54 protein-coding genes, 1 other RNA gene and 1 pseudogene (2 of these 56 cut by a window edge) are annotated in these 55023 nt (G+C 72.8%); 27 read left to right on the top strand and 29 right to left on the bottom strand.

Features of this window, described 5'->3' with window-relative positions; all coding sequences use genetic code 11:
* On the bottom strand, positions 1-406 hold the 5' end (the start) of the coding sequence (locus ACZ4UB_RS10245; RefSeq protein ID WP_468069566.1) for a prenyltransferase/squalene oxidase repeat-containing protein. 851 nt of this gene lie to the left of the window's left edge; the window shows 406 of its 1257 coding nt (coding positions 1-406); its start codon is at positions 404-406; its stop codon lies beyond the left edge, outside the window.
* Between the two features lie 302 nt (positions 407-708).
* Entirely contained in the window at positions 709-1827 is a 1119-nt protein-coding gene (locus ACZ4UB_RS10250; RefSeq protein WP_468069568.1) for an MBL fold metallo-hydrolase, read from the bottom strand.
* Between the two features lie 230 nt (positions 1828-2057).
* Here ACZ4UB_RS10250 and ACZ4UB_RS10255 point away from each other — a divergent pair, with 230 nt between their 5' ends.
* Together ACZ4UB_RS10255 and ACZ4UB_RS10260 are read left to right on the top strand one after the other, a co-directional pair.
* Complete coding sequence (locus ACZ4UB_RS10255) at positions 2058-3566, top strand: aldehyde dehydrogenase (protein ID WP_468069569.1); 1509 nt, start codon at positions 2058-2060, stop codon at positions 3564-3566.
* The gene (locus ACZ4UB_RS10260; RefSeq protein ID WP_354381829.1) at positions 3566-3799 is read left to right on the top strand and encodes a ferredoxin; all 234 of its coding nucleotides are present in this window, start codon (positions 3566-3568) and stop codon (positions 3797-3799) included. The genes ACZ4UB_RS10255 and ACZ4UB_RS10260 overlap by 1 nt, the downstream gene beginning before the upstream one ends.
* 1020 nt (positions 3800-4819) lie before the next feature.
* On the opposite strand, the gene ACZ4UB_RS10265 is transcribed toward ACZ4UB_RS10260, so the two are convergent.
* Entirely contained in the window at positions 4820-5440 is a 621-nt protein-coding gene (locus tag ACZ4UB_RS10265; RefSeq protein ID WP_354384267.1) for a TetR family transcriptional regulator, read from the bottom strand.
* A 229-nt stretch (positions 5441-5669) separates the two neighbouring features.
* Between ACZ4UB_RS10265 and ACZ4UB_RS10270 the strand changes: the two genes are divergently transcribed.
* The 3 genes from ACZ4UB_RS10270 (at position 5670) to ACZ4UB_RS10280 (ending at position 8907) form a co-directional block, all read left to right on the top strand.
* The gene (locus tag ACZ4UB_RS10270) at positions 5670-6977 is read left to right on the top strand and encodes a glycosyltransferase family 4 protein (RefSeq protein ID WP_468069571.1); all 1308 of its coding nucleotides are present in this window, start codon (positions 5670-5672) and stop codon (positions 6975-6977) included.
* Positions 6978-7096: 119 nt separating this feature from the next.
* Complete coding sequence (locus ACZ4UB_RS10275; protein ID WP_330330181.1) at positions 7097-7831, top strand: class I SAM-dependent methyltransferase; 735 nt, start codon at positions 7097-7099, stop codon at positions 7829-7831.
* A complete protein-coding gene (locus tag ACZ4UB_RS10280; RefSeq protein ID WP_468069572.1) occupies positions 7828-8907 on the top strand; it encodes a prenyltransferase/squalene oxidase repeat-containing protein in 1080 nt (359 codons plus the stop codon). Before ACZ4UB_RS10275 ends, ACZ4UB_RS10280 begins: the two co-directional genes overlap by 4 nt.
* 29 nt (positions 8908-8936) lie before the next feature.
* Here the strand turns inward: ACZ4UB_RS10280 and ACZ4UB_RS10285 are convergent, their stop codons facing one another.
* Complete coding sequence (locus ACZ4UB_RS10285; RefSeq protein WP_468069574.1) at positions 8937-9227, bottom strand: hypothetical protein; 291 nt, start codon at positions 9225-9227, stop codon at positions 8937-8939.
* Between the two features lie 142 nt (positions 9228-9369).
* Between ACZ4UB_RS10285 and ACZ4UB_RS10290 the strand changes: the two genes are divergently transcribed.
* The gene (locus tag ACZ4UB_RS10290; protein WP_468069667.1) at positions 9370-10002 is read left to right on the top strand and encodes a hypothetical protein; all 633 of its coding nucleotides are present in this window, start codon (positions 9370-9372) and stop codon (positions 10000-10002) included.
* 80 nt (positions 10003-10082) lie between these two features.
* Here ACZ4UB_RS10290 and ACZ4UB_RS10295 read toward each other — a convergent pair whose 3' ends face one another.
* From ACZ4UB_RS10295 to ACZ4UB_RS10315, 5 genes are all read right to left on the bottom strand, one after another.
* Entirely contained in the window at positions 10083-10859 is a 777-nt protein-coding gene (locus ACZ4UB_RS10295; RefSeq protein WP_468069576.1) for an ABC transporter permease, read from the bottom strand.
* Positions 10856-11833 (bottom strand): ATP-binding cassette domain-containing protein, encoded by a 978-nt coding sequence (locus ACZ4UB_RS10300; RefSeq protein ID WP_468069578.1) that lies wholly within the window; start codon positions 11831-11833, stop codon positions 10856-10858. The genes ACZ4UB_RS10295 and ACZ4UB_RS10300 overlap by 4 nt, the downstream gene beginning before the upstream one ends.
* Before the next feature lie 112 nt (positions 11834-11945).
* Positions 11946-12809 (bottom strand): DUF4097 family beta strand repeat-containing protein, encoded by an 864-nt coding sequence (locus tag ACZ4UB_RS10305; RefSeq protein WP_468069579.1) that lies wholly within the window; start codon positions 12807-12809, stop codon positions 11946-11948.
* Positions 12810-12906: 97 nt separating this feature from the next.
* Positions 12907-13458: a hypothetical protein gene (locus tag ACZ4UB_RS10310; RefSeq protein WP_468069581.1), complete on the bottom strand. Its 552-nt coding sequence runs from the start codon at positions 13456-13458 to the stop codon at positions 12907-12909.
* A 206-nt stretch (positions 13459-13664) separates the two neighbouring features.
* Positions 13665-14609, bottom strand: coding sequence for a LysR family transcriptional regulator (locus ACZ4UB_RS10315; protein ID WP_468069582.1), 945 nt, complete (start codon positions 14607-14609; stop codon positions 13665-13667).
* 125 nt (positions 14610-14734) lie between these two features.
* Between ACZ4UB_RS10315 and ACZ4UB_RS10320 the strand changes: the two genes are divergently transcribed.
* Positions 14735-15955, top strand: a complete 1221-nt coding sequence (locus tag ACZ4UB_RS10320) for an MFS transporter (protein WP_468069584.1) — start codon at positions 14735-14737, stop codon at positions 15953-15955.
* A gap of 429 nt (positions 15956-16384) precedes the next feature.
* Here ACZ4UB_RS10320 and ACZ4UB_RS10325 read toward each other — a convergent pair whose 3' ends face one another.
* From ACZ4UB_RS10325 to ACZ4UB_RS10345, 5 genes are all read right to left on the bottom strand, one after another.
* The gene (locus tag ACZ4UB_RS10325; protein WP_468069585.1) at positions 16385-17395 is read right to left on the bottom strand and encodes an LLM class F420-dependent oxidoreductase; all 1011 of its coding nucleotides are present in this window, start codon (positions 17393-17395) and stop codon (positions 16385-16387) included.
* A 113-nt stretch (positions 17396-17508) separates the two neighbouring features.
* Entirely contained in the window at positions 17509-18348 is an 840-nt protein-coding gene (locus ACZ4UB_RS10330) for a hypothetical protein (protein WP_354384278.1), read from the bottom strand.
* A gap of 148 nt (positions 18349-18496) precedes the next feature.
* Positions 18497-19510 (bottom strand): N-acetylmuramoyl-L-alanine amidase, encoded by a 1014-nt coding sequence (locus tag ACZ4UB_RS10335; RefSeq protein WP_468069586.1) that lies wholly within the window; start codon positions 19508-19510, stop codon positions 18497-18499.
* Between the two features lie 104 nt (positions 19511-19614).
* On the bottom strand, positions 19615-20256 hold the full coding sequence (locus ACZ4UB_RS10340) for a class I SAM-dependent methyltransferase (RefSeq protein ID WP_468069588.1): 642 nt from the start codon (positions 20254-20256) through the stop codon (positions 19615-19617).
* A 74-nt stretch (positions 20257-20330) separates the two neighbouring features.
* Positions 20331-20726, bottom strand: coding sequence for an ATP-binding protein (locus ACZ4UB_RS10345; protein WP_468069669.1), 396 nt, complete (start codon positions 20724-20726; stop codon positions 20331-20333).
* A 134-nt stretch (positions 20727-20860) separates the two neighbouring features.
* Between ACZ4UB_RS10345 and ACZ4UB_RS10350 the strand changes: the two genes are divergently transcribed.
* The 3 genes from ACZ4UB_RS10350 (at position 20861) to ACZ4UB_RS10360 (ending at position 22559) form a co-directional block, all read left to right on the top strand.
* The gene (locus tag ACZ4UB_RS10350; protein WP_468069589.1) at positions 20861-21709 is read left to right on the top strand and encodes a helix-turn-helix domain-containing protein; all 849 of its coding nucleotides are present in this window, start codon (positions 20861-20863) and stop codon (positions 21707-21709) included.
* On the top strand, positions 21669-21929 hold the full coding sequence (locus ACZ4UB_RS10355) for a DUF397 domain-containing protein (RefSeq protein ID WP_468069590.1): 261 nt from the start codon (positions 21669-21671) through the stop codon (positions 21927-21929). The genes ACZ4UB_RS10350 and ACZ4UB_RS10355 overlap by 41 nt, the downstream gene beginning before the upstream one ends.
* Positions 21930-22196: 267 nt before the next feature.
* Entirely contained in the window at positions 22197-22559 is a 363-nt protein-coding gene (locus ACZ4UB_RS10360; protein WP_468069591.1) for a hypothetical protein, read from the top strand.
* A gap of 81 nt (positions 22560-22640) precedes the next feature.
* Here the strand turns inward: ACZ4UB_RS10360 and ACZ4UB_RS10365 are convergent, their stop codons facing one another.
* Positions 22641-22769 carry a hypothetical protein gene (locus tag ACZ4UB_RS10365; RefSeq protein ID WP_468069592.1) on the bottom strand — a complete coding sequence of 43 codons (129 nt, stop codon included), beginning with the start codon at positions 22767-22769 and terminating at the stop codon, positions 22641-22643.
* Positions 22770-22916: 147 nt separating this feature from the next.
* Entirely contained in the window at positions 22917-23393 is a 477-nt protein-coding gene (locus tag ACZ4UB_RS10370; protein ID WP_468069593.1) for a hypothetical protein, read from the bottom strand.
* 531 nt (positions 23394-23924) lie between these two features.
* On the opposite strand from ACZ4UB_RS10370, the gene ACZ4UB_RS10375 reads away from it, so the two are divergent.
* The 4 genes from ACZ4UB_RS10375 (at position 23925) to ACZ4UB_RS10390 (ending at position 29861) form a co-directional block, all read left to right on the top strand.
* Positions 23925-24416, top strand: coding sequence for a hypothetical protein (locus ACZ4UB_RS10375; protein ID WP_468069594.1), 492 nt, complete (start codon positions 23925-23927; stop codon positions 24414-24416).
* Between the two features lie 150 nt (positions 24417-24566).
* Positions 24567-26438, top strand: a complete 1872-nt coding sequence (locus ACZ4UB_RS10380; RefSeq protein ID WP_468069597.1) for a serine/threonine-protein kinase — start codon at positions 24567-24569, stop codon at positions 26436-26438.
* A 91-nt stretch (positions 26439-26529) separates the two neighbouring features.
* On the top strand, positions 26530-28662 hold the full coding sequence (locus ACZ4UB_RS10385) for an acyl-CoA dehydrogenase (protein ID WP_468069598.1): 2133 nt from the start codon (positions 26530-26532) through the stop codon (positions 28660-28662).
* Positions 28663-28673: 11 nt separating this feature from the next.
* Positions 28674-29861: a lipid-transfer protein gene (locus tag ACZ4UB_RS10390; RefSeq protein ID WP_468069600.1), complete on the top strand. Its 1188-nt coding sequence runs from the start codon at positions 28674-28676 to the stop codon at positions 29859-29861.
* Between the two features lie 78 nt (positions 29862-29939).
* Here the strand turns inward: ACZ4UB_RS10390 and ACZ4UB_RS10395 are convergent, their stop codons facing one another.
* Complete coding sequence (locus tag ACZ4UB_RS10395) at positions 29940-30326, bottom strand: DoxX family protein (protein WP_468069602.1); 387 nt, start codon at positions 30324-30326, stop codon at positions 29940-29942.
* A 66-nt stretch (positions 30327-30392) separates the two neighbouring features.
* A complete protein-coding gene (locus ACZ4UB_RS10400) occupies positions 30393-30866 on the bottom strand; it encodes a carboxymuconolactone decarboxylase family protein (protein WP_468069604.1) in 474 nt (157 codons plus the stop codon).
* A 236-nt stretch (positions 30867-31102) separates the two neighbouring features.
* On the opposite strand from ACZ4UB_RS10400, the gene sigJ reads away from it, so the two are divergent.
* Positions 31103-32035 carry an RNA polymerase sigma factor SigJ gene (sigJ, locus tag ACZ4UB_RS10405; RefSeq protein ID WP_468069607.1) on the top strand — a complete coding sequence of 311 codons (933 nt, stop codon included), beginning with the start codon at positions 31103-31105 and terminating at the stop codon, positions 32033-32035.
* Positions 32036-32281: 246 nt separating this feature from the next.
* Here sigJ and ACZ4UB_RS10410 read toward each other — a convergent pair whose 3' ends face one another.
* Entirely contained in the window at positions 32282-32641 is a 360-nt protein-coding gene (locus ACZ4UB_RS10410; protein WP_468069670.1) for a response regulator, read from the bottom strand.
* A 288-nt stretch (positions 32642-32929) separates the two neighbouring features.
* Between ACZ4UB_RS10410 and ACZ4UB_RS10415 the strand changes: the two genes are divergently transcribed.
* Genes ACZ4UB_RS10415 through ACZ4UB_RS10425 form a run of 3 tightly spaced genes read left to right on the top strand, consistent with a single transcriptional unit; the run spans position 32930 to position 35891 of the window.
* Positions 32930-33784 (top strand): MaoC/PaaZ C-terminal domain-containing protein, encoded by an 855-nt coding sequence (locus ACZ4UB_RS10415; protein WP_354384294.1) that lies wholly within the window; start codon positions 32930-32932, stop codon positions 33782-33784.
* Between the two features lie 48 nt (positions 33785-33832).
* Complete coding sequence (locus ACZ4UB_RS10420; RefSeq protein ID WP_354384295.1) at positions 33833-34909, top strand: Zn-dependent alcohol dehydrogenase; 1077 nt, start codon at positions 33833-33835, stop codon at positions 34907-34909.
* A 40-nt stretch (positions 34910-34949) separates the two neighbouring features.
* A complete protein-coding gene (locus ACZ4UB_RS10425) occupies positions 34950-35891 on the top strand; it encodes a 3-oxoacyl-ACP reductase (RefSeq protein ID WP_468069608.1) in 942 nt (313 codons plus the stop codon).
* Between the two features lie 137 nt (positions 35892-36028).
* On the opposite strand, the gene ACZ4UB_RS10430 is transcribed toward ACZ4UB_RS10425, so the two are convergent.
* Positions 36029-36904, bottom strand: coding sequence for a chitosanase (locus ACZ4UB_RS10430; RefSeq protein WP_468069611.1), 876 nt, complete (start codon positions 36902-36904; stop codon positions 36029-36031).
* A 143-nt stretch (positions 36905-37047) separates the two neighbouring features.
* Complete coding sequence (locus ACZ4UB_RS10435; protein WP_468069612.1) at positions 37048-38310, bottom strand: hypothetical protein; 1263 nt, start codon at positions 38308-38310, stop codon at positions 37048-37050.
* Between the two features lie 208 nt (positions 38311-38518).
* On the opposite strand from ACZ4UB_RS10435, the gene ACZ4UB_RS10440 reads away from it, so the two are divergent.
* The 4 genes from ACZ4UB_RS10440 (at position 38519) to ACZ4UB_RS10455 (ending at position 42510) form a co-directional block, all read left to right on the top strand.
* The gene (locus tag ACZ4UB_RS10440; protein ID WP_468069614.1) at positions 38519-39559 is read left to right on the top strand and encodes an ABC transporter substrate-binding protein; all 1041 of its coding nucleotides are present in this window, start codon (positions 38519-38521) and stop codon (positions 39557-39559) included.
* Positions 39560-39626: 67 nt separating this feature from the next.
* A complete protein-coding gene (locus ACZ4UB_RS10445; RefSeq protein ID WP_468069616.1) occupies positions 39627-40484 on the top strand; it encodes a Nif3-like dinuclear metal center hexameric protein in 858 nt (285 codons plus the stop codon).
* Entirely contained in the window at positions 40481-41224 is a 744-nt protein-coding gene (locus ACZ4UB_RS10450; RefSeq protein ID WP_354384310.1) for a zinc ribbon domain-containing protein, read from the top strand. The genes ACZ4UB_RS10445 and ACZ4UB_RS10450 overlap by 4 nt, the downstream gene beginning before the upstream one ends.
* Positions 41224-42510 (top strand): bifunctional RNase H/acid phosphatase, encoded by a 1287-nt coding sequence (locus tag ACZ4UB_RS10455; protein ID WP_468069618.1) that lies wholly within the window; start codon positions 41224-41226, stop codon positions 42508-42510. The genes ACZ4UB_RS10450 and ACZ4UB_RS10455 overlap by 1 nt, the downstream gene beginning before the upstream one ends.
* Positions 42511-42597: 87 nt before the next feature.
* On the opposite strand, the gene rnpB is transcribed toward ACZ4UB_RS10455, so the two are convergent.
* Both rnpB and ACZ4UB_RS10465 read right to left on the bottom strand, forming a co-directional pair.
* An RNA gene (rnpB, locus tag ACZ4UB_RS10460) (RNase P RNA component class A) lies at positions 42598-42999 on the bottom strand.
* 18 nt (positions 43000-43017) lie between these two features.
* Positions 43018-44463 (bottom strand): RNB domain-containing ribonuclease, encoded by a 1446-nt coding sequence (locus ACZ4UB_RS10465; protein ID WP_468069620.1) that lies wholly within the window; start codon positions 44461-44463, stop codon positions 43018-43020.
* 120 nt (positions 44464-44583) lie between these two features.
* Here ACZ4UB_RS10465 and yaaA point away from each other — a divergent pair, with 120 nt between their 5' ends.
* Positions 44584-45384, top strand: coding sequence for a peroxide stress protein YaaA (yaaA, locus tag ACZ4UB_RS10470; protein ID WP_468069621.1), 801 nt, complete (start codon positions 44584-44586; stop codon positions 45382-45384).
* Positions 45385-45889: 505 nt separating this feature from the next.
* On the opposite strand, the gene ACZ4UB_RS10475 is transcribed toward yaaA, so the two are convergent.
* Positions 45890-46639, bottom strand: coding sequence for a bifunctional DNA primase/polymerase (locus ACZ4UB_RS10475; RefSeq protein WP_468069623.1), 750 nt, complete (start codon positions 46637-46639; stop codon positions 45890-45892).
* A 287-nt stretch (positions 46640-46926) separates the two neighbouring features.
* On the opposite strand from ACZ4UB_RS10475, the pseudogene ddaH reads away from it, so the two are divergent.
* Positions 46927-47772 (top strand): annotated as a pseudogene (gene ddaH / locus ACZ4UB_RS10480) (dimethylargininase); the annotation flags it as partial.
* Between the two features lie 7 nt (positions 47773-47779).
* Here the strand turns inward: ddaH and ACZ4UB_RS10485 are convergent.
* The gene (locus ACZ4UB_RS10485) at positions 47780-48793 is read right to left on the bottom strand and encodes a small ribosomal subunit Rsm22 family protein (RefSeq protein WP_468069625.1); all 1014 of its coding nucleotides are present in this window, start codon (positions 48791-48793) and stop codon (positions 47780-47782) included.
* 9 nt (positions 48794-48802) lie between these two features.
* Positions 48803-50101, bottom strand: coding sequence for a multidrug effflux MFS transporter (locus ACZ4UB_RS10490; RefSeq protein WP_468069627.1), 1299 nt, complete (start codon positions 50099-50101; stop codon positions 48803-48805).
* Positions 50102-50220: 119 nt separating this feature from the next.
* On the opposite strand from ACZ4UB_RS10490, the gene ACZ4UB_RS10495 reads away from it, so the two are divergent.
* The 3 genes from ACZ4UB_RS10495 (at position 50221) to ACZ4UB_RS10505 (ending at position 52747) form a co-directional block, all read left to right on the top strand.
* The gene (locus tag ACZ4UB_RS10495) at positions 50221-50994 is read left to right on the top strand and encodes an SDR family oxidoreductase (protein ID WP_468069628.1); all 774 of its coding nucleotides are present in this window, start codon (positions 50221-50223) and stop codon (positions 50992-50994) included.
* Between the two features lie 320 nt (positions 50995-51314).
* Positions 51315-52178 (top strand): PhzF family phenazine biosynthesis protein, encoded by an 864-nt coding sequence (locus ACZ4UB_RS10500; protein WP_468069631.1) that lies wholly within the window; start codon positions 51315-51317, stop codon positions 52176-52178.
* Positions 52175-52747 carry a GNAT family N-acetyltransferase gene (locus ACZ4UB_RS10505; protein WP_468069633.1) on the top strand — a complete coding sequence of 191 codons (573 nt, stop codon included), beginning with the start codon at positions 52175-52177 and terminating at the stop codon, positions 52745-52747. The genes ACZ4UB_RS10500 and ACZ4UB_RS10505 overlap by 4 nt, the downstream gene beginning before the upstream one ends.
* Positions 52748-52750: 3 nt before the next feature.
* On the opposite strand, the gene efeU is transcribed toward ACZ4UB_RS10505, so the two are convergent.
* The 3 genes in view from efeU to efeO are tightly spaced (at most 18 nt apart) and all read right to left on the bottom strand, a layout consistent with a single transcriptional unit that may run on beyond the window.
* Positions 52751-53590, bottom strand: a complete 840-nt coding sequence (efeU, locus tag ACZ4UB_RS10510) for an iron uptake transporter permease EfeU (protein ID WP_468069635.1) — start codon at positions 53588-53590, stop codon at positions 52751-52753.
* Between the two features lie 18 nt (positions 53591-53608).
* Positions 53609-54916, bottom strand: coding sequence for an iron uptake transporter deferrochelatase/peroxidase subunit (gene efeB / locus ACZ4UB_RS10515; protein WP_468069637.1), 1308 nt, complete (start codon positions 54914-54916; stop codon positions 53609-53611).
* 12 nt (positions 54917-54928) lie between these two features.
* A protein-coding gene (gene efeO / locus ACZ4UB_RS10520) for an iron uptake system protein EfeO (RefSeq protein WP_468069638.1) crosses the window boundary here: on the bottom strand, positions 54929-55023 show its end. 1042 nt of this gene lie beyond the right edge of the window; only the last 95 of its 1137 coding nucleotides appear in the window; its start codon lies off the right edge, out of view; its stop codon occupies positions 54929-54931.

Here is a 55023-nt window from a genome sequence, read left to right on the forward strand (position 1 = left end):
GTACGGACTTCAGCCAGTCGGCGCCCTTCTTGACGGCCGCGTCGTGGCCGCCCAGCGCCCGCAGCGCCTGGACCGCCACGGCGGTGGCGTTCGTGTCGAGGACCGTCTTCGCGTCGCAGGCCGCGCCGGAGTCCGCGCGGAACGCGGCGAAGGCGCCGTTCGCGCACTGCTGGCCGGTCAGCCACCCGACGGCCTGCGGCGCGGGCCGCACGCCGACCGTCTGCTGGGCGAGCAGGGCGTAGGACTGGCGCCAGACACCGTCGAAGGTCGGGTCGCCCTTGCCGAACAGCCCGGAGGGGATCACGGGGGCCGGTGAGGGCGAGGGGGCGGCGAGGGCGGCGGGAGCGGCGCCCACGCAGAGCACGGCGGAGGCGGCGAGCGCGGCGGCGCTGCGGCGGACGTTCATGTGGGGCGGGTGCCTCTCCTGCTGGGGAGCGCGGAGGCAGGCACATGGAGTACCGGGCTCCGGCTCCGTTTACCTCGACGGTGCCGGCCACCGGAGGATCCGGCGGCGCGAGCCGCGCACCTCCGCGACGGGGCAATCCGGCTCCCCGCCCGGCGGCGCCGGAGGCGGGACACGGTTGCGGGTCAGCGCCGGATTCGCACCGGCTTCCCCCCGTACGGAAGTGTTGACGACCCGGTCACTCTACCGGCCCGTAACCCGCGCACCCCTTGACGGCGGGCCGGCGCACCTCCGTACGGGCCCGGCTACAGGGCCCGGTACGTCACCGGGTCGCTGCCGGGGACGGCCTCGGCGCGGCCCTGCTTCACCAGCCGCCGCAGGTGCGCCTCCGCCTCCGATACGGCGATGTTGCGGGAGCCGTACGGGATCTGCGCCCAGGGGCGGTTCCACTCCATCCGCTCGGCCAGCTGCCAGGCGGTCAGCGGGCGCGCGAGCAGCTCCCACAGGCCGACGAGGCGTTCCTCGTGGTGGGCCAGCAGCTCGCGGACCCGGGCCGGGGCGTCGGTGAAGGCGTACTGGTGGGCCGGGAGCACCTCGGCGGGGTCCAGGCGGCCGATGCGTTCGAGGGAGTCGAGGTAGTCGCCGAGGGGGTCGGTGGCCATCAGGTCCTCGGGGGCCTCGTACAGCCCGATGTGGGGGGAGATGCCGGGCAGCAGGTGGTCACCGGAGAAGAGGCGGCCGTTGCCGGGCAGCTGCGCGGGGTGCTCCTCCTCCAGGTGCAGGCACACGTGGCCCGGGGTGTGGCCCGGGGTCCAGATCGCCCGGAGCCGGCGCCCGGCCAGCGGCAGCAGCTCGCCGGGGACGATCTCGCGGTCCGGGACGGCCGCGTGCATCCCGGGCAGGGTGCGCATGCGGCCGCTCTCGCGGGCGGCGCGCAGCGGGGCGACGTGTTCGTCGGGGGCGCCGGCGGCGAGGAGCTTCTCGCTCATGTAGTCCAGCCAGACGCCGGGGTCGGAGCCGCGGGTGCGCGTGACGACCTCGGTGTCGGCGGCGTGCATCGCGATCCAGGCCCCGGACGCCTCCCGTACCCGGCCGGACAGGCCGTGGTGGTCGGGGTGGTGGTGGGTGATGACCACGCCGTGGACGTCGGTGACGGGGATGCCGAGCGTGCCGAGGCCGGCGACGAGGGTGTCCCAGGAGGTGGGGTCGTCCCAGCCGGTGTCGACGAGGACCGGACCGCGGTCGGTCTCGACGACGTGGACGAGGGTGTGGCCGAGCGGGTTGTCGGGGATGGGGACCTTGATCCCCCAGACGCCGCCGCCGTGGTCGAGGGTGGCGGGGCCGATGGCGGCGTGGTCGCCGGCGCCCGGGTCGCTGAGACCTTGGTCGCTGACACCGGGCGGTTCGGGTGCGGCTGCTGACATGTGGTGGCCCCCAGACGAAGTGGTGCGGCGAGTACCGTGGACGGCGCTGACGAGAACTCGTTCCAGTGGTAGCCCAAGTCGACCATCCGCGCGGCTTTCTGACCAGTCGTCTGATGCGTCGCCGATCTCTCCCCGCTCTTGGGTCGGTCTTCTGTCTGCGCCGTGGACTCCTGGAACTAGAACTGGTATCAGTTCTGGCATCCGGTTCTGAACCGCAGGAGGCATCAGCCATGACCGAGCTCGTGGAACACGGAAAGCTGTTCATCGGCGGGGAGTGGACCGATCCGCTGGGCAGCGACACCATCGACATCGTCTCGCCCCACACCGAGCAGGTCATCGGCCGCGTACCGCACGCTTCCCGGGCGGACGTCGACCGCGCCGTCGCCGTCGCCCGCAAGGCCTTCGACGAAGGCCCCTGGCCCCGCGCGTCCCTGGACGAGCGGATCGAGGTCATCGCCCGGATCAAGGACGCGATCGCCGTCCGGCACGAGGAGATCGCCCGCTCGATCAGCTCGCAGAACGGATCGCCGTACTCCTGGAGCGTCCTCGCCCAGGCGCTCGGCCCGATGATGGTCTACGACGCCGCCATCACGGTCGCCCGCGCCTTCCCGTACGAGGAGCACCGGCAGGGAGCGCTCAGCCCGATCATGGTCCGGCGCGAGCCGGTGGGCGTGGTCGCGGCCGTCATCCCCTGGAACGTCCCGCAGTTCGTGGCCGCCGCGAAGCTCGCGCCCGCGCTGCTCAGCGGCTGCACCGTGATCCTCAAGCCCTCGCCCGAAGCGCCGCTCGACTCCTACATCCTCGCCGACATCGCGCGCGAGGCCGGGCTGCCGGAGGGCGTGCTGTCGATCCTGCCGGCCGACCGCGAGGTCAGCGAGTACCTGGTCGGGCACCCGGGGATCGACAAGGTCTCCTTCACCGGCTCCGTCGCGGCGGGCAAGCGCGTCATGGAGGTCGCCGCCCGCAACCTCACCCGGGTCACCCTGGAACTCGGCGGCAAGTCCGCGGCCGTGATCCTGCCGGACGCGGACCTGGAGAGCGCCATCGCCGGGATCGTCCCGGCCGCCTGGATGAACAACGGGCAGGCGTGCGTGGCCCAGACCCGCGTACTGGCCCCCCGCAGCCGCTACGACGAGATCGCCGAGGCGCTCGCGGCGGCGGCCGGGGCTCTGGTGGTCGGCGACCCCTTGGACCCGGCGACCCAGATCGGCCCGCTGGTGGCCAAGCGGCAGCAGCAGCGCTCCTTCGACTACATCAAGCTCGGCCAGGAGGAGGGCGCCAAGGTCCTCACCGGAGGCGGGCGCCCGGCGGGCCGGGACCAGGGCTGGTACGTCGAGCCGACGCTCTTCGGGGACGTCGACAACTCCATGCGCATCGCGCGCGAGGAGATCTTCGGGCCGGTCGTCTGCCTGATCCCGTACGGGGACGAGGCCGAGGCCGTGCGGATAGCCAACGACTCGGACTTCGGGCTCAGCGGCAGCGTGTGGACCGGCGACGTCGAGCACGGCATCGACTTCGGCCGCCGGATCCGCACCGGCGTCTTCAACGTGAACACCTTCAGCCTGGACATGCTCGGACCGTTCGGCGGCTACAAGAACAGCGGCCTCGGCCGCGAGTTCGGCCCGGAGGGCCTGAGCGAGTACCTGGAAGCGAAGATGATCTGCCTCCCGGGCGGCTACCAGCCGCCGGCTGCGGGTGCCGATGCGTCCGGTGACGGTGCTTCCGCGGGTGGTGAGTGATGGGTGACCGCTGGCACGTCGAGGTGGACAGAGGGGTCTGCATCGGCTCGGGCATGTGCGTGAACCACGCCCCCACGGGCTTCGCCCTAGATTCGGCCCGCCAGTCCCACCCGAGCTCACCGGACACGGACGCGAACGAGCCGACCCTGACGGCGGCCGAGGGCTGCCCGGTAGAGGCCATCACGATCACCCTGGCCGCGAGCGGCGAGGTGGTCTTCCCGCCGGAGGAGTGAGGGGGGCGGGGGCGGCTTCGGCGGGGGTGGGGGCGGGGGCTTCGAGCGGGGCGGGGTCGGTGGGGTTCCGGGGGCTGCCCGTCAGTTCAACTGTCTCTCCGTGCCGGGGCGACCTGTCAAGGGCGCTCCTTCGTCGCGTCGCTGCGCGATGGCCTGCGGCCACCCTTGACAGGCCACCCCGTCACGGAAAGCCAAGAACTGTCGGGAAGCCCCCGGAGGAAGGGCAGGGGGGACCTTTCCCATGCGGCTGGATCCCGGGCAGTGAGGCCGGGGCCCTGAGTGCGGCCCTACCGCGCCCTCCGGGCGACAAGACAACGACCACAAGCCACAAGCACGCCTGCAGATCGCTACGCGCTTCTCCGAGAGAAGCGTCTGCGAGTTGTTTGGGGCTGATTTGGGCTGGTGGAGGGGGCGGGAGGGGTGGAAGCTCGGCCCCACCGAGCAGGAGTCGGGTCAGGAGACGGTGGGGACTCAACACCCCTCCAAGATGCCCGATATGTGGACATTTGGAAGTCGTTTGCGAGGGGCGGACGGCCTCAGACCCTCCCCATGCTCGACCTCGCCGAGTTTCCACCCCCACCAACCCCAACCAACTCGCAGACGCTTCTCTCGGAGGAGCGCGTAGCGATCTGAAGGCGTGCTTGTGGCTTGTGGCTTGTCATCTGTTGCTGTTCGCCCGGAGGGCGCGGCATGGCTGCACTCAGAGCCCCCGCCCCACTGCCTGGAATCCAGCCGCATGGTCCCGGTCCCCCATGCCTTCCTCCGGGGGCGGCCCGACAGTTCTTGGCTTTCCGTGGGGACGGGGCCTGTCAAGGGTGGCCGCAGGCCATCGCGCAGCGACGCGACCGCAGGGAGCGCCCTTGACAGGTCACGGCCCCACGGAGAGACAGTTGAACTGACGGGCAGCCCCCGGAACCCCACCGACCCCGCCCCGCCGAAGCACCCGCCCACCCGCCACCGCCCTGTTTCGGCCGATCCTGAGGTGCGTGCGCCCGGGGGGCCCGGGGGGGTCGGGCTCGCCTACTTCGGGGGCGCCGTGAGGTCGATGAGGCGGCAGACCGTTTCGATGTCGATCTTCACCTGGGCGATCGAGGCGCGGCCCGAGAGCCAGGTGATGAGGGCCGAGTGCCAGGTGTGTTCGATGACGCGGACCGCCGAGAGTTGTTCCGCCGTGGGCGGGGCGTCCAGGCCCATCGCGTCCAGGATGATCGCCGTGGTCAGCCGGGAGACGGTGTCCACCTCGGGGCTCACGCTGCGGTCCGCGAAGGTCAGGGCGCGCACCATGGCGTCGGCCAGGTGCGGTTCGCGCTGGAGGGCGCGGAAGGCGCGCATGAGCGTTTCCGCGACGGCTTCGGCGGGGCTGTCGGCGACCGGGGGGCGCTTGCGCAGCGTCGTGTGCATGTGCTGGAGCTGGTCCTGCATGGTCGCCACCAGGAGGTGGACCTTGGAGGGGAAGTAGCGGTAGAGCGTGCCCAGCGCGACGCTGGACGACTCGGCGACCTCCCGCATCTGGACCGCGTCGAACCCGCCCCGGCTGGCCAACTGCGCGCTGGCGTGCAGGATCCTGCGGCGGCGGGCTTCCTGCCGCTCCGTCAGGGGCGGGGACGCCGGCGTGGCGAGGGCCTTGGCTTCCGCTGTCATCTGTCCCGTTCCGTGGCGTTCCGAGGTATCCATTCGCACCGCTCCGAGGCTGTTCCGTGGTCAGCATGGCAGGCGGCCCTGCCGTGGCGCGAATCACCTGCTCCGGCTCTTACGGTGTGGTTTCCGGCCGGTAGATTCAATGGTCTTCAACGGATCAAGTCTGAAACTTGTTCTACATTATCCGAGCGGGTTACGCTCCGGCGAAAGTGCAGCGAGAAGGGGGCCGGGAGTGACCGCTGAGGCCATGGTGACGAGCCCTTTCCAGGGTTCCGCCACTGACGGCGACCGCCCGTTGCGCATCGCACTCCTCACCTACAAGGGGAACCCGTTCTGCGGTGGCCAGGGCGTCTACGTCCGCCACCTCGCGAGGGAACTGGTACGTCTGGGGCACTCCGTCGAGGTCATCGGCGCGCAGCCCTATCCCGTGCTCGACACCGGCGCCACGCTCACCGAGCTGCCCAGCCTGGACCTCTACCGCCACCCCGATCCCTTCCGCACCCCCAAGCGCGGTGAGTACCGGGACTGGATCGACGCCCTAGAGGTCGCCACCATGTGGACCGGCGGCTTCCCCGAGCCGCTGACCTTCTCGCTGCGGGCCCGCCGCCACCTGGTGGCCCGGCGCGGCGAGTTCGACGTCATCCACGACAACCAGACCCTCGGGTACGGCCTGTTGGCCGACCTGGGCGCGCCCCTCGTCACCACCGTCCACCACCCGATCACGGTGGACCGGGGGCTCGACCTCGCGGCCGCCAAGGACCGCAAGAAGCGCGCCTCGGTGCGCCGTTGGTACGGCTTCACCCGCATGCAGGGGCGCGTCGCCCGCCGGCTGCCCACGGTCCTGACCGTCTCCGGTTCCTCGCAGCAGGAGATCGCCGACCACCTGGGCGTCCGCGACGACCGCATCCACGTCGTGCACATCGGCGCGGACACCGACCTGTGGTCGCCGGACCCGTCCGTCGCCGAGGTGCCGGGCCGGATCGTCACGACCTCCAGCGCGGACGTACCGCTCAAGGGCCTGGTGCACCTCGTGGAGGCGCTGGCCAAGCTGCGCACCGAGCAGCCCGGTGCCCACCTCGTGGTGGTCGGCAAGCGCGCCGAGCGCGGGCCGGTCGCCCGGGCGATCGAGCAGTACGGGCTCCAGGACGCGGTCCAGTTCGTCAAGGGCATCACCGACGCCGAGCTCGTCGACCTGGTGCGCAGCGCCCAGGTCGCCTGCGTGCCCTCCCTCTACGAAGGCTTCTCGCTCCCCGCGGCCGAGGCCATGGCCACCGGCACCCCGCTGGTGGCCACCACCGGCGGGGCGATCCCCGAGGTGACGGGCGCCGACGGCGAGACCTGCCTCGCCGTACCGCCCGGTGACGCGGGGGCGCTGGCCGCCGCGCTGGGCCGGCTGCTCGGTGATGCCGAGCTGCGGGCCCGTCTGGGCAGTGCCGGGCGCGCGCGGGTGCTGGACCGCTTCACCTGGGCCAGAGCCGCCCAGGGCACGGTGGCGCACTACCGGGCCGCGATCGAACGGGCCGCACGCGCCGGTCGGTGACGGTCGTACGGGCGCCGCACCCCGTGAAGCACCTCGCCAAGCAATTCGTCAAGCAATTCCTCAAGTACCTCGTCTCCACCCACCATCACCCCCCACCTCGACCGCGAAGGCAGGACCGCGTGCTGACCGTCGATTTCTCCAGGTTCCCGCTGGCCGCAGGCGATCGTGTGCTCGATCTGGGCTGCGGCGCGGGCCGGCACGCCTTCGAGTGCTACCGGCGCGGCGCCCACGTGGTCGCCGTGGACCGCAACGGCGAGGAGATCCGCGAGGTCGCCAAGTGGTTCGCCGCCATGAAGGAGGCTGGTGAGGCCCCCGCCGGTGCCACGGCCACCGCCATGGAGGGCGACGCACTCGCGCTGCCCTTCCCCGACGACTCCTTCGACGTCGTGATCATCTCCGAGGTGATGGAGCACATCCCCGACGACAAGGGCGTGCTCGCCGAGATGGTCCGGGTCCTCAAGCCGGGCGGCCGCATCGCCATCACCGTCCCGCGCTACGGCCCCGAGAAGATCTGTTGGGCTCTCAGCGACGCCTACCACGAGGTCGAGGGCGGCCACATCCGCATCTACAAGGCCGACGAGCTGCTCGGGAAGATGGAGCAGGCCGGTCTCAAGCCCTACGGCACGCACCACGCCCACGGCCTGCACTCGCCCTACTGGTGGCTCAAGTGCGCCTTCGGCGTGGACAACGACAAGGCGCTGCCCGTGAAGGCGTACCACAAGCTCCTGGTCTGGGACATCATGAAGAAGCCGCTCGCGACCCGGCTCGCCGAGCAGGCCCTCAACCCGGTGATCGGCAAGAGCTTCGTGGCCTACGCGACCAAGCCCCACCTGCCCGTCGGCGCTGCCAAGTGACCTCGCCGGGGCGCACCGAGCACCTCGTCCTGGACGGCGTACTGACGGCCGAAGAGGCCGCACGGACCGTCGCCGGGATCCTGGCCGCGCAGCGCGCGGACGGGGCCATCCCGTGGTTCCGCGGTCACCACCTCGATCCGTGGGACCACACCGAGGCCGCGATGGCCCTGGACGTGGCGGGCGAGCACGAGGCCGCGGCGCGGGCGTACGCCTGGCTGGCGGCCCACCAGAACGAGGACGGTTCCTGGTACGCCGCCTACGCGGACCGGCCCGAGGGGGTGGACACCGAGGACCCGCAGGACGCGGGGAAGGAGTCCAACTTCACCGCCTACATAGCGGTCGGGGTCTGGCACCACTACCTGGAGACCGGGGACGACCCCTTCCTCGACCGGATGTGGCCCGTCGTCTTCGCCGCCGTCGAGTTCGTCCTCGGGCTCCAGCAGCCGGGCGGACAGATCGGTTGGAAGCGGGAGGCGGACGGGACGGTCGTCGCCGACGGCCTGCTGACCGGCTCCTCCTCGATCCACCAGGCGCTGCGCTGCGCGCTGGCGATCGCCGAGTGCCGCGAGGAGCCGCAGCCCGATTGGGAGGTGGCGGCGGGCGCGCTCGCGCACGCCGTGCGTCGTCATCCCGAGCGCTTCCTCGACAAGAACCACTACTCGATGGACTGGTACTACCCGGTCCTGGGCGGGGCCCTGACCGGTTCCGAGGCGAAGGCGCGGATCGAGGAGCGCTGGGACGACTTCGTCGTGCCGGGCCTCGGCGTGCGCTGCGTGCTGCCCAATCCGTGGGTGACGGGCGGCGAGAGCTGTGAACTCGCGCTCGCGCTCTGGGCGATGGGGGAGTCCGACCGGGCGCTGGAGATCCTGCGCTCGATCACCCACCTGCGGGCCGAGAACGGCATGTACTGGACCGGGTACGTCTTCGAGGACGAGAAGGTCTGGCCGGTGGAGCAGACGACCTGGACGGCCGCGTCCCTGCTGCTGGCCGTGGCCGCGCTGGGCGGGGACGAGCCGACCACGGCCGTCTTCGGAGGTACGACCCTGCCGGACGGACTCGACCCCGACTGCTGCTAGGTCGTCTCTTTCGGCTCTCGCGGGGTGGCTCAGCGGCGGGCCAGCCAGCTCGCGAGGGCGTGGCCGATGAAGAGGTAGGCGGCGGCGGCGATGCCGTAGCCGACGACGACCTGGACCCAGTCGCGGTCGAAGGTGAAGAGGTCGTAGGACCAGGTCGCGAGCCAGGTGGCGGCGTCGTGGACCAGGTCGACCAGGCTGTTGTTCTGGTTGGCGTCCAGCAGGTACAGCAGGATCCACGCGACGATCACGAAGGCCAGTACGTCCGCCACGATCGCGACGATCCGTCCGGCGGAGCTGCTTCCCCGGGTCCTCGCTCGCATGTGTGCTCGACTGTGTGTGGGCATGACCCGCGTCTTGCCGCTGTGCCGCCGGCCAAACCCGAACGGCTTTCCCAAGTGGCGCGGCGGGTGGGCCGGGGTGAGGCTGCCTGGGACACCTCAGTCCCCGGAGGAAACCGTGTCCATACCCAGAACCGCCCGATTCCGTCGTGGCTGCACGGCGCTGATCCTGTCCACCGCGCTGCTCGCCGGAGGCGCCACCGCCTGCGGTAGGGGCGGCGACCGGAGCGACCGGAGTACGGACGTCTCGGTCCAAGGGGCGCCGGCGGCCGTCCAGGTCGACGCGGCCGAGGAGGCCCTGCGGGTCGCGGAGGCCGCACCCTCGCCCAGCCCGTCGACCGAGGCGCAGAAGCAGAAGTTCGCCAAGACGCGCTTCGTCGCCAACGCGGGTCTCGCGGCCGGCGCCACCTACCAGTGGATCATCAAGCCGTACCGCGCGGGCAAGTTCAAGAAGGGCGCCAGCGGGCGCAAGTTCGCCCTGGTGAAGGCGGGCCTGGCGGGCGCGTTCGCCTACAACCGCTTGAAGGCGGCGTCCGACAACGCCAAGGGCGACCCGCTGCTGTCCAAGGCGGTGGGCCCGCTCACGGCGGGGATCGACTCCCTCAAGGGACTCGGCAGCAAGCTCCGCAAGGGCGACGCGAACGACGCGGACATCGGCGCCTTCGAGAAGATGATCAACGGGGTCAAGGACGCGGGCAAGAGCGCGGGCGCCCCGGTCACGGACCAGGTTCCGAGCCTTTCGCAGCTGAGCCGCTGAACCCGGGACACCGGACGCGCGACATGGTGAGGACCCGCCGGGCGACCGGCGGGTCCTCACCACGTGGTGCGTACGGCGCATCAGCGGGTCGTGTCCCGGTTGAAGACGGACCGCGCCCACAGGTAGCCGACGAGGGCCAGGCCCGCGCACCAGGCGAAGGCCAGGAGCCCCTCGTTCCCGATCGGCGTGCCCATCAGCAGGCCGCGCAGGGTCTCGATGATCGGGGTGAAGGGCTGGTACTCGGCGAACCAGCGCAGCCCGGTCGGCATCGAGTCCGTCGGGACGACCGCGCTGCCGAGGAGCGGCAGGAACTGCAGCGGCATCGGCATGTTGCTCGCGGTCTCGGGGGTCTTGGCGACCAGCCCCATCGCGGCGGCCAGCCAGGTGAGGCCCAGCACGAGCCCGGTCAGCAGCCCGCCCACGGCCAGCCACTCGACGGGGGTGGCGGTGGGCCGGAAGCCCATGAGCAGCGCGATGCCCGTCACCAGGGCGACGCTGATCAAGGTCTGGATCACACCGCCCACGACGTGCCCCGTCAGGAACGAGGCCCGGGATATCGGCATCGTGCGGAAGCGGTTGACGATGCCTTCGGTCATGTCGACGCAGACCCCGACGGCCGTGGCCACGGCCCCGGCGGTCGCCGACATCAAGATGATGCCCGGGGCGATGTAGTCGATGTAGTGCTCCGAGCCGGTGCCGGTGCCGAGGGCGCCGCCGAAGACGTAGGTGAACAGGAGCAGCATCAGTACGGGCATCACGGCGACGGAGATGGTCATCGACGGGTAGCGCAGGGCGTGCCTGAGGTTGCGCCGCAGCATCGTCGCCGAGTCGGTGACGGAATGGGCCAGGGTGGTCATCGCGCGTTCTCCCGCTTCGGTCCGGTGAGGGTGAGGAATACGTCGTCGAGGTCGGGGGTGTGCACGGAGAGCTCCTCCGCGCGGACCCCGCCGTGCTCCAGGACGTCCAGAACGGCCCGCAGCGTGTCCGGGCTGCCGTCGCCGGGGAGGTCCAGGGTGAGTGCCTCGCGGTCGAGGTCGAGGGCGGCGAACAGGGCGTCGGCGGCGTCGAGCTCGGCCGCTCCGGCGAACCGCAGCCGGATGTGGCTGCCGGGGATGCGCCGCTTGAGCTCTTCGGCGGTGCCCTCGGCGACCAGCTTCCCGTGGTCGAGGACGGCGATCCGGTCGGCGAGCTGGTCGGCCTCGTCCAGGTACTGGGTGGTGAGGAAGATCGTGACGCCCTGCTCGGCGACCAGGTTCCGGATGATCTCCCACATGGTGCGGCGGCTGCGCGGGTCGAGCCCGGTGGTCGGCTCGTCGAGGAAGATGACGCGCGGGTCGCCGACCAGGGTCATCGCCAGGTCGAGCTTGCGCCGCATGCCGCCGGAGAAGGTGGAGACGGGCCCCCGGGCGGCCTCGGTCAGGTCGAAGCGGTCCAGCAGCTCGGCGGCGCGCCGCCTGCCTTCCCGGCGGCCGAGGTGGAGCAGGTCCGCCATGAGGATCAGGTTCTCCTCGGCGGTCAACAGGTTGTCCACCGCCGAGAACTGGCCGGTCACGCCGATGACGCCGCGGATGGAGGCGGCCTCGCGGGCCAGGTCGTGGCCGCCGACGCGGACCTGACCGGCGTCCGCGGCTATGAGGGTGGTGAGGATCTGCACGGTGGTGGTCTTGCCCGCACCGTTCGGCCCGAGGAGGGCGAAGACGGTGCCGGGGGCGACGTGGAGGTCGATGCCGTCCAGTACCTTCTTGTCGCCGTAGGACTTGGTCAGACCGGTGACGCTGATCGCGGGCGACGTGCGGGCGGCGGCGGTCGCTGTCGCGACGGCTGTGGGCATGGCGGGGTCACTCCTCCGGGGCTGGGGTCGGGGCTGAGGTTGGGGCCGGTTCCGGGCTGGGGTCGGGCTGTTGTGGGGTGCGCCGCCGGGGCGATGGCTCAGGCGCGGTGGTTCAGGCGCGGTGGACGTCGATGTTGCCGGCGCCGCTGCGGGCGCGGACCTCCACGGTCTCGTCGGTGGCGGCGGGTCCGTCGGTGGTGGTGAGGCCGTTGCGCACGCTGCCGATGCGGGTGTTCACGTCGAGCCAGGCGGCGGTGGAGCGGGCGATGCCGACCGAGATGTTCCCGGCGGCGGTCTGGAGCGCGACCTGGCCGCGGGCCACCTCGCCGATCCGGATGTGCCCGTTCGCCGACTTGGCCTCGACTCCGGCGTGGGCGGAGCCCACGGAGACGGAGCCGTTGGAGGTGGTGGCCTTCAGGGGGCCGTGGACCTCGCCGAGGGCGATGTCGCCGTTGGAGTTCTTGACGGTCACGGCGCCGCCGATGGTGTCGGCGCTGATGCGCCCGGACCCGGACAGTTCGGCGTTGCCGGTGACGGTGTCGACGTGGGTGTTGCCGTGGCCCGTGGTGAGGTGCGCGGCGGCCGCCTCCTCGACGCGCAGGTCTCCGAGCGAGGTCTTGAGCCGGACCTGCCCGAGCGGTCCCGAGCACAGGAAGTCCGCCATGGGGCAGTCGCCGCGCAGGTCGGAGCCAGCGGGCAGGGCGACGACGATGTCGAGCGAGCCGCTGCGGCCGAACAGGGAGCGCTTGCGCGGCCCCTTCACGAAGAGCTGCCCCGCCGAGTAGCTGATCTTGGTCTGCTGGGCCGCCCGCACGTCGACGTCCTCGCCCGGATTGCTCGGCCGGACCTCGACGACGGTGTCGGCGCGCTTGGTCGCGGTGACGCGGATGGTGCCGACCTCGAACTCGACGGAGGCGGAGATCGGCTCGGGGGTCTGGAAGGTCTCGGTGAGGTGGGAGATCTGGAATGCAGACATGGTGGTGCCGTCCTCTTGGCTCGGTGGAGCGGAAGTGGTGGGAAGCGCGCGGGTCTACGGGCGTACCGGCGTACGGGGTGCCCGGTGCGGCGGCGGCCTAGCGGACCCAGCCCGTGAAGCCCTGCTGGCCGCGCGAGCGGCCGGGGGAGAGCGGGGCGGCCGGTGCGACGGGTCCGGCCGGTTCCAGGGCCGCCGCGACGGCCCGGACCAGCCAGGCGTTGACCGAGAGGCCCTCCTGGCCGGCGGCGTCCTCGACGCGGTTCTTGAGGTGGGCGGGGAGGCGGAAGTTGATGCGGGCCGTGCCGCCTTCGTCGCCCTCGCCGGTCGGCGGCGCGAGGGGGACCGGAGCCGCCGCGGGAGCGGCGTGCTCCGCCGGGGTGCCTTCGTACGCGAAGGGCTCCTGGGCAGGGGGAGCGGTCACCACGAACTCGGGGTCGAGCCCGCGCAGCCGTACGTCGACCGAGCCCGGGGCGAGGTCCTGGGTGACCTCGCCCATGGCGGCGGACAGGGCGTTCAGCAGGGTCAGCCGGGCGGCCGACTCCAGCGGAGCGGTGAGCCGCTCGGCCAGGGCGCGGGATTCGGCGCCGCCCGCTTCCGCGGCTACCGCGAGTTCGTTCCGGAGGTGATCGACGTAGGGCGTGAGGTCCATGACGAAAGCATGGCACAGGAATGGCGCCACGGCCAGCTTTTGTGGCGCCATTTTGGCGCCGCGTGGTGCCATGGGTGCCGCTCGCGGGGCGTTGATGATCGGGTTGATGTGTGAATGTGCAGGTCAGCGGCCTGGTGGGGGTCCGGTGTCTGGATGGCGCCACGCGGGAAAAATGTGGCGCCATGGTGGCGCCACTTCGGTGCGCCTCAGCTCCGCCGCGCCCATGCGGGCGTCCACGTGCGGCCCTCGGGGCCGCCGCGGCCACCGGGACGCAGCGCCGCGAGGTGTGCGCGCAGCGCCGCGAGGGCGGGCTGGGGGTTGTCGCGGCGCCAGATGAGGGAGTGCGGGTAGACGGGCGTCGGGTCGATCACCGGGATGCGGCGCAGGCCGTGCCCGTCGGGCCAGACGAGCCGCGTGTGCTCGCCCATGAAGGTGGCCAGGGCCGGGGTGTCCGCGATGGTGTCGAGGAGGGCGTCGGAGCCGAAGTTGGGGCCCGTCGCCTCGATGGTGAGGCCGAATTCGGCGACGAGGTCGTCGTAGTAGGCGGCCCACTCGGTGCCGGGGACGAGGCCGGGCATCCAGATCCGGTGCCCGGCCAGCTGCGCGAGGGTCACCGACCGGGCGCCCGCCAGCGCGTGGGCGGGGCCCGTCAGGAGCTGGAGCGGTTCGTCGAGCACGCGCACGGACGCGACGTCCCCGGGCAGGGGCCGGCCGGGCGCGGACACGGCGCGGAACGACGCGTCGATCTCCCCGGACCGGACGGCGGCCACCGCCGCCTCGATGTCGAAGAGCATCAGCACGTCGAGCTCGAACTCGGGGTGCGCGCGGTGGAACTCGCGCATCAGGCCCGAGGCCGCCACGCGCGAGGCGATCACGTCGACGCGCAGCGCACGGCGGCCGGGCCGTACGGACGCGAGCGCGCGCTCGGCGGCGCGCAGCAGCTCGCGCGCGTGGGGCAGGAAGGCCCGCCCGTCGATGGTGAGTTCGGCGCCGCGCGCCGTACGGGCGAAGAGCTGGGCGCCGAGGTCCTTCTCCAGTGCGGCGATGCGTTTGGAGACGGCTTGCTGGGTGACTCCCAGGTCGGCGGCGGCCGCCTGGAAGCGGCCCGCGTCCACGACGGTGACGAAGGTGCGTACGGCTTCGAGGTCCACGTCGGGGGAGGTTACTCCACAACGCATTGTTGTGCGCGGATCGCGGATCGGTTGTTTGACCGGTCGGCGTCCCGCTCGGTTAGCTCTGCGGGGAATCGGGAGAGCGGGGGAAAGGGGTGGTGGGCGTGGGCCGGAAGTTCGGGTGGCTCTGGGCGGCGTACGGGATCAGCACCCTCGGCACCTGGCTCGCCTTCGACGCGTTCGCGCTGATCGCGATCCTCGCGCTGCACGCCGGGCCGACCCGGGTGTCGGTGCTGGCGGCCGTGGGTCTCGCGGTGGGGGCCGTCGTGGCGGTGCCGCTGGGGCCGTGGGTGGAGTTCCGCCGCAAGCGGCCGGTGATGGTGGCGATGGACCTGGTCCGCTTCGTGGCGCTGATGAGCGTGCCCGCTGCCTACGCGCTCGGTCTGCTCGGCTTCGCACAACTCCTGGTCGTGTCGGTCGTCGTCGGTGCGGCCGACATCGCCTTCAGCGCGGCCAGTGGCGCCTATCTGAAGGCGCTCGTGCGGCCGGGGGACCTGCTCGTCGCCAACGGTCGCTTCGAGACCACGAACTGGACGGCCTCCGTCCTTGGGCCGCCGCTGGGTACGGCCGCGATCGGGCTGTTCGGGCCGGTGCTGACCGTGCTGGCCAATGCGGTCAGCTATCTGCTCTCCGCCGTGGGGGTCGCCGCGATCGGTGGTGGCGAGGCGCGGCCTCCGCGCGGCGGGGAGCGGCCGCGGGTCCGTGACCTCTTCGAGGGGTGGCGGTTCGTCCTGGCCCACCCGGGGCTGCGGCCGCTGTTCTTCAATACGGTCCTGGTCGGTGGGCTGATCATGGCCACCTTGCCGTTGTTGGCGGTGCTCATGCTCGGTGAGCTCGGCTTCGCGCCGTGGCAGTACGGGGTCGCCTTCGGTCTGCCGTGTGTCGGCGGTGTCATCGGGGCGCGGTTGGCCCGGCCGCTCGTGGGCCGCTTCGGGAGGGGGCGGGTCTTGCTCGCCACCGGGGTGCTGCGGGCCTGTTGGTCCCTCGGGCTGGGCTTCGTGCGGCCGGGGGTGGCGGGGCTCGTGCTGGTCGTCGTGGTCGAGTTCGGGCTGATCACCTGCATGGGGGTCTTCAACCCGGTCTTCGCCACCTACCGGCTCGAACGGGTCCCGGGGGATCGGGTCGCCCGGACGTTGGCGGCGTGGTCGGTCAGCAGCAAGCTGACGATCGCGGCCATGACGGGGGTGTGGGGGGTGTTGGCGGGGCTTGTCGGGTCGCGTGTGGCGATTGCCGTTGCCGGGGTGTTGATGCTGGGTACGTCGCTTCTGTTGCCGTGGGGGGAGGGCCGGGGGGTGGTCCCTGCCGAGGTGGATGCCGCGGCTTAGTTCCCTCCGGGGGCGCCTCAAACGCCGGCGGGGCTGGATGGGTCGGCCTTGGCCGTGCCGGCGGGCGGGATCCGTCGGCCTCGCCCGGGGACGCCTCAAACGCCGGCGGGGCTGGAATCGTCAGCCCTGTCGGGGGGCGCCTCAAACGCCGGCGGGGCTGGATGGGTCGGCCTGGTCGGGGGGCGCCTCAAGCGCCGGCGGGGCTGGAGGTGGCGGCCTGGGTTGGATAGGGCGGCCTGGTCGGGGGGCGCCTCAAACGCCGGCGGGGCTGGGGATGGCGGGGCTGGAGGTGGCGGCCTGGGTTGGATAGGGCGGCCTGGTCGGGGGGCGCCTCAAGCGTTGGTGGGGCTGGGTGGGCCGGTCTTGCCCGGAGGTGCCGGGGCTGGGGCTTTTCAGCCTCGCCGGCGTTTGAGGCGCCCCCGGAGGGGGTTAGGCGTTCAGCTCTGCCAGGACCCGGAGGGTGTGGGGGTCCGGGGCCGTGAGGAGGAGGTCGGTCACTGGGCCCTTGCGCCATAGGGTCAGGCGTTCCGCTATGCGTTCGCGCGGGCCGATCAGGGAGATCTCGTCGGCGAAGGCGTCCGGGACGGCGAGCACCGCCTCCTGTTTGCGGCCCGCGAGGAAGAGTTCCTGGATCCGGTGGGCCTCCTCCTCGTACCCCATGCGCGCCATCAGATCGGCGTGGAAGTTGCGGGCCGCGTGGCCCATGCCGCCGATGTAGAAGCCGAGCATGGCCTTGACCGGGAGCAGCCCCTCGGCGACGTCGTCGCAGACGTGGGCCCGGGCCATCGGCGCGATCATGAAGCCCTCGGGCAGCTCGGCGAGGGAGGCCCGGTAGACGTCGGTGCGGGTCGGGGACCAGTACAGCGGGAGCCAGCCGTCCGCGATCCGGGTGGTCTGGGCGATGTTCTTGGGCCCCTCGGCCCCCAGCAGCAGCGGCAGGTCCGCGCGCAGCGGGTGGGTGATCGGCCGCAGCGGCTTGCCGAGGCCGGTGCCGTCGGCCCCGCGGTACGGGTGGGTGTGGAAGCGGCCGTCGAGGGCCACCGGCGCCTCGCGGCGCAGCACCTGGCGGATGACGTCGACGTACTCGCGGGTGGCGGTCAGCGGGCTCGCGGGGAAGGGGCGGCCGTACCAGCCTTCGACCACCTGCGGCCCGGACAGCCCGAGGCCGAGCATCATCCGCCCGCCCGAGAGGTGGTCCAGGGTGAGGGCGTGCATGGCGGTGGCGGTCGGGGTGCGGGCCGCCATCTGCGCGATGGCGGTGCCGAGCCGGATCCGGGTGGTGTGCGCGGCGATCCAGGTGAGCGGGGTGAAGGCGTCCGACCCCCAGGCCTCGGCGGTCCAGACGGAGTCGTAGCCGAGCCGCTCGGCCTCGGTGGCGAGGTCGAGGTGGGCCGGGTCGGGGCCGCGGCCCCAGTAGCCGAGTGCGAGTCCGAGGCGCATGTACGGTCCCTCCGCGAGCCATATCTGACGGGGCGTCAGGAGACTGTAGGCCAACGGCCCCCCGCCCGGAAGGGCGGAGGGCCGTCGGTCCAGCGGTACGGGCGGGCGCGCGCTCAGCCGCGCTGGATGCCCGAGGTGTCGTTCAGCACGCCGCGCCGGTTGTCCGGCGTCTGGGCCACCAGCGCGGCCGGACCGCGCTGGTCCACCGCGAGGTACCAGGTACCCGGCACCAGTTCGGCGATCGGCGTCGGCGAGCCGTCCTCGGCGAAGAGGGGGCGCGCCACCGGCACCGCGAACCAGAAGGGGGCGAAGGCGCCGCCCGCCGCCGGCTGCGCGTCCTGCGGGGCCGCCGGGCTCGGGGTGGGCGCCGGGGCGCCGTGGCCGGAGTACGGCGGCGCCGGCTGCGGGGTCGTCCCGTACGGCGCGGGCTGCTGACCGCCCGGGTAGCCGTACCCGGCACCCGGCTGCGGCTGCCCGCCGTACGGCTGGGCGACCTGCGGCTTCGGCGCGGGCACCAGGGAGCCCGCCAGCGCGGGGATCTTCGACCCGGCGAGGGTGACGACCGCGAGCGCGACGTTCGCCACGAAGGCGATGACGCAGCCCGCCCCCAGCCCGGCCCCGGGCGGGCTGACGATCAGCGACCACAGCGAGGACCAGGCGGCGGCGACGGCGAGACCGGCGCCCCAGACCTCCAGGCCCTGCCCCGCGACCTTGCGCCCCGCCGGCAGCAGCCGGGTGGAGATGATCAGGGCCGCGGCGGCGATGCCGGTCAGGAAGACCGAGGGGAGGACGATGTTCAGCCGGTCCGTGTCCCACGCGTTCGGGATCCGGGCCTCGCAGGCCGCGAGCCCGGCGCAGTCCACGGAGTAGAAGTTGAGGAACGAGGCGATGAACAGCAGCACCGCTGCTCCGATCACCACGCCGTCGCCTCTAGTGAGGGAGCGGATGTTCACTTGGATGTCCTTCTCGGTCGTCTCGTCGTCTCGTCGTCTCGTGGTGCCGACGGGCCGCGGTCCACTGCGGAGCGGGGCGGCGGGCGGGCACCATCGTACGGACGTTTCGCGCGCCCGAGGGGTCAGGGGCCGTAGCCGGCCCCCTCTCCTACCCGCCGAGGAAGCCGACGATGCCGTTCGCGATGCCCTGGGCCGCCTTCTCGCGCCACTCGGGACTGGTCAGAAGCGCCGCGTCCTTGGGGTCGCGCATGTTCCCGCACTCGATGAACACCTTCGGACGCGTGGAGAGGTTGAGCCCGCCGAGGTCGTCGCGGACCACCAGGCCGGTACCGCCGCCCACGTAGTTGGAGGGCGCCGAACCCGTCGTCCGCGTGAAGTTCCCCGCGATCCGCTCGCCCAGCTCGCGCGACGGGCCGACGATCTTCGCGGTGTCCGCCGACCCGCCCTTGACCTTCGCCGGCAGGATCACGTGGAAGCCGCGGTTGCCCGCGGCGACGCCGTCGGCGTGGACCGAGACCACCGCGTCGGCGTTGGCCTCGTTGCCGATCCGGGCCCGCTCGTCGATGCAGGGGCCGAAGGGGCGGTCGGCGCGGTGCGTGAACACCACCTTGATCCCCTGGGCTTGCAGGATCGAGGCCATCCGCCGGGAGACGTCGAGGGTGAACTCGGCCTCCATGTAACCGGCGTTGGTGGTGGTGCCGGTGGTGTCGCACTCCTTCATGTTCGTGCCGATGTCGACCTGCTTGTCGATCTCGCTCGTGTGCTTGAAGTTGCCCGCGTTGTGCCCCGGGTCGATGACCACGACGCGTCCGGCCAGCGCCCCCTTGCCGGGGACCCCCGCCGCGGACGCGCCGGGGGAGGCGGAGGTGGACGGGCTCGCCGGAGCGGAGGCGGACGCCGAGGCCGACGCGGACGCCGAGGCGCTGCCCTGCGGGCGCGGTTGCGAGGAGCCCGGGGCGGCCGGCGGCTTCGCGGCGGCCGGCGGCCGGCCGTCGTCGGCGCCGGCCCCGGAGGTCACCTCCACCAGCACCCACCCGGCGAGGCAGAGCGGCGCGAGGGCGGCCACGGCCACGGCCAGCGTGGAGCGGCGTGTGAACCAGGGCCGGTCCGGATTGACCGAAGAGGCGGACTCGGGCTGCGGGGCACTGTCGTCGTACGGCACGTCGGCGATGCTAGACCCCGCCCCCGCCCCCCGTCCGGACCCTGACCCGTCCGAGGGCCGTGCGCACGCCCGGATGGAGTCCCCCGCGAGCGGCCCGCCCCTGGTCAGATACCGGTTCCGGTGCGGCGCAGGACGCGCAGCGAATCCGTCACGGAGACCTCCTCGAAGGCGCCGGACTCCAGCGCCCGCAGGTAGATCCGGTACGGCGCCTGCCCGCCGTCCGCCGGGTCGGGGAAGACGTCGTGGATGACCAGGGTCCCGCCGGGCGCCACGTGCGGGGCCCAGCCCTCGTAGTCCCCGGTGGCGTGCTCGTCGGTGTGCCCGCCGTCGATGAAGACGAAGCCCAGCGGGCCGCCCCAGGCCGCGGCCACCTTCGGCGAGCGCCCGACGATCGCGATCACGTGCTCCTCCAGGCCCGCCGCGTGCAGGGTCCGGCGGAAGGTGGGGAGGGTGTCCATGAGCCCGACCTCCGGGTCCACGACCGTCGGGTCGTGGTACTCCCAGCCCGGCTGCTGCTCCTCGCTGCCGCGGTGGTGGTCCACGGTGATCGCGCTCACGCCGGCCTCGCGGGCCGCGTCGGCGAGCAGGATCGTGGAGCGCCCGCAGTACGTGCCCACCTCCAGCAGCGGCAGCCCGAGCGAGGCGGCCTCGGCGGCCGCCTCGTACAGCGCGAGGCCCTCCCGTACGGGCATGAACCCCTTGGCCGCCTCGAAGGCGGCGAGGGTCTCCGGCTTGGGGCTGGCCATGGTGTTCCTCCAGGTGGTGGGGGGTGCGCGCGGTGCGGGTGGCGGCCCATGCTGCCCTACTGCCCGGTAGGGCGCTACGGGCGGGTCCTGGGCGCGGTCCTCCGGCGGGCCGGCCGGTCGCACTCGAACCACACCGTCTTGCCGGTCGCGGTCCCCTCCGTGCCCCACCGGTCCGTGACGGCCTCGACGAGCAGCAGCCCGCGCCCGCCCTCGCCCATGGGGGCCGGGTCGCGCGAGAGCCGGGGAGGCGAGGGGGACCCGTCCGTCACCTCCACCCGCAGCCCGCGCGGCCGCAGCAGGATCACCACCGCGCAGCCCCGCCCCGGCACGTGCCGCACCACGTTCGCGACCAGCTCGGTCAGCGCCAGCTCGGCCCCGTCGGCGAGGGGAGCCAGCCCCCAGCGGCCGAGCAGCATCCGCAGGATCCGCCGCATGTGCCGGGCGGAGTGCGCACCCACGGTGAAGCCCATCCGGTAGGTGCCGTCAACTTCCGTCGCGGAGTAGTCAGTTACGTGATTCACGTCACCAGGGTGGAGCGGTCTCACTACGCTCGGCTACGGACCGAAACGAACGCCTCACGGCGTGTACTTGGGGGTGACCGCTCATGGTCAACATCCGCGACCTCGATCCCAGCGCCTCGCCGCTGGACTACTACGGCTTCGAACTGCGCCGCCTGCGCCAGGAAGCCGGACTCAAACAGCACGCGCTCGGCAGCGTCATCTTCTGTACGGGCTCCCTCATCGGGCAGATCGAGACGGCGCGGAAGGTCCCGACCCGGGACTTCTCCGAGCGCGTTGACGCGGCGCTGGGCACGGACGGCATGTTCTCGCGCCTGGTGGGACTGGTGCTGCGGAGCCAACTGCCGACGTGGTTCCAGGCGTACGCGGAGATGGAGGCGAAGGCGGCGTACATCTCGTCGTTCCAGGCGCAGCTGGTGGATGGATTGCTGCAGACGCCCGACTATGCGCGGGCCCTGATGGGCGGTCGCTCCGTCGACGGACTCGACGCGAAGGTGGAAGCGCGGATGGATCGCCAGCGGATCCTCCAGCGCGAGAACCCGCCACTGATGTGGGTGGTGCTGGGCGAGGCGGCGCTCCACCAGGAGGTCGGCGGCCGGGAGGTCATGCGGAGCCAACTCGCCCACCTGTTGGCGGTGGAGGAGCGGGAGTGGGTGAAGGTGCAGATCCTGCCCTTCGAGGCGGGCGCGCACCCCGGATTGATGGGCTCGTTCAACCTGCTGCGGTTCGACGACGACCCGGATCTCGTCTACACGGAGGACTTCATCCAGGGCCACATGACGGCCAATCCGCAAGCTTTCAGGGAGGGTTCGCTCCGTTACGATCACTTGCAGGCCGCCGCTCTCTCCGTACAAGACTCGGCGGCGCGGATCGCCCGTGTAATGGAGGAACGCTATGGACACCATCCAGGACCTGTCGGGCGCACTCTGGCGTAAGTCGTCCTACAGTGGCGACACCGGCGGTCAGTGCGTCGAGTGTGCCCCCCTCGGCGGCGCCACCTGGCGCAAGTCCTCGTACAGCGGTGACAACGGCGGCAACTGCGTCGAGGTCGCCGCGCAGCCCCACCGGATCGCCGTGCGGGACTCCAAGAACCCCCAGCTGCCCGCCTTCACCGTGAGCCCGGCCGCCTTCGCGGAGTTCGTGCGCGGGCTCTGACGGCAGACCTGTCGCCGCTCCGGCCCGTGGTGGTCCGGAGCGGCGACCCGGCCAATGAACCTTTGGCTGAAGGGCATTCGCCTCCGACTTAGGGGTCGCTGGCCGAACGGGCTAAGAGGGAACGGTTCTTCGTCCGCCCATAGGGTGATTCGCCCCCTATGGGCGCTGCTTCCGCGGCGTGACCGGGAACCCTTACGCGGGTCCCACGTGCCGGTTGCGTCAAAGCAAGGCACGTTCTGGGGCTCCCGAACCCAAAGGAATCGAACCGTGCGCCTTCGCAATGCCCTGGCCGCCGCCCTCGGAGCGGCCGTACTCATCGTCGCCCTGCCCAGCTCCGCATCGGCGGCCACCGGGTCTCTCGACTTCAAGTACGGCGACGTGGCCGATCCCACCAACGATTCAATGCAGTTCCCGAACCTCAACCAGTGCTACGCGGTCCCCAAGGTGAACGGAGCGTACGTAGACGCCTACGCGCCCGAGAACCGCAGCAACGCGGATGCGGCGATGTTCCTCGACGCCCAATGCTATGACCCCGGTGAGGAAGGCCAGGAAGTCCTGCTCCACCCGGGCGACACGCGGGGGAACGACTACCACTTCCGCTCGGTGAGGTTCCTTCTCAGCTCCGGCTGAGTTCGACTTGTCGTTAACGAGTGCGGCCCCGTTGTTCCGGTCGCCCCGAGGCGATCGGTACAACGGGGCCGCACGCGTGACCTAGCCGGTCAGCCCGTCGATCTTCTGGGTGGCCACGATCACCTCGTACTTGACGTCGGTCGTCGTGTCGTTGTCCCACGTTTCGGTCAGGGTGATCCTGGCGCGGCCGTCTGCTTCGCCGTTATCCACCAGGGATCAGCTCTTGGGGACGTCGTTCCTGCGGAAGGGCGGGTCCTCGTGGTTGCCGTTCGCGCAGGCGGCGGCGGTACGGCATGGGGAACTCCCTGGGGGAACGGTGGGCGCGTGCGGGCGCATCGGGTACGTGGGGCCGGACAGTTAGGGCGTGGGGTCGGTCAGGCCGTCGATGCGCAGTCCAGAGGGCTGGACTTGGTACCAGACGTCCTGGTGGGTGCCGTCCTCGAAGTTCTCGGTCACGATGATCTTGGTGTGGGTCGCAGTGCTCGCGCCTGCCGCCGTCGACCAGGACGTGGGCATCGCATCTTTGCGGAAAACCGGGTTCACGCCGTGCTCGCCCTCCCAGACGATGAGTGCCTGGTCGAGTTCGGGGGTGAGGTACTCCTCGCGGATCTCGGCAGGGGACTTGCCATCTTTCTGACTGCCGGTCACGGCATCCTGGTAGTCCTGGAAGAAGGCGGCGACCTGCTGTTCCGGTCGCCCCGTCCGTGCAGAGGCGGCGGCCGGCGTCTGCTGGCCCTGAGCCTGGACGGGGAGCGCGAGCAGGCCGGAACCGGCGAGCAGCGCCGCGGCGCATGCGCCGATCACGGCGGTGCGGAGCGTGGGGCGGAAGGACACGGAAACTCCCTGGGGGATGGTGGTGGCCCGGCGCGGAAGATCCGCGGTTGACGGGCTACGCACTGGTGCGGGGGAGATCACGGGGTCTGGGTGATCGGTGAAGTGCTCTGCACGCGCTCTGCGCGGCCACGGGGTCTGGGTGGCGGCGAGAGCGGGAGTGACCACGGGGTCTGGGTGATCACGATGGCCGGACCCGCGCCCCGGTGAAGGGGGTTGCGAGCGGCTGACCGGGACCCATGGTGGCAAGCCACGCGGCCTTGGAGCGGCTGTGACGCGGGGGATTCACCCGATCGCATCGGGAGTGACGTTTCTCCGTGTGCGGTCGCTCGTCCATGGCCGCCGCAGGGTTCGGAGGCGAGCCGCATCAATCGAACAGTCCCATATGGGCGTTCGGGTGAACCTCTCGAGTCGCGGACGAGTTGGAGTCTGACGGGCTGTCAGCATGAGCCCCGATCGACGGCAGCCTTTCGCGTCCATCCGTCGTTGGCCGCGAAGTGATCGGTCAATCCCCCTAACCCGCAGGAGAGTTCCATGTCCAAGCGCGCCCTTTTCGCCTCCGCCGCCGCGACCCTGACCCTCGCGAGCCTCTGCGCCGCCGCCCCGGCCGAGGCCCGTGTCACGCCGGACAGCTGCGGCGGTGTCGTCTCCGACTACACCGGCACCGCGGGGGTGCCGGTCCCGTTCACCGGGACCCTGACCGTCGCCGTCGACAAGCAGCCTTCGTACGTCTACCAGATCACCATCACCTCGCAGGCGCTGAACAGCAACATCCTTCAGGTCAACGCCAAGCTGCTGAACGGTGAAGAGGTGTCCAAGACCTCCAGCTTCAAGCTCGACGTCGACACCCTGGGCCGGGGGAACATCACCTTCGACTCGCCGACCGGCATGGGCCACACCACGGGCGTGGGCTGCACCGGCCTGCTCTCTCCCACGCGCGTCACCAAGATGGTCGGCAAGATGACCGACCCGAACCCGAAGAACAACACGGTCGGGGAATTCACCGTCACCCGCCCCGCCCTCTGATCCTCGGGGTGCCGCTCCGGTCGCCTCCATGGCGGCCGGAGCGGGCCTTGCCTTCATGCTGCAACCAACCCGCCCTATTCTGTTGCGTGTTCGACCGGCCGGCTCAGGTCGGTCCGGACGACCGCAGCAGACCATCGGGGGACGGGCAGTATGGGCATCGCGCTGAACAGCGACGACAACGTCGACGGGGGCATAAAGCCGCTCGCGGCCACGGACCCGAGCAGGATCGGGCCGTACCTGTTGCTCGGGCGGCTCGGGGCCGGCGGGATGGGGCGGGTGTACCTGGCCCGGTCCGAGGGCGGACGTACGGTCGCGGTGAAGGTGGTGCACGAGGAGCACGTCTCGAACGCGCAGTTCCGGGCCCGCTTCCGCCGCGAGATCGAGGCGGCCGGCAAGGTCGGCGAGCGCTACACCGCGCCCGTCATCGACTCGGACCCGGACGCGGACCGGCCGTGGGTGGCCACGGGGTACGTGCCCGGGCTCTCGCTGGAGCAGATCGTGCGCCGGTACGGCCCGCTGCCGGTGGATTCCGTGCACGCGCTGGCCGAGGGGCTGCTGCGGGCGCTGAAGGACATCCATTCGGCCGGGATCGTGCACCGCGACCTCAAGCCCTCGAACGTGATGCTGACCGTCGAGGGCACCCGGGTCATCGACTTCGGGATCTCGCGCGCCCTGGAGACCTCGGTCGAGTCGCTGCTCACCAGCACCGGCATGGCCATCGGCTCGCCCGGATTCATGTCGCCCGAGCAGGTCCGCGGGCAGCGGGCCGGGGCGAAGAGCGACGTCTTCACCCTGGGCTGCGTGCTGGTGTACGCGGCCACGGGCAAGCTGCCGTTCGGGGACGGGGCCAGCAACCAGCACGCGGTGATGTTCCAGATCGTGGAGGGCGAGCCCGCCCTGGAGGTGGTCGAGGACGAGGCGCTGCGCGCCTTCATCGCCCGCTGCCTGGTCAAGGACGTGGAGGAGCGGCCCGGCGTGGCGGAGCTGCTGGCGGACCCGGAGCGGGTCCGTCCGGTGACGTCCGGCGGGGCCTGGCTGCCGCCGAAGGTGGTGGCGCGCCTCGCCCAGCAGGCGGCGCAGCTGCTCGACGCGGAGGCGGCGCCGCCCGCGCGGGATGAGGCCGCGCCCACCGACCGGGCGACGGTCGACCTGCGGAAGAAGGAGGCGGCCGACGCGCCGCCGGCGGGCCCGGTGCTCGTCCCGGTGGGCGCCGGCACGGCCCCCGGGGGCGAGCGCAAGGCGCGCCGGCGCTGGACGGTCGCCGTGCCGGCCGTCCTGGTCTTCACGGTCGGCGGCGGCACGGTGGCGCTGATCCAGCCCTTCGGCAGCGATGCCGGGGGCGCGGACAAGGCGGCGCCGCCGGTCGCGAGCGCCCCCGTGACGCCGGGCGCCGGGAGCGGCTCGCCTTCGGGGGCGGCGGCCGGTACGCCGACCCCGGGAGCCTCCGCGTCCCCGGGCCCCTCGGTCCCGGGGCAGCCGCCGGGTCAGGTCGGCGGGGCCGCGCAGGGCGGGCCGGCCGCGGGCGGCGGCGGGGCGCCCGGTGGCGGTGCGGGGAGCCCGGGCGGGGCCGCGGCCGGTACGGGCACCGACCCGACCAAGGGCTCCGGTGCGGCGGCCGGCGGCGCCGCGGCGGGAGGCGCCTCGACCCCCGGCGGCTCCGGTTCGCCGAGCGGCGGCGGCTCCTCCGACGGCGGTGTGGTCCCCTCGTACTTCGTCGGCTCCTGGAACTACGCGGGCCAGTTCAACATCGGCCAGCCGGGCACCGTGGTCATCGCCAAGTCCGGGTCCGTGCGCCTGATCGCCGAGACCCAGATGGGCCACTGCGAGTACACGGCGCGGGTGACGTCGGCGTCCAACGGCGGAGCCCGGATCAACCTCAGCGCCGCGACGGAGGACCAGGGCCGATCCAACAACCAGTTCTGCGGCACCCTCGACGCGTCCTTCTTCACCAGGAGCGACCCGTCCGGCATCCAGCACAACGTGGGACCGGCGCACGGGGAGGGGTACCCCTACCAACGCTGATCCGGCGGCTACGCGATCGGGCGCCCCCGAGTGAGAACGCGTTTCATTTCTGACCTTCCGTCAGAATGGAACGTGTTCTACTCTGCCGCGCATGGGCATCGGAATCACACAGGAACAGCGGGAGTTGGCCGACGCGATGCGCGGCTGGGTGGCGCGCGCCGTGCCGCCCGAGGAAGTGCGCAAGCTCCTCGACACCGCCCCGCGGGCCGGGGAACGGCCCGCCTACTGGGACGCGCTCGTCGAATCCGGGCTGCTCGCGCCGCACCTGGAGGGCGGCACCCTGCTCGACCTCGCCGTCGTGGTCGAGGAGGCCGCGCGCGGGGCGCTGCCCGGGCCGTTCCTGCCGAGCGCGCTGGCCTCCGTACTCCTCCAGCGGGCCGGGGCCGAGCCGCTGGACGGGCGGGTCGGGGCCGTGGCGCTGGGGCCCGGGACGCTGACCGCCGTGGCCGTCGAGGGCGGCGGGCACCTGCTCGACGGGACCGCGCCCCCGGTGCTCGGCGCGGGCGAGGCCGACCTGGTGGTGCTGGCCGCCGAGGCCGCGCACGGCACCCTGTGGTTCGCCGTGGACGCCGCCGCGCTGGACATCCGCACCCACGAGAGCGCCGACCCGACCCGGCCCACCGCCGAGGTGCGGGCGCGCGGGGTCGCCGTACCGCCCGGGCGGCTGCTGCCGCTGGAGGCGACCCTCGTGCGGGACGCGGCCTGCGCGCTCTTCGCCGCCGATGCCTGCGGCACCGCCGCCTGGGCGCTGCACACCGCCGCCGCATACGCCAAGGTGCGCGAGCAGTTCGGTCGGCCCATCGGGCAGTTCCAGGGGATCAAGCACCTGTGCGCCGACATGCTGGTGCGCCTCGAACAGGCCCGCGCGCTGGCCTGGGACGCGGCGCAGGCGCTGGACGAGGAGCCCGACGTACGCTCGCTGGCCGCGGCGCTGGCCGCCGGGACGGCCCTGGACGCCGCCTACTCCTGCGCCAAGGACTGCATCCAGGTGCTCGGCGGGATCGGCTTCACCTGGGAGCACGACGCCCACATCTACCTGCGCCGCGCCCTGGTCGCGCGCCAGCTGCTCGGCTCGGGCGACGGCCACCGGGTGCGGGCCGTGCGGCTCGCGGCGGGCGGCGCGCGGCGCGAACTGCGCCTGGAACTCCCGGCGGAGGCCGAGACCCACCGCGAGCGGGCCCGTACCGCCATCGCGGACGCGCGCGGCCTCGACCCGGCCGCCGCCCGCCGGGTGCTGGCCCCCACCGGTTACGCCGCCCCCTACCTGCCCCCGCCCTACGGGCTCGGGGCCGGCCCGGTCGAGCAGCTCGTCGTCCAGCAGGAGCTGAAGGAGGCCGGGGTCAGGCTCGCCGACCTCGGCATCGCCACCTGGGTGGTGCCCTCGCTGCTCGCCTACGGGACGCCCGAACAGCGGGAGCGGTACCTGCTGCCCACCCTGCGCGGAGACGTCACCTGGTGCCAGCTCTTCTCCGAGCCGGGCGCGGGCTCCGACCTCGCCTCGCTGCGCACGAAGGCCGAGCGCACGGAGCGGGGCACCTGGCTGGTCAACGGGCAGAAGGTGTGGACGAGTTCCGCGCACAGCGCCGACTTCGGGATCCTGCTCGCCCGGACCGACCCGGACGCGCCCAAGCACAAGGGGCTCGGGTACTTCGTCGTCGACATGAAGGGGGCGCGCGGGATCGACGTACGCCCCCTCAAGGAGATCACCGGCGAGGCCCTCTTCAACGAGGTGTACTTCGACGACGTCGAGCTGCCCGCCGACGCGCTGGTCGGCGCGGCCGACGGCGGCTGGAAGGTCGCCCGCAACACCCTCGGCAACGAGCGCGTCCACATGGCCGACCAGATGACCTTCGACACCGGCCTCGAAGCGCTGATCGCCCGCTCGGCCGACCTCGACGGCGCGGGCCGGGCCCGGATCGGCGCGCTCGCCGCCGAAGCGCACGCCCTGGCCTGCATCGGGCTGCGCACCACCCTCCAGCAGGTGTCCGGGCTGGAACCGGGGGCGGGCGCGTCCGTGCGCAAACTCGTCCAGACCCCGCACCAGCAGCGGACCGCCGAGCTGGCGCTCGAACTGCTGGGCCCGGCGGGAGCGGTGCGCGAGGGGGCGGGGGAGCGGGCGGTGCACGGGATGCTCATGTCGCGCTGCCTGACCATCGCCGGCGGCACCACACAGGTCCAGCTCAATGTCGTGGCCGAGCGCATCCTCGGTCTTCCCCGGGACTAGGAGACAGCGGAATGAAGTCGTACATCGTGGGCGTCGGCATGACGAAGTTCGAGAAGCCGGAGTCGCGGGACTGGCAGTACTGGGACATGGCCAAGGAGGCCGGGACCGCGGCGCTCGCGGACGCGGGCGTGGACTACGGCCTGGTCGAGCAGGTGCCGGTGGGCTACTGCTTCCAGGCCTCCACCGCCGGCCAGCGGGCGGCGTACGAGCTGGGCCTGAGCGGGGTCCCCGTCTACAACGTCAACAACAACTGCGCGACGGGCTCGACGGCGCTGATGATGGCCCGGCAGTTCGTCGAGGGCGGCCTCAACGACTGCGTGCTCGCGCTCGGCTTCGAGAAGATGAAGCGGGGCGCGCTGGGCGGCGGCGCGGACGGGGGCGACTTCAAGACGTCCCCGGTGGCCCGGCACTACGGGATCATGGCCGCGGGGCACGGCTTCGAGATGACCCCGCCGACCGCGCAGATCTTCGGGAACGCGGCGCGCGAGCACATGGAGCGGTACGGGACCACCGAGGCGCAGCTGGCGGCGGTCGGCGCGAAGAACCACCGGCACTCGGCGAACAACCCGAACGCGCAGTTCCAGGACGTCTACACGGTCGAGGAGATCCTCGCCGCCAAGACCATCCACCGGCCGCTGACCAAGCTCCAGTGCTCACCGACCTCGGACGGCGCGGCGGCGGCGCTGGTGGTCTCGGAGCGGTTCGTGGAGGCGCACGGGCTGGGGGAGCGGGCCGTCGAGATCGTGGCGCAGTCGATGACCACGGACACGGGGGAGTCGTTCGCCTCGGGCTCGTGCATCGACGTGGTGGGCAAGCCGATGACGGCGGCCGCGGCGCGGCAGGTCTACGAGCGCTCCGGGCTCGGGATCGAGGACGTGGACGTCATCGAGCTGCACGACTGCTTCTCGGTCAACGAGCTGCTGACCTACGAGGCGCTGGGCATGTGCGAGGACGGGGCGTCGGGCAAGCTCGTGGAGAGCGGGGCGACGACCTACGGGGGGCGCTGGGTGGTCAACCCTTCCGGCGGTCTCATCTCCAAGGGCCACCCGCTGGGGGCCACCGGTCTGGCGCAGGCCGCGGAGCTGGTGTGGCAGCTGCGCGGCACGGCGGGGGCCCGGCAGGTGCCGGGGGCGAGCGTGGGGCTGGCGCACAACATCGGCCTGGGCGGCGCGGCGGTGGTGACGCTGCTGCGCAAGTAGGCGCCGGGGCCGCCGGGGGCGCCCCGCATTCCCCCGGCCAACACCGGGAGGGGGCGCCCCGGGCCAACGACCCGCCGGTCAGCCCGTGAAGGACTCGGGGCCGAAGCGGCCCCACACCACGAAGGCGGCCAGGGCGAGGTAGACCAGGTCCACCACCATGTACGCGGTCTCGTGACGTCGTATGCGGGTGAGCGCCGCGCCGGCCATCATCAGCACCAACCCGAGAGCCGCCAGGGGCACCAGAACCGGTGCGGTGCCGAGCACGGCGGGCAGGACCAGGCCCACCGCGGCCAGCACCTCGAGAGCTCCGATGGTCTTGACGACGCCGGCGCTGAAGTCCTCGACCCACCGGGCGCTGGGGCCGGCGGCGGCGATCTTCTCCTTCGGCACGATCACCTTGAAGGCACCGCCGAGCAGGTAGGCGGCGGCGAGCAGTCCTGCGGTGATCCACAGGGCGAGGTCCATGGGCTGTGTCCTTGCGTGGTGTCGGCACAGGGCGCTGAGGTCGGGCGTTCGCGTGGCGAGGGACGGTCAGCCGTGCTGGCCGGGCTGGTAGTCGCCCGCGGGCTGCTGGGTCATGACGTTTCCTCGGTTGAAGGCGTTGATGATGGCGATCTGGGCCACCAGGTCCGCGAGCTGGTCATCGTCGTAGTACTTGGCCGCGTTCGCCCAGACCGCGTCCGAGACCCCGCCGGCCGCGTCGGCGATGCGGGTGCCTTCTTCGGCCAGCTCCAGGGCCGCGCGTTCGGCGTCGGTGAACACCGTGGCCTCCCGCCAGGCCACGACGAGGTGGAGGCGTACGGCGCTCTCCCCGGCGTGCGCGGCATCCTTGGTGTGCATGTCGATGCATCCGGCGCAGCCGTTGATCTGGCTCGCGCGGAGCATCACCAACTCCCGGGTGGAGGCCGGCACGGTCGACTCCGCGAGCGCCCTGCTCGCGGCGACGACGTGCCTCATGGCCTTGGCGGCGACGGGGCTGTTCATGAAGTTGAGCCGAGCGTTCATCGTGCACTCCTCGTGCCTGGTTCCTGCTGTTCGCTGTGTCGCCCTCTAAGACAGGACGCTCCGACGGCCTGTGACAGGGGCCGGTGTGACCTGCGTCTCCCCGCCGGGCCGCGACGGCCCGCCGAGGGCCGACCGGGATCCCTCGGATACCCTCTGGTCGTTCTGCGGATCTCGGAATGGGCAGACGGGGCGTGCCCGAACTGAGCATCGCCGTACACGAGTTGGGGAGGGGCTGCGTGTCGGGGGGAACGGATGCGAGGGACGAGGCCGGCTACCGACCGCTGATGTTCTCCATCGCCTACGGGATGACCGGATCGGTGGGCGACGCCGAGGACCTCGTTCAGGACGCGTTCCTCGGCCTGACCCGGGCGCAGCGGGCGGGCACCGTGATCTCCGCACCGAAGGCGTACCTGACCACGGCCGTGACGCGGTTGGGGATCAACCACCTGGGCTCGGCGCGGGTGCGGAGGGAGACCTACGTGGGGAACTGGTTGCCCGAACCGGTCGTCGTGACCAACGACCGGCCGGGACCGGTCGAACACGCCGAGCTGGCCGACTCGCTGTCCATGGCGTTCCTCGTCCTGTTGGAGGCCCTTTCCCCGGTGGAACGTGCGGTGTTCATGCTGCGCGAGGTGTTCGGGTACGACTACCCGGACGTGGCGAGGGCCACCGGCAAGTCCGAGGTGAACTGCCGGCAGATCTTCGCCCGCTCCAAGAAGCGCATCGCCGCGGCCGGGCCGGACGCGGACGGCGCGCCGTCCCCCGCCCGGCGGGCCGAGGGCGACGAGCTCGCCCGCACGTTCTTCGAGGCGGCCGAGGGCGGCGACCTGGACGCGCTGCTCGGCATGCTCGCGCCCGATGTCGTGTACTACGGGGACGGTGGCGGCAAGGCGCGGGCGGCCAGGCATCCGGTGGCCGAACCGCGGCGCGTGGGGCAACTGCTCGTCGGCGGATTCCGTCGGATCCGGAGCCTCGGTGCGCAACTCCGTCCGGCCCGGGTCAACAGCCGCCCGGGACTCGTGACGTACGACCCCGAGGGCCGGGTGGTCAACGTGGTCGAGCTGGACATCGTCGACGGTGTGATCCGGGCGATCCACTCCGTGTCCAACCCCGACAAGCTCGGCCACCTCGGACCGGTGTCCGACCTGGCGCGACTGCCGGAGAAGTAGTCCACCCGTCCCGCGGCGCTGCCGCTGCGCAGGTAGTGGGCCAGGGGCACCGAGCCGCGCAGCCGGCATCCCCCTGCGCCCGGGCGGAGGGGGTCGGCGCCTTCTTGTCGGAGAACGCGCGGATCCACCGCACCCCGCCCCGGGCCGCGGTCCACAGGCTTCCGGAAGCGTCGAGCGGCGCGAGCGCGGCCGTACGCCGCAATCCACCGACAGGATCCGCGAACCGCCGCCGTGCGACCGTGCGCCTCAGGCCGGGCGCAGGGCCGGGTCGATGACCGTTTCGCCCGTCGAGGCGCGGCGGATCGAGTCGGCCAGGTCCTCGATCGGTACGTCGCGCAGGACCAGCCCGGCCGCGCCCGCGGCCAGGGTCGCGTCCAGCAGGCCGGGGTGGGCCGAGCCCGTCATGACCAGGACCGCACACTCCGGGTCGTCCTCGTGCACGGCGGCCACCGCCTCCGGTGCCTGGACCAGGGCCACCGCCGGGCGGGCCGTCGTGGAGGGCACCACCTCGATGTCCGGCTGGAGGCCGAGCCGCAGGGCCAGGGCCGGGTCCGGCGGGAGCAGGAGGACCCGCAGGGACTTGGTGGGCCGGTGCTCCCGGGGCATTTCGTTCACGGGGTCAGGGTAGGTCGCCCGGCGTGCGCGGAGGCGGGGAACACACCCGGCCAAAGGGGAAACTGACGAGAGGTCAGGAGTCTTCCCAAGTGCTGGGACGTGCGTTATACATTCCTTCATCGGTCCTAGAACGCGTTCTAGAACGCGCCAGAACGTGGCGAACGCGTCGGGGGCCGACCCGTATACGACCTCGGTGCGGCCGACGGTGCGGACGGTCGCACCGAGGTCTTCCACTGGCGTGGAACGACGCACGCCGATGAACAAGGAGCAGCATCCTCAATGCCGATCGATGCCGCCAAGGCCCTCGCCGCCGACCCCCGTGTGGGGGACATCGGCTGGGACCACAAGGACATCCAGCTCTACCACCTCGGCCTCGGCGCCGGCCTGCCCGCCACCGACCCCGACGAGCTGCGCTACACCCTGGAGTCCAAGCTCCACGTGCTGCCCAGCTTCGCGACCGTCGCGGGCGCGGGCATGGCCATGCTCGGCGGGCTCGCCGCCCCCGGGATCCAGGTCGACCTGACCGCCGTCCTGCACGGCGGCCACTCCATCGAGCTGCACCGGCCGATCCCGGTCAAGGGGCAGGCCACCTCCACCTCCAAGGTCGCCGCCGTCTACGACAAGGGGAAGGCGGCCGTCATCGTGCTGCGCTCCGAGGTCGCCGACGCCGACGGCCCGCTGTGGACCAGCGACGCGCAGCTCTTCGTCCGCGGCGAGGGGGGCTTCGGCGGGGAGCGCGGACCCTCGGTCCGCGGCGAGGCGCCCGAGCGCGCGCCCGACCGCGTCGAGGAGCGGCGCATCCGCGAGGAGCAGGCGCTGCTGTACCGCCTGTCGGGCGACTGGAACCCGCTGCACGCCGACCCCGAGTTCGCCAAGCTGGCCGGCTTCGACCGGCCGATCCTGCACGGGCTGTGCTCGTACGGCATGACCCTCAAGGCCGTCGTCGACACGGTCCTGGGCGGGGACGTGAGCCGGGTGCGCGCCTACCGCACCCGCTTCGCCGGGATCGTCTTCCCCGGCGAGACGCTCCGGATGCGGATGTGGCAGGAGCCCGGGCGGGTGCTGGTGTCGGTGACCGCCGCCGAGAGGGACGACGCGCCGGTCCTCGCCGACACCGTGGTCGAGCACGCGTAACGACAGTACGAGCGCCAGAACCAGTACCTCCAGCAGAGGAGCCGCATCGTGCGCGCAGCACTCCAGAGCCAGATAGGCCAGGACAAGCTCGAAGTCGTCGAGGACATGGAAGCCGTGGGCTTCGGCCCCGGCAAGGTGAAGATCCGGATCAAGGCCACCGGCCTGTGCCACTCCGACCTGTCCGCGATGAGCGGGGTGCTGCCGCAGCCCGCGCCCTTCATCCCCGGCCACGAGGGCTCGGGCGAGGTGGTGGACGTCGGTGACGGGGTCACCAGCCACAAGATCGGCGACCGGGTGCTGGTCTGCTGGCTGCCGCCCTGCGGGCACTGTCCGTCATGCAAGCGCGGCCAGGGTCACCTGTGCCTGGAGGCCTTCGGCAACGTCGCCACCCCCAACTTCCGCCGCGGGGACAGCGACATCTTCGGCTTCGCCGGCACGGGCACCTTCGCCGAGGAGATGGTGGTCCCGGCGGGCTGCGCCGTACCGATCCCCGACGACGTCCCCTTCGACATCGCCGCCCTGATCGGCTGCGGGGTGACCACGGGGCTCGGCGCGGCCATCAACACGGCCAAGGTGGAGGCCGGTTCCTCGGTCGCGGTGATCGGCTGCGGCGGCGTCGGCATCTCCGTCATCCAGGGCGCCAAGGTGCAGGGCGCGGCGCAGATCGTCGCCGTGGACCCGGTCGAGTCGCGGCGCGAGGCGGCCCTGCGGTTCGGGGCGACCGAGGCGGTGGCACCGGAGGCGTTCGGCGACGCCAAGAACCGGATCACCGGCGGGGAGGGCTTCGACTACGTCTTCGAGGTGGTCGGCAAGTCCCAGACCACGCAGACGGCCTACGAGATGACCCGGCGCGGCGGTTCGGTCGTGGTGGTCGGCGCGGGCGCCCTCGACGACAACTACTCGATCAACATGTTCTCGCTGTTCTTCGACGAGAAGAAGATCCTCCCGTCGATGTACGGCGGCGGGGACGTCCTGCGGTCCTACGAGCGGACCATCAACCTCTGGCGGGCCGGCCGGGTGGACCTGGCGGGCCTGATCACGCACCGGGTGCGGCTGGCCGAGGTCAACGACGCGCTCGACCAGATGCGCACGGGCGTGGCCCTGCGCACCTGCATCGAACTCTGACCACGACCCCGACATACGGCTTCCGAGAGGAAAGAGCACCATGTCGCTCCCCCTAGAGGGACTTTCCGCGATCGTCACCGGCGCCGGGCGCGGGCTCGGGCGCGCCGAAGCGCTCGAACTCGCCCGCCTCGGCGCGAGCGTGGTCGTCAACGACTTCGGCCAGCCGGGCCGCGACGGCTCCGGCGAGGCCTCGGCCGCCCCGGCCGAGGAGGTCGCGGCCGAGATCCGCGCGGCGGGCGGGCAGGCGGTGGCGCACCTCGGTGACGTGGCCGACTTCGAGCAGGCCCGCGAGCTGGTCGACCTGGCGGTGAGCAGCTTCGGCAAGCTCGACGTGCTGGTCAACAACGCGGGCATCCTGCGCGACCGGATGGTCTTCTCGATGTCGGAGGCCGAGTGGGACTCGGTGATCCGGGTCCACCTCAAGGGCCACTTCAACACCACGCACTTCGCGTCCGTGCACTGGCGGGAGCGGTCGAAGGCGGCGGGCGGGCCGGTCTACGGGCGGATCATCAACACCTCCTCGGAGGCGTTCCTCGGCGGCTCCGCCGGCCAGCCGAACTACGCGGCGGCCAAGGGCGGCATCGTCGGGCTGACCACCTCGACCGCGCTGGCGCTGGGCAAGTACGGGGTCACGGCCAACGCCATCTGCCCGCGGGCCCGTACCCGGATGACGGAGGACGTCTTCGCGGGCTTCCAGGTGCCGGAGGAGGGCAAGCTCGACGCGCTGGCGCCGGAGCACGTCTCGCCGCTGGTGGGCTACCTGGCCTCGCCGGCCTCGGCGAAGGCGAACGGGCAGCTCTTCGTCGTGCACGGCGGGATCGTGGTGGTGATGGAGCGGCCGAAGGTGGCCGCCAAGTTCGACACGACGAAGGAGGCCTTCTCCTACGAGGAGCTGGACGAGGTCCTCACCCCGCACTACGAGGCCCGCCCCGCGAACGAGACCTTCGCGGCCTCCGAGGTGCTCGGCCTCAAGCACGACTAGCGCGCGGCCGGCCGGGTCCGGCCGGTTCCCGACGCGCCCTCCGGGGGCGCCTCAAACGCCGGCGGGGGGGGGGGGGGGGTCCCCGCCGGGGTGGGGGGGGGGGGCCCCCCCCCCCCCCCCCGCGTTCCGGCCGGGGGTCAGCCGATGTGGTACGAGTCCCCGTAGACCTTCCAGTCCAGCGGGGTGTTCAGGGCGAGGTTGCCCTTCTTGAGCCAGACCCGCTGGGCGGTGTCGACGCGGCTCGTGTCGCTGTGCGCCTCCTCCTGCTTCATCGCCCAGACGCGGGCGTCGAGGAAGGCGTTCAGCCAGGTGGTCTCGTTGCCGCCCTGGGCCGGGGGCTTGGCCTTGGACAGGGCGCGCTTGCGGATGTTGCGGAAGCTGGTGGAGTCGGTGCCGTCGCCGTGCATGACGATGGCGTCGTAGTACGCGAACTGGCCGAGCGCGCCGACCCCGTCGGCCTTGCCCTGGTTCACGGCCGGGTTGAAGTACACCCGGTCCCGCTCGTGGTCCTGGGCCTTCTTGAAGGTGGAGTCGGCCGCGGCCTTGGCCCAGTCCTTGGTGAAGTTCGGGTCGAGGCCCTTGTGCGAGGGGGTGCCGTTGACCTTGCGCAGGGCGGGGAGGTACTTGGCGAGGACGTTGTCCGGCTTGACGCTCGTGTAGTACTCGACGAGGTCGAGCATGTCGCCGGTGCCGGAACAGAAGCCGATGATCCCGGCGGTGTAGCCGCGGTCGTCGTCTATGTCCTCGATGTACTTGTACTGCGCCTTCCAGTCCAGCGAGGAGTTCTCCGCGCTGGACACGATCTGCATGGCGACGTCCTTCTTCGCCGGGTCGTCCAGGCCGGTGGCCTGGGCGCCGAAGGTGGCTGCCGAGAGGGGGGCGGCGGCCGCGGGGGCGGTGGCGGGCGAGGCGTGGGCCGCGACCGGGACGGCGAGGACGGCCGCGCCGAGGAGGGCCCCGACGGCCAGCCTCGTGCGACGCGCATTAATGGTGCGGAAATGAGGGGTGAACACGACGCCTCCAGGGGGGAGTTGGTGCGCTCCGCTTATGTTAGGAAACTTACCTATCATATAAACGGGCGTGCCGAACACCCCTCCGGCACGGTGTGACGGTGGGTCAACGGGGCTTACTGGAACGACTCCTACCGCAGCGGCGCCTACTGGAGCGGGGCTTGCTGGAGCGGTACGGGCCGCTGCGCGGTCGCGGGCGTCGGCTCGGGATCGACCCGCAGCGGCGGCGGCGGGCCCTGCGGGAGCCCCAGGCTCACGACGCCGCACGGCACGGCCCCGGTCGCGTACGGCAGCCGCAGGCGGCCCTCGCGCGACCACAGCCCGGTGCCGACCCACCCCATGGGCGCCCCGAGCCGGAAGACGTACCGGTCCGCCGGGCGCCACAGCGCGATCCCGGCCGCACCCGCGGCGGCCCCCGGGCCCGGCTCGTCGATCCGCAGCGCCACCGCGCAGCTCTCCGGCATCAGCATCTGCCCCGGCTGCACCGCGAACGGAACCGCCGTCGCCCCCTCGGCCCGCAGGCACTCCGGGAAGCGCACCGGCCGCGAACTGCCCAGCACCCCCCAGCCCAGCCGGGCCCCCTCGCCCGGCGACGGCGCGTCCGAGCGGATCAGCAGCAGCCCGCTGTCCGGGTCGGCCAGCAGCAGGTGGTCGTCACTGGCCTCGGTGATCTGGAGCAGCGGCGAGACCTCGCCGCCCCGCCCCAGGTCCACCACGACGGCCTTGGTGCGCCCGTCCCGCTCCCGGTCCAGGGCCAGCAACCGCCCCTCCCGGTCCAGCCAGACGCCCCCCGAGCAGTGCCCGGGCACCTCGGCGACCCACTCGGGCCCGAAGCTGCCGCCGGCCACCTGCCACACCGTCGTGGAACGCTCGCCGACGGCCAGGGCGTAGGCGCTGCGCCCGTCCGGCGCGGGCGGCAGCAGGGTCAGCTGCCCGCACTCCAGGGCGCCCAGCGGCAACTGCCCGGTGCGCGGACCGGTGTGCGGCCCGCCGTGCGTGCCGGTGGGGTAGAGCAGGGAGAACGCGTGGTGCCCGGCGACCCGGCGGTGGATCAGCACCCGACCGTCGGCCAGCGGGAGGACCTCGCTGTCGGCCTCCTCGGGCTGCTCCAGCGGGAGCGGGACGGCGTACGGCTCGGGGCCGTCCAGGGTCCAGCGCTCGGGGTAGCGGGCCTGCCCCTCGCCGGCCAGTCGGGCGGCGTACGAACCGTCCGCGGCGATGACGAAACCCGGTCCCGGTCCCGCGGTCGGTCCCGCGGCCGGTCCCGGTCCCGCGGTCGGCGCGGTCGGCGTGGCGTTCGTGGCCTCGGCCGCCGGCCCGTCGGGCACCGCGGCGGCCCCGGCCGCGCCCTCGGTGGCGGCCTCCGCCGCGGCTCGTGTCACCGGCTCCTCAACAGCACAGGCAGTCATCTGTGCGTCACCTCCGGTGAGGAAGCTAGTTTTCGTACTCCTTGCCGAGCGGCACGACCCAGCCCGCTTCACACGTACGGGTGGCCGCCCGGCGATTCGCCTGTGATGGGGGAGACGATTGTGCTGTGCGATATCGGGGCGTTTAGGGTTAGGCATGCCTAACCGGGGCCCTCACCCCCTCTCCGCCCCCACCCCCAGGAGTTGTGACATGTCCTTCCGACGCCGCGGCGCGGCCGCCGTCGCCCTCGCCACCGCAGCCACGCTCCTCCTCACCGCCTGCGGCGGCCAGGACGCCACGTCGGGCAAGGACGCCCCGGCCGCGGGCGGCGGCGACAAGAAGGCCGTCGCGCAGGGGGGCAAGGACTTCTCCGACGCCGCGAAGAAGACCGCGGCCTTCGGGACCACCGCCGCGGCCGGACAGTTCCCGCGCACCATCAACCACGCGATGGGCGCCACCGAGCTCAAGGCCGCCCCCCAGCGGGTCGTGGTCCTGGACGTCGGCGAGCTCGACAACGTCGTCTCGCTCGGCCTCCAGCCCGTCGGCTACGCGCCCACCGAGGGCGACGAGGGCATCCCCGGCTACCTCAAGAAGGACGCGGGCACCCCCAAGTCGGTCGGCACCATCAACAGCCTCAACCTGGAGGCGATCAACGCCCTCAAGCCCGACCTGATCCTCGGCAGCCAGCTGCGCTCCGCCGACAAGTACGCGGCCCTGTCGAAGATCGCCCCGACCGTCTTCTCCATTCGCCCGGGCTTCCCGTGGAAGGAGAACTACCTCCTGAACGCGGCCGCGCTGGACAGGACCGCCGAGGCCAAGGCCAAGCTCGACGCCTACCAGGCCAAGGCGAAGAAGCTCGGCGACGACCTCGGCGAGCACAAGCCGACCGTCACGATGCTGCGCTACATGCCGGGCAAGACCCGCCTGTACGCCGGGGCCTCCTTCATCGGCACGATCCTCAAGGACACCGGCATCCCGCGCCCGAAGAACCAGCAGGCCGAGGAACTGGCCGTCGAGGTCAGCCCCGAGCGCATGGACGAGGCCGCCGCCGACTGGATCTTCACCGGCGTCTACGGCGCCAAGGACAAGACCAAGCGGGACTCCGCCGAGGACAACCCGCTCTGGAAGGGCCTGGACGCGGTCAAGAAGGGCCAGGCCAAGGACGTGCCGGACGAGACCTGGTACCTCGGTCTCGGCGTGACCGCCGCCGACAAGGTCCTCGACGACCTGCGGACCTTCCTCGGCAAGTAACACCCCGTGCCCCGGGGCACCCCCCGCTGGTCGGCGGGGGGTGCGCCACGGACGGTAGCCTTGGCCCGTGCCCCGTCTCTCTGAAGTCATCGCCGCGCTGGACGCTCTCTGGCCGCCCTCACGGGCCGAGCAGTGGGACGCCGTCGGAACCGTCTGCGGCGACCCCGACGCCGAGGTCTCCCGGGTCCTGTTCGCGGTCGACCCGGTGCAGGAGATCGTCGACGAGGCGGTGAAGCTGGGCGCCGACCTGCTCGTCGCCCACCACCCGCTCTACCTGCGCGGCACCACCACGGTCGAGGCGGGCACCTTCAAGGGCCGCGTCGTGCACACGCTGATCAAGAACGACATCGCGCTGCACGTCGCCCACACCAACGCCGACAGCGCCGACCCCGGGGTCTCCGACGCCCTCGCGGGCGCGCTCGACCTGCGCATCACCGGGCCGCTCGTGCCCGACCCCACCGACCCCGAAGGCCGCCGGGGCCTGGGCCGGATCTGCGCGCTCGACCACCCCGAGACCCTGCGCGAGTTCGCCGCGCGGGCCGCAGCCCGCCTCCCGCACACCGCGCAGGGCATCCGCGCCGCCGGCGACCCGGACGCGCTGATCCGCACCGTCGCCGTCAGCGGCGGCTCCGGCGACAGCCTCTTCGACCAGGTGCGGGCGGCCGGCGTGGACGCCTTCCTCACCGCCGACCTGCGCCACCACCCGGCGTCCGAGGCGCGCGAGCGGTCCCCGCTCGCCCTCGTCGACGCCGCCCACTGGGCCACCGAGTGGCCCTGGTGCGAGCAGGCCGCGGCGCAGCTCGACGCGATCTCCGAGCGCCACGGCTGGGGTCTTCGTACCCACGTCTCGCGCACGGTCACCGACCCCTGGACGGCGCACGCGCCGTCCGTTTCCGCCCCTTCTCTCCCTGGAGCCCCCAACTGAACGCCGAGCCCGCCGACCAGATCCGACTTCTCGACGTCCAGGCCCTGGACGTGCGGCTGTCCCAGCTCGACCACAAGCGCACCTCGCTGCCCGAGCACCTGGAGCTGGAGTCCCTGACCAGCGACCTGACACAGCAGCGCGACCTCCTCGTCGCCGCGCAGACGCAGGAGAGCGACGCCGCCCGCGAGCAGGTCAAGGCCGAGCAGGACGTGGACCAGGTCCGCACCCGCGCGGTGCGCGACCAGGCCCGCCTGGACTCCGGCGTGGGCGTCTCCGCCCGCGACCTGGCGAACCTCCAGAGCGAGCTGGTCTCCCTCGCCAAGCGCCAGGGCGACCTGGAGGACGTCGTCCTCGACGTCATGGAGCGCCGCGAGGCCGCCGCCGAGCGCGTCGCCGCGCTGACCGCGCGCGTCACCGAACTCCAGGGCAAGGCCGACGACGCCACCGTGCGCCGCGACGCCGCCCTCGCCGCCTTCGACGCGGACACCGCGAAGGTCGCCAAGGACCGCGAGCTGATCGTCGCCTCGATCCCGGCGCCGCTCATCGCCCTGTACGAGAAGATCCGGGCCAAGCAGAACGGCGTCGGCGCGGCCAAGCTGTACCAGCGCCGCTGCGAGGGCTGCCGCCTGGAGCTCGACATGGCCGAGGTCAACGAGATCAAGGCCGCGGCCCGCAACGAGGTCGTCCGGCACGAGAACTGCGGCCGCATCCTGGTCCGTACGGCGGACTCGGGCATCTGATGCCGCGCGTGGTCGTCGAGGCGGACGGCGGCTCCCGGGGCAACCCGGGGCCCGCCGGCTACGGCGCGGTGGTCCTCGACCCGACGACGGGGGAGACCCTCGCCGAGCGGGCCGAGTTCATCGGCGTCGCCACCAACAACGTGGCCGAGTACAAGGGCCTGGTGGCGGGCCTCACGGCGGTCCGCGAACTGTTCCCCGACGCCACGGTGCTGGTGCGGATGGACTCCAAGCTCGTCGTCGAGCAGATGTCCGGCCGCTGGAAGATCAAGCACCCGGACATGAAGCCGCTGGCGGCCGAGGCCGCGCGGATCCTGCCGCGCGCCCAGGTCACCTACGAGTGGATCCCGCGCGAGCGGAACAAGCACGCCGACCGGCTCGCCAACGAGGCGATGGACGCGGGCAAGCGGGGCCGCCAGTGGGAGCCGTCCGCTTCCTCGGCCGCCCTCGACCGCGGCGCGGCCGGGGCGCTGGCCACCCCGCCGCCCGCGGGTCCGCCCGGTGACGCCGCGGCGGGTCTCGCCGCGGCCCGCGCCGCGCTCGCGGGGACCCGTATCGCCCCCGTCGCGCTGCCCGCCGAGGCGGACACCCTGTTCGCGCAGGAGCCCGCCCCGGAGGCGCAGGCTCCGGCCGCGAGCGCCCCCGGCTGGGGGGCGCCCGACCTCGGGACGCCCGCCACCTTCGTGCTGCTGCGGCACGGCGAGACCGCCCTCACCCCGCAGAAGCGCTTCTCCGGGAGCGGCGGCAGCGACCCCGAACTCTCCGCGGCCGGGCGCCGCCAGGCCGAGGCCGTGGCCGCCGCGCTCGCCGCCCGCGGCACCGTGCAGGCGATCGTCAGCTCCCCGCTGCGCCGCTGCCGCGAGACCGCGCAGGCCGTCGCCGACCGGCTCGGTCTGCCCGTCGCGGTCGAGGAAGGGCTGCGCGAGACGGACTTCGGGGCCTGGGAGGGCCTCACCTTCGGCGAGGTGCGGGAGCGCTACCCGGCCGACCTCGACGCCTGGCTGAAGTCCGCGAAGGCGGCCCCCACCGGCGGCGGCGAGAGCTTCGCCACCGTCACCCGCCGGGTCGCCGCCACCCGCGACCGGCTGCTGGCCGCGCACGCGGGCCGCACGGCCCTGCTGGTCACGCACGTGACCCCGGTCAAGACCCTGGTCCGGCTCGCCCTGGGGGCCCCGCCGGAATCCCTGTTCCGGATGGAACTGTCCGCGGCCTCGCTCTCGGCGGTCGCCTACTACGCCGACGGCAACGCCTCGCTGCGCCTGCTGAACGACACCTCGCACCTGCGGTAGCGCGTACCCGGGTACGGACCCGGGTACGAAAACGCCTCCGGCCCGCACTTTCCAGTGCGGGCCGGAGGCGTTCTTCGTCAGGCGCGCAGACCGACACAAGCTGTACGCCGGGTTCTGTCGCCCGGTGATCTCGCGATCGCCGGGGAGACGGCCATCCATCTAGGACCGGCGTTGCCGCCGGCCTCGTGCGGTCTACCCGCGGACTCGGGCGGGCAGCCCTCGAACGTCCGCGCAGAGCCGTCCGGAGACGACTCCTCTTGACCTTGCTCCGGGTGGGGTTTACCTAGCCGCCTGAGTCACCTCAGGCGCTGGTGGTCTCTTACACCACCGTTTCACCCTTACCCGGGACCGAAGTCCCGGGCGGTCTGTTTTCTGTGGCACTGTCCCGCGGGTCACCCCGGGTGGCCGTTAGCCACCACCCTGCCCTGTGGAGCCCGGACGTTCCTCGGCGGGATCCGAAGACCCCGACGCGGCCGCCCGCCTGTGTCGTTCTGCGCTGCGCCCATGCTACCCGGCCGTGAAGAGCACGCCCGTCGCGGCCGCCGGATCCGCCGAGGTCAGGGTGACCCGGATCCGGGACCCGAGGGGGAGCGGGGCCGCGGCGGACTCGACCCGGCCCACCACCGCCGGCTCCTCCAGGTGGACCGTGCCCACCCTCGGCTCGTGGTCCTTGACGTCGATCACCGTGGCCTCGAAGGTCTCGCCCACGTGGTCCTTGAGGACCGCCGCCTCCACCAGGTCCACCGAGCCCCGCTCCACCGCGTTCGCCAGCCGGGTGCCGTCCGCCATCTCCTTCGGCAGGGTCGCCAGCGCCTCCACCGCCCACGCGGGCGGATCCGTGCCCGCCACCGCGGCCAGGCACAGCTCGCCGCTGTAGCGGTCGACCAGCCGCCGCAGCGGGGCCGTGCAGTGCGCGTACGGCGCGGCGACCGCCGCGTGCAGCACCGGGGAGGGGACCTCCCCGCCCGTGAAGGCGGTGTACCCGGCCCCGCGCAACAGGGCCGTGCACTCCTGGAGGAACGCCGCGTGCGCCGGGACGTGCGGGTCCAGGGAACGGACCAGCTGCGCGTACGGCACGTGGTGCGGCCAGTCGATGCGCAGCGCCCGCGCGGCGCGGCGCAACCGGCCGACCGCGCCGTCGGGGGCCGAGGGCAGGGTGCGCAGGATGCCGGTGCCCGCCGCGAGCATCAGGTCCGCGGCCGCCATCCCCGTCATCAGGGAGATCTGGGCGTTCCAGCCGTCGGCGGGCAGCGGGGCCCGGTAGACCAGCGCGTAGTCGCCGTCGTGCTCGACGACCTCCTGCTCGGGCACGTTCAGCGAGATCCCGCCGCGCTCGGTCTCCAGCGCCTCGCGCAACGTCCCCACGTCCCGCAGCAGGGCCAGGGGCTCCTCGGCGGTGCCGCCGTCGATGGCCCGCTGGACGCCCTCGTAGTCCAGCTTGGCCCGGCTCCGTACGAGCGCCCGGCGGACGTCGGTGGTCACCACCCGGCCGTCCGCGTCGAGGTCGAGCCGCCACAGCAGGGCCGGGCGGGTCCGGTCCGGCAGCAGGCTGGCGGCGCCCTCCGAGAGCACCGGCGGGTGCAGCGGGACCTTCCCGTCGGGGAAGTACAGGGTCGTCACCCGGCGGTGCGCCTCCGCGTCCAGGGCGCCGCCCGGGGTGACGAAGGCCGCCACGTCCGCGATGGCGTAGTGCACCCGGAAGCCGCCGCCCGGGCGCCGGGCCAGATGCATCGCCTGGTCCAGGTCGACGGAGGTCGGCGGGTCGATGGTGAAGAGCGGGATCTCGGTGGCGTCCAGCTCGGGCAGCCGTGGCGCTCCGGCTGCCTGCTCGGCCTCCGCCCGTACGGCCGGGGGGAAGTCCTGCGGCACGCCCAGCCGCGTCCGCAGGTCGCGCAGCGCGGCCGACAGCACGGCCCCGTCCGCGCCGGTCATGTGCAGGTGACGGCGTGGCATGGACCGAGCCTATGGCCGGTGCGGCGGGGCGGCGCGGCGAGCCGTCTACTCTGGCCGGGGGGCCGCACCCCCCGCAACGCGCCGGACCGGTCGTACCGGCCGCATCGAAGGAGAACCACCGTGCTCGTGCTGTTGCCGCCGTCCGAAGGAAAGGCCGCCGGCGGCTCCGGCGCACCCCTGAAGGCGGAGGGGCTGTCCCTGCCGGGGCTGGCCGCCGCCCGAGCGGCGGTGCTGGAGGAACTGGTAGAGCTGTGCGCGGCCGACGAGGACAAGGCGCGCGAGGTGCTCGGGCTCAGCGAGGGCCTGCGCGGCGAGGTCGCGAAGAACGCGGGCCTGCGCGGCGCTGTCGCGCGGCCGGCCGGGGAGATCTACACCGGGGTGCTCTACGACGCCCTCGGGCTGGCCGATCTGACGCCGGGGGCGCGGGAGCTGGCGGACCGTTCGCTGCTGGTCTTCTCCGGCCTGTGGGGCGCGGTCCGGGTGACGGACCGGATCCCCTCCTACCGCTGTTCGATGGGCGTCAAGCTGCCGGGGCTGGGGGCGCTGGGGGCGTACTGGCGCACGCCGATGGCGTCGGTGCTGCCGGAGGTGGCCGGGGAGGGGCTCGTCCTGGACCTGCGGTCGGCGGCGTACGGCGCGGCGTGGAAGCCGAAGGGGGAGGTGGCGGGGCGGACCGCGACGGTGCGGGTGCTGCATGCGCAGGTGGTGGACGGGGTGGAGAAGCGGTCGGTGGTGAGCCACTTCAACAAGGCGACCAAGGGGCGGTTGGTCCGTGACCTGCTGTCGGCGGGGGCGGTGCCGGTGGGGCCTGCCGAGCTCGTCACGGCCCTGCGGGACCTCGGCTTCGCGGTCGAGGCGGAGCCGCCCGCGAAGCCGGGCCGCCCCTGGTCCCTAGACGTGATCGTCACCCAAATCCACTGACCCCCCGCCTCAATCGCCGGCGAGGCTGAAGCCGCCCCGCGCCGCCCCCCGGGGCTCCGCCCCGGACCCCGCGCCTCAATCGCCGGCGGGGCTGGAGTTGGCTCGGGCCCCGGGGCTCCGCCCCGGACCCCGCGCCTCAATCGCCGGCGGGGCTGGAGTTGGCTCGGGCCCCGGGGCTCCGCCCCGAACCCTGCGCCTCAATCGCCGGCGGGGCTGGAGTTGGCTCGGGCCCCGGGGCTCCGCCCCGGACCCCGCGCCTCAAACGCCGGCGGGGCTGGAGTCGGCTCGGGCCCCGGGGCTCCGCCCCGGACCCCGCGCCTCAAACGCCGGCGGGGCTAGATGTGGGCCCGGCTATTCCAGCCCGTCCGGCGTTTGAGGACCGGGTCCGGGCGGAGCCCGGGAAGCGGTGGGGTGGGCGGCGGGTGCGGGTCGGCCCCCGGGGCTCCGCCCCGGACCCCGCGCCTCAAACGCCGGCGGGGCTGGATGTGGCCGATTGAGGGCTGGGTCAGCGGCCGAGGGGCCAGGCTACGGCTTGGGGGGTGTGGGGGGTGGTGCCCGCGTATTGGGCGCAGGCGTCGGTCAGGGTTTCCAGGAGGGTGAGGGGGTCCGGGAGGGCGTGCTCCATGCCCCGGATCCAGCTGACCGCCAGGTCACCGGGGAGGACGGCCGGCGGCACCAGCACGTAGCTGCCACGGCAGTGCCACCGCAGCCCGGGGTGCTCGTCCATGGTCTCGGGGTGACAGTCCAGCTCGCACGGCCACCACTCGTCCTCGTCCTCCGGCGTACCCCGCGTCGCGGTGAAGAAGAGCATCCGGGCGTGGTCGCCCGTACCGCCGGACTCGGCGACCGGCCCCACCTCGACACCGGCGGCCAGCAGCCGCTCCAGCGCGCTGAGCCCGGCTTCCAGCGGGACGTCCAGGACGTCGTGGACCATGCCGGTCGCGGTGATGAAGTTCGCCTCGGGCTGGTTGCGGGCCCAACGCTCGACCTGCGCGCGGTCGGTGGTCGACTGCGTCTGCCAGGCGAAGGAGATCGGGTGCCGCGCGGGGGTGGGACAGCCGATGCGGTCGCACGAACATCGGTAGCCGGCGGGATGTGCGGCGGGTGACAGCGGCAGGCCCGCGGCGGCGACGGCCAGGAGCAGCGCTTCACGCTCGCGCCCCGAGTCCTCGGCAGCCGGTTTGGACCGGCGGCGCAGCCATTGGGAAATCCTGCTCTGCGGACCGCGCGTGACGCGGTCGGACCCTGACCCCATCTATCCCCTCACCTCACCGTTACCCCGGCAGATCCCACCATGGTCCCACCATCCTGCGCCCCGGATGACCGCTCTCCCCAACCGGGGGTCTCCGGACGAGGGGCGCGGATCCGTCAAGTACCCCTACAGAACCGCATATTTCAGCCAAGGTTTCTCGGCCGTTCGAGCCCAGGTCCCCGGCGGTGACTTTCGCCACCACGCCGTCCCGGCCAGAAACCACCCCATCGGTTCACTGCGCCGCCGCGCCGGAGGAGAGACGATTCTCTTCACACTCGGCCCACGTCCGTCGTGAGGAGCCTTCTTTGCGCAGAGACGCCACACCCCGGCGTTACCTGATGTGCCCACCCGCGCACTTCAAGGTCACGTATTCGATCAACCCGTGGATGGATCCCACGAAGCCGGTCGACCTGCCCCTCGCCCTCGCCCAATGGGAAGACCTGAGGGACCGTTACCGCTCCCTCGGCCACACCGTCGAGACGCTCACGCCGCAACCCGGCCTGCCCGACATGGTCTTCGCGGCGAACGGCGCGACCGTCATCGACGGCCGCGTCCTCGGGGCCCGCTTCGCCTACCCGGAGCGCGCCGCCGAGGCCGAGGCCCACTTGGACTGGTTCCGGGGGAACGGTTTCACGGAGGTGCACGAGCCGTCCCACATCAACGAGGGCGAGGGGGACTTCGCGGTCACCCGGTCCTACGTCCTGGCGGGCCGGGGCTTCCGCTCCAGTCCGCTCTCCCACGACGAGGCCCAGGAGTTCTTCGGCCGCCCGGTGATCGGCCTCGACCTGGTCGACCCGCGCTACTACCACCTGGACACCGCGCTCAGCGTCCTGGACGGCGACGAGGTCATGTACTACCCGGAGGCCTTCTCGCCGGGCAGCCGCTCGGTCCTGCGCCGCCTCTTCCCGGACGCCCTGCTCGCGTCCGGGCAGGACGCCGCGGCCCTCGGGCTCAACGCGGTCTCCGACGGCCGCCACGTCCTGCTCCCGCAGGCCGCGGCGGGCCTCGTGGCCCCGCTGCGCGCGCGGGGCTTCGAACCGGTCCCGATGGACCTGACCGAACTGCTCAAGGGCGGCGGCAGCGTGAAGTGCTGCACCCAGGAGCTGCGCCCGGCGGCCGAGGAGGTGGCGGGCTAGCCCGGGGCTAGTCCGTGGGGACCGGCGGCCATTCCTGGCCCCAGTCGGCGTCCCGCGCCGCCTTGTACAGGTCACCGTGGCGCTTGGTCACGGTGGCCCGGGACAGGCCCGGCGCGTCACCGGCCGCCGGTCCGCACAGGTCCAGCAGGACGAGGCCCTTGCGGATCTGCGGCCGGCGGGTGATCCGCGAGGTGGCGGGGGTGGCCGGTACGCGCGTCGCGGCGACGTAACTGAACTTCTCGTCCTCGTAGGCGAGCGAACCGCCCTTGACCTGTCGGTGCAGGGAGGAGCGGCTGACCCGGGCCGAGAAGTGGCACCAGTCCTCGCCGACCTCGATCGGGCAGGTGCCGTCGTGCGGGCAGGGCGCGGCGATCCGCAGCCCGGCCGCGATCAGCAGGTCGCGGGCCTCCCGTACGCGCAGGTACCCGTCGGGCGTGCCCGGCTCGATGATCACCACGGTCCGCGCCGCCCGGGCCGCCTCGGCGACGACGGCGCCGCGCGCCTCGGGGGTCAGCTCGCCCAGGACGTACGACACGGTCACCAGGTCGGCCTCGGGCAGCTCCAGCCCCGCTCCGATCACCGCGCGCCGCCACTCGGCGGCGCGCAGCACCTCGGAGGACGAGCCGGCGGCCAGCTCCCGGCCCAGGGTCAGCGCGGGCTCGGCCCAGTCCAGGACGGTGGTCCGGCGCGGCCCGCCCCAGGTGGCGTCCACCGCCCAGGTCGCCGCGCCGGTGCCGCCGCCGACGTCCACGTGCGAGGCGGGCGTCCAGTCCGGGGCCGCGATCGCGAGGGCGTCCAGGGCGGCCCGTACCGCCTCGAAGGTCGCGGGCATCCGGTACGCCGCGTACGCCGCGACGTCGGAGCGGTCGCGCAGGACCGGGACGTTCGTCGGGGTCTGGCCGCGGTAATTGGCGATCAGCCGCTCGACCGCGGCCGCGGCCTGCTTCGGCGGGAGTCCGTCGAGCAGCCCGCCGAGCGCGGCGCGGAGGGTGTCGGCGGAGGTGGGTACAGAGGGGTTCACCCGCTGAGTTTACGGCGCTGCCGGGGCCAGGGGTTCCCGCGCCCGCCACGGGCGGCACATGCCCAGGAAGCAGGCGACCGACAGCAGCGAGCACACCAGCTGGACGACGGCCATCGGCACCGCCGTGTGCTCGCCGGCGATCCCGACCAGCGGCGAGGCGATCGCGCCGACGAGGAACGAGGAGGTGCCCAGCAGGGCGGAGGCGGAGCCCGCGGCGTGCGGGGTGCGCATCAGGGCCTGTGCGTTGGTGTTGGGCAGCAGCAGGCCCATCGCGGACATGAGGACGAAGAGGGCGGCGGCGACCGGGAGGAGCCCGACCTTGCCGAAGATCCCGCTCGACATCACCAGCAGCGCCACCGAGGCGGTCGTGATGATGGCCAGGCCCACGGCGAGCGCCTTGTCCAGGCTGACCCGGCCCACGAGCAGCTTGCCGTTGATCTGGCCGACGATGATCAGGCCGACGGAGTTGAGGCCGAAGAGCAGGCTGAACTCCTGCGCGGAGGCGCCGTAGATCTCCTGGATCACGAAGGGCGAGGCGGAGATGTAGGAGAAGAGCACGGCGAAGGCGAAGCCGCCGGCCAGGGTGTAGCCCGCGAAGACCCGGTCGGCGAGCAGCCCGCGCATGGTGGACAGGGCCGCGCCGACGCCGCCGGTCTGGCGGCGCTCCACCGGCAGGGTCTCGCCGAGGCCGCGCCAGACCAGGGCGGTGAGCACGACGCCGACGCCGGTCAGGACGAGGAAGACCCCGCGCCAGTCGGCGAAGCGCAGCACCTGGCCGCCGACGAGCGGCGCGACGATGGGGGCGGCGCCGGATATGAGCATCAGGGTGGAGAAGAACTTGGCCATCTCGACGCCGTCGTACAGGTCGCGCACGGCGGCCCGCGCGATCACGATCGCGGCCGCTCCGGCGAGGCCCTGCACGAGGCGGAAGCCGATGAGCAGTTCGACGGTGGGGGCGAAGGCGCAGACGGCGGTGGCCAGGACGTAGACGACCATGCCGGTCAGCAGCGGGGTGCGGCGCCCCCACTTGTCGCTCATCGGCCCGATGACCAGCTGGCCGAGGGCCATGCCGATGAGGCAGGCGGTCAGGGTGAGCTGGACGGTGGCGGCCGGGCTGTCGAGGGAGCTCGTGACGGCGGGCAGGGCCGGCAGGTACATGTCCATGGACAGCGGCGGGAGGGCGGTGAGCCCGCCGAGTATGAAGGTGACGAGCAGCCCGGTCCGGCGGGCGGCCAGGGCGGTCGCGGTCGCGGGTTCCGCGGCGCCGCTGGTGGGCGTGGGGGCCGTCGCGGGACCTCTCTCCGTCATGCGAAACTCCGTCTTCTCGTCGCTCTGCTCATCGCTTCTTCATACGTTTGTCCGACCCATGCTCTCAGCTATCGGAACGGCCGGGGGCCGCAGCTCGGGCTGACGTACCCTGCGGCCTCATGAACGCAAGCACGAAGAAGATCGCCGTGGTGACCGGCGCCGGATCGGGCATCGGGCGTACGGTCGCCCTCGCCCTGGCGGGTGCGGGCTGGAGCCTGGCCCTGGCGGGCCGCCGGCCCGGTCCGCTGGCGGAGACGGCCGAGCTGGCGGGCTCCGGTGCGGGGGCGGGGGCGGAGGTCCTGTGCCTGCCCACCGACGTGAGCGACCCGGCCGCCGTGGACGCGCTGTACGCGGCCGTGGCCGAGCGGTACGGGCGCCTGGACCTGCTCTTCAACAACGCGGGCACCTTCGGGCCGGGCGGGGTCGCGCTGGAGGACATCACCTACGAGGCGTGGAAGCAGGCCGTCGACGTCAACCTGACCGGGGCCTTCCTCTGCGCGCAGGGTGCCTTCCGGCTGATGAAGGCGCAGGACCCGCAGGGCGGCCGGATCATCAACAACGGCTCCATCTCCGCGCACGTCCCGCGCCCGAACTCCATCGCCTACACGGCGACCAAGCACGCGATGACGGGCCTGACGAAGTCGCTGTCGCTGGACGGGCGGCCGTACCGGATCGCCTGCGGGCAGATCGACATCGGCAACGCGGCCACGGAGATGACGGAGCGGATGAGCACCGGGATCCTGCAGGCCGATGGGCGGCTCGCGGTCGAGCCGGTGATGGATGCGGGGGATGTGGCGGCGACCGTGCTCCACATGGCTGAGCTGCCGCTCGGGGCCAACGTGCAGTTCGCGACGGTCATGGCGACGACGATGCCGTACATCGGCCGCGGCTGACCCCCGCCTCAATCGCCGGCGGGGCCTTTCCGTTCCCCTGCCCAATTCAGCCCGCCCGGCGTTTGAGGGCCCGCCGGAGGCATGCGGAGCCGCGTCCGGCCCGCACCTTTTGTGCCTCCGGCGGGCCCTCAATCGCCGGGCGGGCTGGATGTGGCCGGCGTTGGCCGTGAGAGCGCGGGCTGGGTGTGGGGCCCTCAAGCGCCGGGCGGGCTAGATGTGGCGGGTGTTGGCCGCGAGGATGCGGGCTGGGTGTGGGGCCCTCAAGTGCCGGGCGGGCTGGATGTGGGAATGAGGGCTACGGGATGGGAGTTGAGGCGGTCATGGGTACTGAGATTCTGCGGTATACGGCTTTTTCGGCTGAGGCTGGTGGGGGGAATCCTGCTGGGGTCGTGCTTGACGCGAGGGGGCTCGACGACGCCCGGATGTTGGGGATCGCCGCGGAGTTGGGGTACAGCGAGACGGCCTTTCTGACGGCCCCGCCCGAGGGGCTCGACGCCCCCGCCGGTCGCGGCTTCACCGTGCGGTACTTCAGCCCCAAGGCCGAGGTGCCCTTCTGCGGCCACGCCACCGTCGCCACCGCCGTGGCCCTGGCCGAACGCACCGGCCCCGGCGAGCTGGTCTTCGCGACCCGCGCCGGCACCGTCCCCGTGTCGGTGACCGAGGACGCCGACGGCGTCCTGCGCGCCACCCTCACCAGCGTCGAACCGCACCTGGAGGAGATCGGCGCGGCCGACCTCGCCGAGGCGCTGGCCGCCCTGGACTGGCCCGCCGCCGACCTCGACCCGGCCTTCCCGCCGAAGATCGCCTACGCCGGGGCCCGGCACCTGGTGCTCGGCGCCGCCACCCGCGAGCGGCTCGCGGACCTCTCCTACGACTTCGCCCGCCTGGAGGCGCTGATGCGGCGCCTGGACCTCACCACGGTCCAGCTGGTGCACCGCACCGCGCCCGACGTCTTCGACGTCCGCAACCCCTTCCCGGTCGGCGGGGTGGTCGAGGACCCGGCCACCGGAGCCGCCGCGGCCGCCTTCGGGGCGTACGCGCGCGAGCTGGGCCTGGTCCCCGCCGACGCCTCCCTGACCCTGCATCAGGGCTCGGACATGGGCCGCCCCGGCGTGCTGAGCGTCGAGCTGCGCGCGGGCGACCCCCGGGTGCGGGTCGGCGGCGCGGGAGCGCGCATCCGATGAGCGGGGCGCGGTCGCGGGTGCTCGCGTACGACGCGGCCGCGGTGCCCGCGGAACTGGCCGCGCAGGTCGAGGCCCTGGAGGCGCGGGCCTGGCCCGGCGCCGCGCCCGGCCACGACCCGGCCCTCGCGCCCCGCGCGCTGCTGCTCCTCGACGCGGCGGGCGCGGTGGCCGCGTCCCTGACGCTGCTGCACAAGGAGGTCCGGCACGCGGGGCGCACGTACCGGGCCGCCGGCCTGAGCGCGGTGGTCACCCGGGCGGACGCGCGCGGGCGCGGCCACGGCGGCCACCTGGTCGCGGCGGCGCGCTCCGCCCTGGCGGAGCGACCGGGGCCGGACCTCGCCCTCTTCAGCTGCGACCGGGAGCTGGCCCCCTTCTACGCGGCGGCCGGCTTCCGGGCGCTGCCCGGGGCCGTCCTGGTCGGCGGCACCCCCGAGGACCCGCTGGCCACGGACGCACCGGGTTTCGACAAGGTGGTCATGGCCGCCTTCTTCACGGCTCAGGCCGACCCGGCCGCTTTCGCGGGGACCCGGATCGGCCTGTACTCGGGGACGATCGACCGGCTCTGGTAGCCCCTACTTCTCGGCGCCGACCGTGGCCTTCGGCCGGGCGGCCGGCGCCTTCGCCGTGTAGAGGAACAGCGCCAGCACGGGGACCAGGTACAGCGCCCACACGGTGAGCTGGAGCACGGTCGGGTCGGGCTGGAAGTTGAAGGTGCCCTTGAGCAGGGTCCCGTACCAGCTGTCCGGCGGGATCGCCCCGGAGACGTCGAAGGCCCTGCTGTTCAGACCGGGCAGGAAGTCGGCCTCCTGGAGGTCGTGGACGCCGTACGCGAGCACGCCCGCGGCGACGACGACGAGCATGCCGCCGGTCCACTTGAAGAACTTCGCCAGATTGATCGACAGCGCGCCCCGGTAGAACAGCCAGCCCAGCACGATCGCGGTGGCGATGCCGAGCAGCACGCCGATCAGCGGACCCGCGCCGTCACCGGCCGCGTGCACCGAACGCCACACGAACAGCGAGGTCTCCAGGCCCTCCCGGCCGACGGCCAGGAACGCGGTGGTCACCAGCGCGCCGGTGCCCATCGCGAGCGCGGTGTCGAGCTTGCCCTGGAGTTCGCTCTTCAGGTGCCGCGCGGTGCGCTTCATCCAGAAGACCATCCAGGTCACCAGGCCGACCGAGATGATCGACAGGCTGCCGCCGATCGCCTCCTGGGCCTGGAAGGTCAGCTCGGAGGTGCCGAACTCCAGGCCCGCGCCGAAGGCCAGCGACAGCGCGGCGGCCAGGCCCACGCCGAGCCACAGCGGTCCCAGCTTGTCCTTGTTCCCGGTCTTCACCAGGTAGGCGATGAGGATGCAGACGACCAGGCTGGCTTCCAGCCCCTCGCGCAGCCCGATCAGGTAGTTGCTGAACACGTCGGTTCCTCCCCGCGCCTATGCGAACAGCGTCCGGCCCCACCAGTCGTCCTTGTCGCGGACGCCCGGCGGGACGGCGAAGACGGCCGAACCCACGTGCTGGATGTATTCGTTGAGCGCGTCGTTCTTCGACAGGTTCCGCTGCACCGGCACGAACCCCTTGCGGATGTCGCGCATGTAGGCGAGGAAGAACAGGCCCGCGTCGAGGCGGCCCAGCCCGTCCGTACCGTCGGTGAAGGAGTAGCCGCGGCGCAGGAGCGTGGCGCCGTTGTTGCTGTCCGGGTGCGCGAGGCGCACGTGCGCCTCCGGCTTCATCGCCTTGAGGAACGGCTCGTCGCGCTCCTTGGACTTGCCGACCGGCGCGCCCTCGCCCTTGTCGCGGCCGAAGATGTCCTCCTGCTCCTGCAGGGGGGTGCGGTCCCAGGTCTCGATGTGCATCCGGATGCGGCGGGCCACCAGGTACGAGCCCCCGGTCATCCAGTCGCTGCCGTCGCCCGCGGCCGCCCACACGTGCTGGGCGAGACGCTTCTCGTCGGTGCCCGAGACGTTCCGGGTGCCGTCCTTGAAGCCCATCATGTTGCGCGGGGTCTGCTCGTCGGGCGTCGTGGACGAGGTCTTGCCGAAGCCGAGCTGGGACCAGCGCACGGCGATCTTGCCGAAGCCGATGCGGGCGAGGTTGCGGATGGCGTGCACCGCGACCTGCGGGTCGTCCGCGCAGGCCTGGACGCACAGGTCGCCGCCGGAGCGGGCCGGGTCCAGGTTGTCGCCGGGGAAGAGCTCCAGGTCCACCAGGGCGTCGGGGCGCTTGCCCTCCAGCCCGAAGCGGTCCTTGGCGAAGAGGCCGGGGCCGAAACCGATGGTCAGGGTCAGCCGGGACGGCTTGAGGCCGACGGCCTCGCCCGTGTCGTCCGGCGGGGCCTGCGCGAGGCCGCCGAAGGCACCCTCGCCGACGGCCTGACCGGCGGTCATCAGGCGGGCCGCCTCGGTCCAGTCCTTCAGCAGCTTGATCAGCTCGGCGCGGTCCTTCGTCGTCACGTCGAAGGCGGCGAAGTGCAGCCGGTCCTGGACGGCGGTGGCGATGCCGGCCTGGTGCTCGCCGTGGAAGGGCACGGCCGCGCCCGCGGAGGCCGCGGGGACGGCGTCGGAGCCGCTGGTGAGGGCGGCGACCGTACCGCCCGCCGCGGCGGCGCCGAGCGCCAGCCCGGCGCCGCCCCAGCCGAGGACGGAGCGGCGCGAGGGCGCCGTGCCCTTGCCGGTGGTGACGTCGGTGGCGGCGGCCGGGGCGCTGTCGGAACCGGGCGCCTGGTCGGGAGTGGTGTCGGACATCGGTGCCTCCCCTTACTTCGCGACGGCGGCGGCGAGCTTGGAGAGCGGCTCGGCCAGCGCGTTGACGCCGTCCGAGAGCTCCTTGCGCTCGGGGGCGCCGACCTTGT

It is taken from the genome of Streptomyces sp. NPDC028419 (assembly GCF_055565515.1).

What these genes read in the sequence shown, in the direction of transcription:
- ACZ4UB_RS10305 (WP_468069579.1), bottom strand. Translation starts at nt 12,809, where the DNA reads ATGTCTGCATTCCAGATCTCCCACCTCACCGAGACCTTCCAGACCCCC.
- ACZ4UB_RS10455 (WP_468069618.1), top strand. Translation starts at nt 41,224, where the DNA reads ATGCCGCGCGTGGTCGTCGAGGCGGACGGCGGCTCCCGGGGCAACCCG.
- ACZ4UB_RS10410 (WP_468069670.1), bottom strand. Translation starts at nt 32,641, where the DNA reads ATGCCCCGGGAGCACCGGCCCACCAAGTCCCTGCGGGTCCTCCTGCTC.
- ACZ4UB_RS10490 (WP_468069627.1), bottom strand. Translation starts at nt 50,101, where the DNA reads ATGACGGAGAGAGGTCCCGCGACGGCCCCCACGCCCACCAGCGGCGCC.
- ACZ4UB_RS10465 (WP_468069620.1), bottom strand. Translation starts at nt 44,463, where the DNA reads ATGCCACGCCGTCACCTGCACATGACCGGCGCGGACGGGGCCGTGCTG.
- ACZ4UB_RS10385 (WP_468069598.1), top strand. Translation starts at nt 26,530, where the DNA reads ATGGGCATCGGAATCACACAGGAACAGCGGGAGTTGGCCGACGCGATG.
- ACZ4UB_RS10355 (WP_468069590.1), top strand. Translation starts at nt 21,669, where the DNA reads ATGGACACCATCCAGGACCTGTCGGGCGCACTCTGGCGTAAGTCGTCC.
- ACZ4UB_RS10345 (WP_468069669.1), bottom strand. Translation starts at nt 20,726, where the DNA reads ATGGGCTTCACCGTGGGTGCGCACTCCGCCCGGCACATGCGGCGGATC.
- ACZ4UB_RS10390 (WP_468069600.1), top strand. Translation starts at nt 28,674, where the DNA reads ATGAAGTCGTACATCGTGGGCGTCGGCATGACGAAGTTCGAGAAGCCG.
- ACZ4UB_RS10295 (WP_468069576.1), bottom strand. Translation starts at nt 10,859, where the DNA reads ATGACCACCCTGGCCCATTCCGTCACCGACTCGGCGACGATGCTGCGG.
- ACZ4UB_RS10495 (WP_468069628.1), top strand. Translation starts at nt 50,221, where the DNA reads ATGAACGCAAGCACGAAGAAGATCGCCGTGGTGACCGGCGCCGGATCG.
- efeB (WP_468069637.1), bottom strand. Translation starts at nt 54,916, where the DNA reads ATGTCCGACACCACTCCCGACCAGGCGCCCGGTTCCGACAGCGCCCCG.
- ACZ4UB_RS10400 (WP_468069604.1), bottom strand. Translation starts at nt 30,866, where the DNA reads ATGAACGCTCGGCTCAACTTCATGAACAGCCCCGTCGCCGCCAAGGCC.
- ACZ4UB_RS10500 (WP_468069631.1), top strand. Translation starts at nt 51,315, where the DNA reads ATGGGTACTGAGATTCTGCGGTATACGGCTTTTTCGGCTGAGGCTGGT.
- ACZ4UB_RS10380 (WP_468069597.1), top strand. Translation starts at nt 24,567, where the DNA reads ATGGGCATCGCGCTGAACAGCGACGACAACGTCGACGGGGGCATAAAG.
- ACZ4UB_RS10375 (WP_468069594.1), top strand. Translation starts at nt 23,925, where the DNA reads ATGTCCAAGCGCGCCCTTTTCGCCTCCGCCGCCGCGACCCTGACCCTC.
- ACZ4UB_RS10265 (WP_354384267.1), bottom strand. Translation starts at nt 5,440, where the DNA reads ATGACAGCGGAAGCCAAGGCCCTCGCCACGCCGGCGTCCCCGCCCCTG.
- ACZ4UB_RS10395 (WP_468069602.1), bottom strand. Translation starts at nt 30,326, where the DNA reads ATGGACCTCGCCCTGTGGATCACCGCAGGACTGCTCGCCGCCGCCTAC.
- ACZ4UB_RS10340 (WP_468069588.1), bottom strand. Translation starts at nt 20,256, where the DNA reads ATGGCCAGCCCCAAGCCGGAGACCCTCGCCGCCTTCGAGGCGGCCAAG.
- ACZ4UB_RS10285 (WP_468069574.1), bottom strand. Translation starts at nt 9,227, where the DNA reads ATGCGAGCGAGGACCCGGGGAAGCAGCTCCGCCGGACGGATCGTCGCG.
- ACZ4UB_RS10425 (WP_468069608.1), top strand. Translation starts at nt 34,950, where the DNA reads ATGTCGCTCCCCCTAGAGGGACTTTCCGCGATCGTCACCGGCGCCGGG.
- ACZ4UB_RS10350 (WP_468069589.1), top strand. Translation starts at nt 20,861, where the DNA reads ATGGTCAACATCCGCGACCTCGATCCCAGCGCCTCGCCGCTGGACTAC.
- ACZ4UB_RS10250 (WP_468069568.1), bottom strand. Translation starts at nt 1,827, where the DNA reads ATGTCAGCAGCCGCACCCGAACCGCCCGGTGTCAGCGACCAAGGTCTC.
- ACZ4UB_RS10255 (WP_468069569.1), top strand. Translation starts at nt 2,058, where the DNA reads ATGACCGAGCTCGTGGAACACGGAAAGCTGTTCATCGGCGGGGAGTGG.
- ACZ4UB_RS10435 (WP_468069612.1), bottom strand. Translation starts at nt 38,310, where the DNA reads ATGACTGCCTGTGCTGTTGAGGAGCCGGTGACACGAGCCGCGGCGGAG.
- ACZ4UB_RS10310 (WP_468069581.1), bottom strand. Translation starts at nt 13,458, where the DNA reads ATGGACCTCACGCCCTACGTCGATCACCTCCGGAACGAACTCGCGGTA.
- ACZ4UB_RS10475 (WP_468069623.1), bottom strand. Translation starts at nt 46,639, where the DNA reads ATGGGGTCAGGGTCCGACCGCGTCACGCGCGGTCCGCAGAGCAGGATT.
- ACZ4UB_RS10505 (WP_468069633.1), top strand. Translation starts at nt 52,175, where the DNA reads ATGAGCGGGGCGCGGTCGCGGGTGCTCGCGTACGACGCGGCCGCGGTG.
- ACZ4UB_RS10415 (WP_354384294.1), top strand. Translation starts at nt 32,930, where the DNA reads ATGCCGATCGATGCCGCCAAGGCCCTCGCCGCCGACCCCCGTGTGGGG.
- ACZ4UB_RS10440 (WP_468069614.1), top strand. Translation starts at nt 38,519, where the DNA reads ATGTCCTTCCGACGCCGCGGCGCGGCCGCCGTCGCCCTCGCCACCGCA.
- ACZ4UB_RS10325 (WP_468069585.1), bottom strand. Translation starts at nt 17,395, where the DNA reads ATGCGCCTCGGACTCGCACTCGGCTACTGGGGCCGCGGCCCCGACCCG.
- ACZ4UB_RS10260 (WP_354381829.1), top strand. Translation starts at nt 3,566, where the DNA reads ATGGGTGACCGCTGGCACGTCGAGGTGGACAGAGGGGTCTGCATCGGC.
- ACZ4UB_RS10300 (WP_468069578.1), bottom strand. Translation starts at nt 11,833, where the DNA reads ATGCCCACAGCCGTCGCGACAGCGACCGCCGCCGCCCGCACGTCGCCC.